The organism is Streptomyces sp. NPDC003011 (assembly GCF_053591515.1).
The window spans coordinates 57,672-105,236 of sequence record NZ_JBSFTY010000019.1 but is presented as its reverse complement, the minus strand read 5'-3'; the positions used below and the strand labels follow the sequence as shown (position 1 = coordinate 105,236).

The following is a 47,565-nucleotide window of genomic DNA, read 5'->3' as shown; positions in this document are numbered from 1 at the left end:
CCACTGTCCGGGAAACCCCGTCACCCGGTCATGAGCCCCACCAGCCCCATCCGCAGCGCAGCGCTGCGCGCAGCGCCCAGTGTGTCTGTGCGGGCGGGCCTCAGCCGATCGGCGCGTACAGCACGCCCAGCTTGTCGATCTCCTCGCCTCCCCGCCCCGTGAAGCCGACGATCTGCCGGCCGGCCGGGGCCGTGAAGGTCTTCGTGTCCGTGGTCGCCGTACCGGTGGACAGGGTGCGGCCCTTGTCCGTGGTGAACGCCGCCGAGAAGATCCGCGTGCGGCCGTCCTTCTGGCCCCGGGTCAGCTTCACCGACGTCAGGTGTTCACCGGGAGCGAGGGTCAGGGCCGCCGCGGTGCCGCCGGTGCCGCCGTGGGAGAGGACCGTACCGCCGTCGAGCGTGAGGGAGACGCCGTCCAGGCGGGAGCCGCCGCGCAGGGTCAGGGTGCGGGGGGAGGGGGCCGCGGGCAGGTCGTCGGCGTCGTTGAACGCGGTGCCGTGCGGGCCGCCGAAGAAGTCGCTCGCCCGCAGGGACGAGTTGAGGGTGTAGGAGAAGTCGACCGTGTGCGGGAAGTGGTCGGACAGGTGGGCGCCGGAGGAGTCCAGGAAGGACGCCCACTCGTTGTGGTAGCGGGTGGCGTCCAGGGTCAGCAGCTTGCTGCCGCGGTAGAGGATCTTGTCGACGACCTCGCAGTCGTCGGTGGGCGCCGTCGCCGGGCACAGCAGCGCGTCCGCGCCCGCGGCCGGCGGCGTGCCGCCCTTCACCAACTGCACCCAGGCGTCCGTCAGCCCGTTCTCCGCGGCCAGGGTGCGGATGTTGTCGCCGGTGCGGGTGTACCGCGTGTTCGTGTCCCCCATGACGACCACCGCGTTGCCCGCCGAGTTCGCCCGGATGAAGTCGGAGAGCTGCTGCACGTTGGCGCGGCGCGCCGCCAGCGCGTCGTCCGTCGCGTCGGCGTTGGTGTGGACGTTGTAGAGGTCGACGAAGACCCCCTCGGCGATCCGCACCCGCGCCAGCGAGAAGCCCTTCGGCGTCAGGCAGTTGGTGCCCGTGCAGGCGTTCCACTTCACCCGCTCGAAGTCCTCGAAGGGGACGTCGGAGAGGGTGTTGAGGCCGTCGCCGAACGGCACGCCGCCGCTCGTCGCGGTGCGGTACGGGTGGTCGTCCCCCGCGTACAGCGCCGCGTGGTAGTTGAAGTCCTCCTGGACGTTCACGATGTCGTACGCCGCCAGCCGCGGGGAGATCAGCGGCGTGTTCGTCTCCGGACTGCCCGAACTCAGGCCTTCCGGGAGGCCCGCGACGTTGTACGTCAGCACGTTGAACGAGCCGGTGGCGGCGGCCGCGGGAGTCGCGCCGGTGGCGGCGAGGCCGGTGACGGCCAGCGTGGCGGCCGCGAGGGCGCCGAGGAGTCTTCTCATGGGGGTGTCTCTCCGGTGGGAGGAAGCGGGGAACGGAAGGTGAACGCTGCTCAGGTTCACCGCCGACCAGTGTGGCGGGCAAGGGCCGTCGGGGAAACAGTGAGCGACGAGGTGACCCGCCGTGCCCAGGTCGGCCACCGCTCACCCGCCGGTCGTACGCGGTTCATGTTCCGCCTCGATCCTCCACACGCGGCGCGCACGTGCCGCGGAAGGCAGCGACAGCCAGAAGGCGGCGCATCATGGGACACGGGCATCACCATCACCATGGACATGAGCACGGTCATGAGCACGATCACGGGCCGGGGGCGGCCACGCCGCTGCCCGCCGCGTTCGACACGTCCGTGCCCGACGAGGCCCTGACCCCCGAGCAGCAGTCCCGCCGCTCCCTGCTCCGCCGCGCGGGCCTCCTCGGCGCGGGCCTGGCGGCGGGCGGGGCGCTGACCGGCGCGGCCGGGGCGGCCGCTCCGGCGTACGCCGCCTCCAACGGCCGCCGCACCGACGGCTTCCTGTGGCTGGCCGGCGACCACCACATCCACACCCAGTACAGCAGCGACGGCAAGTACCGCGTCGTCGACCAGGTCCGCCAGGGCGCCAAGCACGGCATGGACTGGCTGGTCATCACCGACCATGGCAGCGCCACCCACGCCAGGATCGGCGTGGACAAGGTCAACCCGGACATCAAGGCGGCCCGTTCGGCGCACGAGGACACCCTCGTCTTCCAGGGCCTGGAGTGGAACATCCCGGGCGCCGAGCACGGCACCGTCTTCGTCCACCCGGGAAAGAACGAGGTCTCCGTCCTCAAGCAGTTCGAGACCGACTACGACGGCAGCGTCAAGGGCGCCTCCGACTCCACGCCCGCCAACGAGGCCCTCGCCGTCGCGGGCCTGGCCTTCCTCGGTGACCAGGTGCGCCGCCGCACGGTCAAGGACGCGCTGATGCTGGCCAACCACCCCGCGCGGCGCGGTGTCGACTCGCCGCACGAGATCCGCGCCTGGCGGGACGCGACGCCCGCGAGCCACCAGATCGCCGTCGGCTTCGAGGGCGCCCCCGGCCACCAGGCGGCCGGCCTGCCCGCCCCCATGGGACCGGCCCGGGCCCGCGGCATCTACGACAACAGCCCGAGCGCCAACTCCTTCGCCGGCTACCCGCTGGAGAGCTACCGCACCTGGGGCGGCTTCGACTGGATGACCGCCACCGTCGGCGGCCTGTGGGACAGCCTGATCGCCGAGGGCAAGCCCTGGTGGATCACCGCCAACTCCGACTCCCACCAGGTGTACGCCGACACCGCCGTACGCGGCCCGGGCGGTGACTTCAACGCCGACGGCCGCTACCAGGACCCGGTCTACGGCGGACGGATCGACATCACGCAGGGCGACTACTGGCCCGGCCAGTACAGCCGCACCCATGTCGGCGCCGACGGCTTCTCCTACGCCGCCGTCATGGACGGCATCCGCGCCGGCCGCATCTGGGTCGACCACGGGCAGCTGGTCAGCGGCCTCGACGTCCGCGTGTCCGGCGGCAGCCGCTGGGCCACCCTCGGCGGTGCCCTGCACGTCAAGAAGGGCACGAAGGTCACGCTGACCGTCGACGTGGCACTGGCCGGCGGCCCCAACTGGGCGGGTTTCGTGCCCCAGCTGGCCCGCGTGGACGTCATCCAGGGCGATGTCACCGGTCCGGTCTCCGACCGGGACACGTTCACCGCGCCGACGGCGAAGGTCGTCCGGACGTACGAGGTGGACAAGCCGGCCGGCGTGGTCCGGCTCACCTACGAACTCGGCCGGGTGGACCGGCCGTTGTACGTCCGGCTGCGCGGCAGCGACGGCAACCGGTCCGCCGTCGGCGCGCGGGGCGCGGCCGTCGACCCGGCCGGCCCGGCCATCGACGTCGTCGGTGACGCCGACCCGTGGCGCGACCTGTGGTTCTACACCAACCCCGTGTGGGTCCTGCCGTCATGACGCCGTACGCCGTCACCGTGGACGCCGGGGCCGGCGACCTGCGCGTGGCCGACCGTCAGCTCCACACACTGGCGGCCGAACTCGCCCTCCCGGACGGAGTGTTCGGCTGCACGCACCTGGTGCGCGGCGACCGGCCGCGCGTCGCCCTGTCGTTCACCCTGCCGTCCGAGCCGCTCCCGCACACCGCCCGGGAGCGGCTCACCGCCCTGGGGTACGAGGTGTCGCCCGGCGTCCCCGACGCGGCGGGCCGCGCGGTGCTCTACCCGGGAGTGTCCTGCCTCACCGGCACCCTGACGGTCGCGGACGTGCTCGCGCGCTCGGCGATCGACCGGGTGACGGTACTGGGCGCGCCCGGCGAGCCGGACCCCGACGCCCGCCTGGTGACGTGGGACCACGTCCGCCCGCAGTGGCAGGCGGGCGAACTGGTGCTGTCCGCCCTGCCCGCCGCGGGCGGCACGCTGGTCCCGTTCGAGGTCCCGGCCCCGACACCGTGCTGCGCGGACCACTGACGATCCGGCGTGCGTGAAGGGGCCGCGGGGCGGGCGGGGTGAGGGTGAAGGGGGCGCGGGGCGGGGCGACATGAGCGCGGAGGGGGCGGGGGCGGACGGCACGAGAGGCACTGGCAACGAGGCCGACCGCCGCCCGCGCCTCACACCCCACGGCCTTGCGGCCCCTGCACCCCACGGCCTCGCGGCCCCTGCACCCCACGGCCTTGCGGCCCCTGCACCCCACGGCCTCGCGGCCCCCGCACCCCACGGCCTCGCGCCTTCGCGCCTCGCGGCTTTCCCGCCTTGCGGCCTCGCGGCCGTGTCCCTCGTCCCGCGGACCCCGGGCCCTTCGGTTCCGCTGGACGTGCCTCACGGGAGCACCGTAACGGCGGACGGCCCGCCGCGAGGGCGGAACCCGCCCGGCCGTCGCCGTCGGCGGTGCCGCCGCGCGCCCACCACGTGCCTCCGGCACGCCAACTCCGTTGCCCGGCAGGGGAGTCGTAAAGTGGCCGGGACCGGGACACGGGGAAGGGGGACGCGTGGCGTACGAGGCGCAGCGCGAGGAGGAAGCGGGCGGGCCGCACACCGGACCGCCGCGCCAGGGGACCGGAGAGCCCGCGAAGCCCGGCCCGCCGCGCCCGTTGTGGCGGCGGCGCAACTTCGCGGTCTTCTGGGCCGCGCAGACCCTCTCCGTCCTCGGCGACTCCTTCGCCCTGATCGCCCTGCCCCTGCTGGTCCTCCACGCCACCGGCTCCCTCGCCCGGATGGGCCTGCTGACGGCGGTCGGCGGGGCGGCCTCCGTGCTGGCGGCCGTGTTCGCCGGCGCCCTGGTGGACCGGGTCGACCGCCGCCGGCTGCTCATCGCCTGCGACCTGGTCCGCATGGTGCTGTACGGCGTGATCCCGCTGGTGTGGCTGTTCGGGCCGCAGGTCTGGCTGCTGTACGTGGTGCTGCCGCTGTGCGAGGCCGTCGGCATGCTGTTCGCCGTCGGCTACGTCACCGTCGTCCGCAGCCTGGTCGGCACCGCCCACCTCACCGAGGCCAACGGCCGGCTCAACGCGACCGCCGCCGCGGCCGGGGTGCTCGGACCGCTGGGCGCGGGCATCGTGGCCGCCTGGACCGGCCCGGCCGCCGCGGTCGGCGTGGACGCGGCCAGCTTCGGCGTGTCGGCCCTGTGCATGGTCTTCGTACGGTTCGCCGGGCGCGCGGGGGACGACGACACCGTCCCGGCACGCCGGACGGGCCTGTGGCAGGACCTGCGCACCGGGGTCGCCTTCCTCTACGGCCATCCGGTGCTGCGCTCGCTGACCGCCCTGCTGTTCCTCTTCAGCTTCCTCACCCTCGGCCTGACCGACCTGGTCATCTACCACCTCAAGCACGACCTCGGCCAGGACGACGGCACGGTCGGCACCGTGCTGGCGGTCGGCGCGCTAGGCACGATCACCGGCGCCCTGCTGGTGGCCCGGGTGCGCCGCCGGTTCGGGTTCGGCCCGACCTGGACCGGCGCGGTCGCGGTGTGCGGGCTCGCGTTCGCCGGCCTGGGCTGGGCCCGGGACGTCCCCGTCGTCGCGGCCCTGAGCGCGGCCTTCCTCGGCTGTGCCGGCATGGCGGGCGTCTGCTCGATGTCCCTGCGCCAGGAGGTGACCCCGGAGCCCCTCCTCGGCCGTGTCACCTCCGCCTTCTGGACCCTCCAGTACTCCGCGGCCCCGATCGGCGCGGCCGTCCTGACCTGGGCCGCGGACCGCCGGGGCACGGCCCCGGTCGGCCTGGTCGCCGGCGCCTGCTGCGTCCTGATCGCGGTGGCCGCGCTGTTCACCCCGATCCGACGGTCGGGCCGGGGATGAGCCGCCTCCCCGGCACCCGGCCGCAGCCACGATCACCACCAGGCCCCGGCCGCCGACGTGAGCCGGAGAGCGCCGAGGCCGCGGCCGTCCCGCGGTCACCCGGTACTGGGCCCGCTGCGCGCCTGCGGGGCTCTTCCGCGCGGGATACCAGAGCTGGACCACGACCGTGCGCCGGTCGTGCGGGTTGGCCGTGCATGTCTCGGGGCGGCGTGGGTCGGTCCACTGCACCATTCGGGTGCCGACCGCGAAACGGCCCGACGGCTCGGGGAACACGGGCGCAGGAAAGGCCCGGGCGGCCACCGGACCCGTGGCCGTCAAGCCGAGGCAGGCCACCGACCCCGGCCACGCCAGCCACCATCGGTCCCGCCGCGCCGGCCAGCCGGCCGGTACGGCACCACACCCACCACCCGCGCCGTTCGGTCGAGCAGGGCGAGGAGTTCACCGGGGGAGATAGTGCGGCCGGCCGGCTGGGGCCGGCCGGCCGCGGGCACCTCACGACCGTCGCGGGGTGTCGGTCAATCGGTCAATGGATCAACCGATCTCGGAGTGGGAGTGACCGGTCGCCGAGAAGACGAACGAGAACTCCGCCGGCTCGGCCCGCAGGAAGTACTGCGGCAGCGGGCCGGGACCACAGGACTGCGAACCGATGCCGTGCTGGCCGTGGTCGAGGTTGACCCACACCGTGTCGCCGGCCGTGAGGTCGGTGAGGTGGGCCGCCGCGTCCAGCTGCTCGGTCGTCCAGCGCCGGGCGGTGAACCAGAACTCCGGGTCGCCCTCGATCCGCAGCCCGCCGAGCTCCGCCCAGCGGACGTCGGCCCGGGCGCCGTTCTCCTGCGGACGGACGTACGGCGTCTGCAGATTGTCGACCGTCGACTGCCAACGGCCGACCATCGACGCCGACCTGGTGTCCGGATACGCCTCGCCGGGACCGCCGCCGAACCACGTCACGGCGTCCGCTCGTGCGAGCCCGAGCCGGATACCGAGCCGCGGCAGCGGCAGCGTCCAGTCGCCCTCCGGCACCACGGACACGGTCAGCCGCAGCCGGTCGCCGTCCGAGGTCCACCGGTAGACCGTGTTCAGGCCGAGCTCGCGGGCGGCGGGCGCCACCCGGGTCCGTACCGTCAGCGCGTCCTCGCTCGACTCCACCGCGTCAAGACGGTGTCGCATCCGGTGCAGGCCCAGCGTCCGCCACAGCACGCCGTAACGGGTGTCGCTCTGCCACTCGGCGCCGGCGTCGTTGTCGGTGGGCGCCCGCCACACGTCCAGCTTCAGACCGTCGACGGACACCCCGCCGATGGTCCTCAGCGCACCCGTGCGGGCGTCGAAGGACGCCGGGCCGAGCGTGATCAGCCGCTCGCCGGCCACGGGCCGTTCGGTGGCGGCGACGGCCGGCACCGGGCGCGCGGCCACCGGGAACTGGCCCCAGGCGACCACGTGGTCCTGCGCCGCCCACGCGGTGTCGGCCACCAGCTGGGCCCGTACCGTCCACCCGGACTCGCCGCCGCGCGCCTCGGCGGGCGGCTCCGGCAGCTTCACCTCCGCCGACTCGCCCGGTGCCAGCGCGGGCACGTTCAGCGTCCCGGCCCCGACCGTGTCGCCGTCCACCTGGTACGACCACGTGAAGACCAGCCCGGACAGGTCGGCGAAGTCGTACCGGTTGGTCACCCGTACGGTGCCCGCCGTGCCGTCGCCCTCGATCCGGACCGGCTCGATGACCTTCTTGTACTCGACGAGCCCGGGGGAGGGCCGCCGGTCGGGGAACACCAGGCCGTCGCAGACGAAGTTGCCGTCGTGCAGCTCCTCGCCGAAGTCGCCGCCGTAGGCGTAGCCCAGCTCGGGATGGGTGACGCCGTGGTCGATCCACTCCCAGACGAAGCCGCCCTGGAGCCGCTCGTAGGTGTCGAACAGGCGCTGGTAGTCGGCGAGTCCGCCGGGGCCGTTGCCCATGGCGTGCGCGTACTCGCACTGTATGAAGGGCAGGGCGCGCCGCTTCTCCGTGCCGCCGTCCAGGCCCCGGCCGATCTTCTCGACCTCGTCGTGGAAGGCGTACATCCGCGAATAGACGTCCGTGTCCCGGCAGTTCCAGTCGCCCTCGTAGTGCACGAGGCGTGAGGAGTCCCGGCCGCGGATCCACTCGGCCATCGCGGTCAGCCCGCGGCCGGTGCCGGCCTCGTTGCCCAGCGACCAGAAGACGACCGACGGGTGGTTCTTGTCCCGCTCGACCATGCGCGCGGCGCGGTCCAGCAGGGCCGGGGTCCAGCGGTCGTCGTCGACGGGGTTGTCCCGCCAGTCCTGTTCGACGAAGCCGTGGGTCTCCAGGTCGCACTCGTCGATGACCCACAGGCCCAGCTCGTCGCACAGGTCGAGGAAGGCCGGGTGCGGCGGGTAGTGGGAGGTGCGGACGGCGTTGATGTTGTGCCGCTTCATCAGCAGCACGTCCTCGCGCATGGTCTCCAGGTCGAGCGCGCGGCCCGTCGTGGGGTGCCACTCGTGCCGGTTGACGCCCCTGAAGAGGACCGGCCTGCCGTTGACCTTGACCAGGCCGTCCTCCAGGGCGACCGTGCGGAAGCCGATGCGCAGGGGCACCCGCTCGCCCCCGGTCGCCAGCACCCCGTCGTACAGGTGCGGGGTCTCCGCCGTCCACGGCCGGACCGGGACCGTCACCGGCTCGCCGGCGGCGACATCGATGTCCAGGGCGGGCACGGTGACCCGGCCGTCGACGTCGGAGTCGACCCGCAGGGTGCCCTCGCCGGTGGTGTGGTCGTAGGAGGCGTGCACGAAGAAGTCGAGCGCGCTGTCCGCCGGGCGGTGCAGCAACGTCACGTCACGGAAGATGCCGGGCAGCCACCACTGGTCCTGGTCCTCCAGGTACGAGCCGGCCGACCACTGGTGGACCCGCACCGCGAGCACGTTCCCGGCGGGCTTGAGCAGCTCGCCGACCGCGAACTCGTGCGGCAGCCGGGACCCCTTGAACTCGCCGATGTCCGTGCCGTTCAGCCACACCCGGGCACAGGACTCCACGCCGTCGAAGCGGAGCACCGCCCCGCCGTCCGCGGGCCAGTCGGACGGCAGGTCGAAGACGCGCAGGTGGTCGCCGGTCGGGTTCTCGGTCGGCACGTGCGGCGGGTCCACGGGGAAGGGGTAGAGGTGGTTGGTGTAGACCGGCGCCCCGAAGGCCCCGTCCCCCTGGAGCACCCAGTGGCCCGGGACCGTGACCTCGGCCCAGTCTCCGGCGTCGTACCCCTCCTCGGCGAACGCGTCGTCCTCGGCGTCGGCCGTCGCCGAAAGCCGCAGGCGCCAGCTGCCGTTCAGCGACAGCGACTTCGCGTCCGAGGACGCGTACCAGGCACGGGGCGCGAGGGCCCCGCTGCCCGGCGAGACGTCCTCGACGTAGTCGACGGCGGGGGTGGTGCGCAATGACATCGGTCTCCTTGCTCAGCCCTTGATGCCGGTCTGTGCGATCCCCTGCACCAGCCAGCGCTGGAGGAAGAGGAAGACGAACACCAGGGGCAGGATGGACATGGCCGTGGCCATGAAGATCAGATGGAAGATGACGGTCTGGTTGGTCATGTAGTTGGAGAGCGCGACCTGGACGGTCCACGACTGCGGACTCTGGCCGATGACCAGCGGCCACAGGAAGGAGTTCCAGCCGTTGATGAAGGTGATGGTGGCCATCGCCGCGAAGAAGTTCAGCGAGTTGGGCACCACGATGCGCCAGTAGGCGCCCCAGTAGCCCAGTCCGTCCACGCGCGCCGCCTCCTCCAGTTCCTTGGGGAACCCCAGGAAGTACTGCCGGAAGAGGAAGCATGTGAAACCACTGAACAGCCCTGGGATGATCAGACCCCGGTAGGTGTCCACCCAGCCGAGCGACGAGACCAGCACGAAGCTGGGGACGAAGGTGACGGCGGTGGGGACCATCAGGGTCCCCAGGACCGCGTAGAAGACCTTGTTGGCGTGCTTGTACGGGATGCGGGCCAGACCGTAGCCCGCGAGCGAGCACACCAGCAGGACGCCGACGGTGTGCAGGGTGGCCACCACCGCCGAGTTCCACAGGGACTGGCCGAAGGGGACCGTCTCGTCGGTGAACAGTTCGCTGACGTTGCCCCACTGGATGTCCGTGGGGAAGAACTTCCAGTTCTCTCCGGTGATCTCGGCGTCCGTGGAGAGGGCGTTGCGGATCAGCAGGTAGAAGGGGATGAGGAAGAAGAACCCGGCCATGCCGGTGGCGATGCAGAGGCCGGTGGAGCTCATCACACCGCCGCCGCGCCGGACGCGGCGTGGCTTGCCGGACGACGGCGCGGACTTCCGCACCTCGGGAACCGTAGTGGTCACTTGGACTCCTCCCCCCTTCCGAAGCCCATGATCTTGCCCTGGAGCAGGGTCACGGAACAGATCAGCACGGTCAGGATGACCGCGCCCGCGCTGCCGGACCCGTAGTCCTGGCTCTCGCCGAGGGCCTTGTAGTACAGCTCGACCAGCGGCGGGCGGCCCCAAGTGGTCTTCGACAGCAGGTTGTAGAACTCGTCGAAGGCCTGGTACGCGGCGATCAGCAGCAGCAGGATCACCGCGGTGGACGTGGCGCGCAGCTGCGGCAGCGTGATGTACCGGAAGGTCTGCCAGCCCGGCTTGGCGCCGTCGATGGCGGCGGCCTCGTACAGCTCGTCCGGGATGTTCTGCAGCGCGGCGATGAACAGGATCATGAAGAAGCCGGACTGAAGCCACAGCCGCGCGGTGACGATGACCAGCCAGTACCAGGGCGGATTGGGGTCGGCCAGCCAGGCGATGTTCTCGACGCCGAACCAGCCGAGGACCGTGTTCATCAGGCCGAAGCGGACGCCGCTGAAGATGGACATCTTCCAGATCAGCGAGGCCGCCACATAACTGCACGCGGTCGGCAGGAAGAAGACCGACCGGAAGAACGCCCGCATGAAGCGGAGCCGGTTCACCAGCAGGGCCAGGCCCAGCGAGAGCGCCCAGGTGGTGGGCACGATGAACGCGGCGAAGACGGTGAAGGTGCCGAGCGAGCCGACGAAGTCGTCGTTCGTCAGCATGTACCTGTAGTTGTCGAAGCCGACGAACGTGTCGGGTGTGACGGTGAAGCGGGCCTCGAAGAAGCTGAGCCACAGGCTCCAGAGGATCGGCGCGTAGACGAAGATCGCCAGGCCGATGAGGAACGGCCCGGTGAAGAGCCAGAAGTTGAAGGTGGGGCTGCCCCGCAGGCCCCGCCGCGGCTTGGCCGGTGAGGCCTTCGCCGGGGCGGGGCGCGGGAGGTCGCGCGTCGTGGTCGTCGACATGTCGTGATCCGTCCCGCGGCCTATCCGAAGAGCTTCTTGAGTTCGCGGTTGACGGCCGCGTCGCACTTGTCGAGGGCGGCCTCCGGGTCCATGTCCTTGCGGACGCAGTTGGCGAAGACGTCCTCGAAAGCGGTGCGCATGGCCTGGGTCCAGCCGATGTTGTCGAAGTGCCCGAACTCGTTGAAGAGCCGGACGCCCTCAGCGGCGTTGCCCGACTTGAGCTTGGTGGCCGACTGCGCGAGCGAGGTGCGCGGCGGGATGTGGAAGCCGTAGGACGTGGCCCAGTCCTCCTGGTACTCCTTCTGGTCGATCCACAGCCACTTCACGTACTCCTTGGCCGCCTCGACGTTCTTGCCCTTGGCGTTGACGAACATCGACCAGCCGCCGTTGTAGACCGACTGCCTGCCGGAGTCGACGGTCTTCGGGAAGGGGAAGATCCCCCAGTCGTCGCCGAGCGCGTCCTGGATCCCCGGCATCGCCCACATGCCGCAGAACTGGATGGCGCACAGGCCCTGGTTGAGCGAGGAGGGGTCCCAGGACTCGGTCGGTGCGCCGAGGAGCAGGTCGCCGCTGGTGAACAGCTTGCGCATCTTCTTCAGGCCCTCGATGACGCCGTCCGTGTGGTAGGCGATCTCGTTCTTCTCGGTGAGGTGCTGGGCGCCCGCCGACCAGATCAACGTGTCGTTGACGTTGTGCAGGTCGTTGCCCAGGTACAGGCCCTTGACCTTGCCGGTGGTGAGCTTGGCGGCGGCCTCCATCAGCTCGTCGAGCGTGGTCGGCACGTCGACGCCGGCCTTCTCCAGCATCGACTTGCGGTAGAAGAAGAACTGCGGGTCGTCGATCATCCGGACGCCGTAGATCTTCCCGTCGACCGTGTGCGACTGGATGTCGGCCGGGTTGAAGTCGGCCTTGACCGGCTCGATGATGTCGGTCAGGTCCGCCACCTGGCCGCTCGTCACCATCTGCATCTGCGGGTGGAACTCGAAGAGGTCGGGCGCGTTGTCGGTGAGCAGCGTCGCGAACAGCTTGCTCTCGAAGTCGGCGCTGGTGATCCACTGCGTGGTCACGTTGGCCTTGTCGTAGGCCTTCGCGTACTTCTTGATGGCCTGCTCGGTCCCCGCCTCGCCGTACGCGTGGAAGTACTGGGTGAGGTTGGTTCCCGAACCGTCCCCGCTGCGGCCGGTGTTGCCGCCGCACGCGGCGAGCCCGCCGGCGGCGGTCAGGCCCAGGGCGGCCCGCAGTACGGTCCGGCGGTCCCAGTTGCTGTTGCTCAATGCCGACATGGTGACGTCCTTGTCTCGAGTTCGGCCGCGGCTCGGTCGCTCAGGCGGGAGATGGCTCACAGAGACTTGCGGAGCGGGACGCTAACCTTCGGCTAAGGCTTCGGCAAGGGGTTGGACGAAGCCTGTTCGAAGCGTTGTGCAACGTTCGGCATACCGGACGTGACGAAGCGCGGGCCGCCGTGCCGGTGGCCCGCGCATCCTTGTCCGGCTGCGGCTCAGTCCCTGGAGGCGGGGGAGCGGCGCCGGGCGGTCCTGGCGCCCGGGGGTCTCCGGCTCGCCGAGTTGAGCGCCCCTTCGAGCGCGAAGGTGGCGGCGCCCAGGCACACCGGATCGGTGGGGATGGGGGAGAGCACGATCTCGGTGGCGGCCAGCGGCCGCGGCAGCGCGTGCCGGGCTACGGCCTCGCGCACCTCGGCCAGCAGGGGCTCGCCGAGGGCGGCGGCGACCCAGCTGCTGAGCACGACCACCTCCGGGTTGAACAGGTTGATCAGGTCGGCGACGCCGGCGCCGAGGTACCGGGCGGTGTCGCGCACCACCTTGACCGCCACCGGGTCGTGCGCCGCGACCCCGCGGGCCAGCGCGTCGATGGTCGCCGTCTGGTCCTCCGGGTGCAGCAGCGTGCTGCCGGGGCTCAGTTCCCGCAGGTTCAGCATGATGCCGGGCGCGCCGACGTAGGTCTCGACGCAGCCGTGGTTGCCGCAGTGGCACAGCCGTCCGTCCAGCACGAGCGTGGTGTGGCCCCACTCGCCGGCGCTGTTGCTCACGCCCCGGTGCAGCCCGCCGCCGAGCACCAGACCGGCGCCCACCCCGGTCCCCAGGTTGACCACCACGGCGTTCCCGCGCCCGCGCGCGGCCCCGAACCACAGCTCGGCCACCGCGCAGGCCCGCAGCGGATTGTCCAGGTGCAGGGGGTAGGCGATGTGCTCGGTGAGCAGGTCGAGCAGCGGCACGTCGTGCCAGTCCCAGTTGGGCGCGTACTCCGAGATGCCGGTCGCCCGGTCCACCTGCCCCGGCACGCTCACCCCGACGCCGAGCACCCGCGCGCCCTCGATCCCGGCCTGCGCGACCACCGAGCCGACGGCGGCGGCGACATGGCCGACCACCTGCTCCGGCAGGTTCTCACCGGGGCGCACCTCCTCCTCGGCGCGGGCCAGGACGTTCAGCGCGAGGTCGAACAGCTCGACATGGACGTACGTCTCCGCGATGTCGACGCCGATCAGCGCGCCTCCCGACGCGTTGACGGCGACCAGGCCCCGGGGACGGCCGCCCGCCGAGTCCTCGAAACCGACCTCCGTGATCATCCGGAGGTCGAGCAGCTCGCCGACGAGGGTGGCGACCGTGGCGAGGCTCAGGCCGGTGGCGGCCGCCAGCTCCTGGCGGGAGGTGGGGGAGGCGGCGATGATCTGGCGCAGCACCTCGTAGCGGTTCGCGGTGCGGATGTCGCGCGATGTGCCGCGCCTCATCGGACTTACCTCCCTGGCGGACGCCGTTGCGATGGGTTCGGGCGGGGGACCGGAGGGTGCCCCCGGAAAAGACACGGCCCAGGGCCCTGCCCCCGTCCCCTCGGCTCGTGCCGGGACGGCGTCGGCACCGGCGCGGCGTCAGGCTATGGGCAGGCGAGGACTTTCGACAAGGGGTTAGGAAAGGGGCTTTATGAAGTCACCGGGCCAGCACGTCCCGGACGAACTCGTTGGCGAATTTCCCCTCCGGATCGAACTCCCGCGCCAGGGCCGCGAAGTCCTCCAGGCTCGGATACCGTCCGCGCAGTACCGCCGCCGGGGTGGTGAACACCTTCCCCCAGTGCGGCCGGGCGTCGAAGCCGTCCAGCACCTCTTCCAGCCGGCGCACCACCGGCAGCACGGCGGCCGTGTCCTCGAACCAGGTGAAGTGCAGCGCCACGGTGTCCCGCCCGTACGCCGGGCTCAGCCACTGCTCGTCGGGGGCGACGGTGCGCACCTCGCAGGTCTGCAGTACGGGGGCGACCGTCTCCCGTATCCCGTCGATCGCAGACAGCGCGTCCAGGGCGTGCCGGCGCGGCAGCAGGTACTCCGACTGGAGCTCGGCACCGCTGCTCGGGGTGAACTCGGCCCGGAAGTGCGGCAGTCGCTCGTGCCACGGTCCCGGCACCCCGAACTGCTCGGTGCAGTTGACCGCGGGCATCCCCGGCACCGGGTGCATCTTCTCGGTGGCGGGCGGGGCCCACGGGAAGTCCGGCAGCGGCTGGTCGGTGCGCCGCTTCAGCCACACCTGCCGAAAGCCCGGCTCCCGCCAGTCGGTGAACAGGCTGACGCTGTACGCGCACGCCATCACCGTCTCGAACGTCGCGAAGTCCATCCCGGTCAGCGGCAGTTCGGTGAACACGCGCTGCTCGACGTCGAAGCCGGGCTCCAGGTCGAGGGTGAGCGCGGTGACGACCCCGAGGGCGCCGAGCGAGGTGACCGCACCCCCGAACCGCCGGTCACCCCGCCCGACGGTCACCGTCGAACCGTCCGCGGTGAGGATCTCCACCTCGCGCACGGCCGACGCCAGCGAACCGTTGCCGACGCCCGAGCCGTGGGTGCCGGTCGCCACCGACCCCGCCACCGAGATGTGCGGCAGGGACGCCATGTTCGGCAGCGCGAACCCGTGCCCGTGCACCCGGCGGGCCAGCTCCGCGTACCGGACGCCGCCGCCGGCCCGGACCGTGCGGGCCGCCGTGTCGACGTCGACCTCGGCCGGCAGCCCGGCCAGCGACAGCAGGACGCCGTCCGTGCCGGGCTCGGCGATGGTGTTGAAGGAGTGCCCGCTGCCCAGCACCCGCACCCGCGCACTGCCGGCCACGAGGGCGGCCAGCGCGGTGGGCGAGTGCGGGCGGTGCAGCTCCTTGGCCGTGTAGATGATGTTGCCGGCCCAGTTGGTCACCGTGTCGGACATCCCGTCGCCCCTCCCTGAAGATCGAGCCCGGCCCTTCGGGACCGGGAACGCACTGGTGGAAGGTACCCCGGGCACCGATCCGCCGCCGCCCCGAGGGGGGCCCGGCGCCGGGGGCGTCCGGGCGAGGGCATACCGTGAGGACCCGTACGTCCGCACCGGGAGGAGACACGGGATGGGCAGCCGTACCGCACTGGTCGAGGATCTGCTGGCGAGGTTCCCGCACGTTCCGCGGGAAGCCGTCTTCAAGGAGGATCTGCTCCGCGGCGGTGTGGCCTTCGACCCGTCGGCCCTCAGCGACAACGAGGGCGGCGAGATGAAGCCGAAGTCGTACTTCATCTTCTCCTTCGACCACGGCACCCTGCCCGAGCTGGGCGAGGCGGCGCTCAGGCGTCCCCCGGAGGAGATCATCCTCACCGGCGGGCCGTACGACCTGCGGCGGACCGTCGTCTCCGTGCGGGTGAACCCGGCCTCGCCGTACCGGGTCGCGGCCGACGAGGACGGCGTGCTCGGCCTCTACCTCGACGGGAAGCGGATCTCCGACGTCGGGGTCCCGCCGATGCCGGAGTACTACCGGCACACCCTCGCGAGCGGGAAGTCGGTGATGGAGGTCGCCCCGACCATCCAGTGGGGCTACCTGATCTACCTCACCGTCTTCCGGGTCTGCCAGTACTTCGGCGCCAAGGAGGAGTGCCAGTACTGCGACATCAACCACAACTGGCGCCAGCACAAGGCGGCGGGCCGGCCGTACACCGGTGTGAAGGACGTCGAGGAGGTCCTCGAAGCCCTGGAGATCATCGACCGGTACGACACCGCGAAGGTGTCCACCGCCTACACGCTCACCGGCGGCGCGATCACCAAGACCGTCGCGGGCCGGGACGAGGCCGACTTCTACGGGCACTACGCCAAGGCCATCGAGGAGCGCTTCCCCGGCCGCTGGATCGGCAAGGTCGTCGCCCAGGCGCTGCCCAAGGACGACGTGCAGCGCTTCAAGGACTACGGCGTGCAGATCTACCACCCCAACTACGAGGTGTGGGACCGCCGCCTGTTCGAGCTGTACTGCCCCGGCAAGGAGCGCTACGTCGGCCGCGACGAGTGGCACAAGCGCATCCTCGACTCGGCGGACGTCTTCGGCGCGCGCAACGTGATCCCCAACTTCGTGGCGGGCGTGGAGATGGCCGAGCCCTTCGGCTTCACCACCGTCGACGAGGCGATCGCGTCCACCACCGAGGGCCTGCGCTTCTTCATGTCGCACGGCATCACGCCCCGCTTCACCACCTGGTGCCCCGAGCCGACCACTCCGCTGGGCAAGGCCAACCCGCAGGGCGCGCCGCTGGAGTACCACATCCGCCTGCTGGAGGCGTACCGCGCCACCATGGACGACTTCGGGCTGGCCTCGCCTCCCGGCTACGGCCCGCCCGGCCCCGGCCGCGCGGTCTTCTCCGTGAGCTCCTTCATGGACAGCCTCCCGGCCCGGGAGCCGTCGGCCCCGAGCGGTTCGCCGCAATCCGGATGAGTCGTACGGGCGTGGCGTCCGTACCACAGGCCGGGATCGCCGGGGCGCGACGCTCTGTCATGACATGTGGACAGGGCGCTTGTCAGTTGTGCGCACGACGTGAAAAGCTCGTCTCCTGCCGCGAGGTTCCCCCCAACTCCTTTGCCAGTATGGCGAGTTGACTTCGCTTGTGATCGCAGGAGACCCATGCCCGACCTGCCCACGCCCCAGGACGCCGCCGAGGCCGCGCTGTTCTCCGAGTGCTGGGATGCCGTGCTCTCCTACGCCGACCTGTGCACGTCCGGCTCCACCGCGGCCACCCGACTGGCCACGGAGGCGTTCTCCCTCGGGATGCGGGAGGCCCGCACCGCCGAGGCCGGCCCGGCCCGCGGCACCGGCCGCCGCCCGGCCCGCCTGCCCAGGATCCCGCTGCTGCTGACCGCCGTACGGAACACGGCGGCGGCCTGGGAGTCCCAGGGCCAGGGCCACCAGCTCGACCCCGAACTGCGGCTGTGGCTCAACTCCGGCAAGGCCGCCCGCTACACCGGCCCCCCGCTGCGGCGCCCGCTCGCCCTGCGCGGCCTGCGCGACCTCCAGGAACCGGACGCGGCCCTGCTGTGGCTGGCCGAGGTGGAGGCGCTGCCGCTGCCCGTCGTGGCCCGCCGGCTCGGTCTCGACCCGGCCCTGGTGAGCGAGGAACTCGCCCAGGTGCGGGGCCTGTTCAGGGACCGCTGCCACCGCGCCCACCTCGACACGCCGATGGACGCGCAGTGCCGCAGCTACGCCCGGCTGCTCGACGCGGTCACCCGGTCGCCCGCCGCCGACACCCCGAGCGACCTCTCCCGGCACCTCGCGCGGTGCGTGGAGTGCGCGGAGGCCGCCGCCTGTCTGCGGCTGCACGGCGGCGGACTGCCCGGGGCGCTGGCCGGCGGGGTGATCGGCTGGGGCGGCCTCGCCTATCTGGAGCGCCGCCGCCGGGCCGCCGACGTGCGCCTGGGCGCCGGACGCCCGGGACCGGCCGACGCCGACGCACCCCCGAACCCGGGCGCCCAGAAGGCACGCGCCGTACGCAACGGCCTCCTGGTCGCCGCGGTGCTCGTGTCCCTGCTGGCGCTCGCCGTGTCGATGATGCCGGGCGGCACCGACCACGGCGCGGCGCCGCCCGGTGACACCGGCGACCGTCAGCCGGTGGCCGACCCCGGCCTGTCCGGCCCGTCCCTGCCGTCCACCGACGCGCGCTCCACCGCCTCCCCGAAGCCGTCGGACCCCGCCACGACACGCACGACCGACGATCCCGCGCAGAAGAACCCCGGCACCGAGGCCCAGGGCACGGCCGCCTCCACCGCGCCCGGCGCCGACCCCGGCACGGACGAGCCCGCGACCTGCAGCGTCACCTACGACCTGGTCAACCAGTGGCCCGACGGCTTCCAGGCCACCGTCACCGTCACCAGCGAGCGGCCCCTCGACACCTGGCAGGTCGCCTGGTCCTTCCGCGACGGCCAGAAGGTCGGCCAGATGTGGGACGCGAGCTTCACCCAGAGCGGCTCCCGTGTCACCGCCACCGCCGCCGACTACAACAGGTCCGTCCCCGCGGACGGCTCCCTCGCCTTCGGCTTCCTCGCCTCCTGGCAGGGCAAGAACGCACCGGCGTACGACTTCACACTGAACGGGCGCAGCTGTACGAAGGCCTGAGCGGAACCGGACGGAAAAGGCGTTGAGGGCCGCAGCCGGGCCGGGCTAGAGTGACGCAGACCCACGTGGTGGCCGCCGGCCGCCGCGGGCCGAGCAAGAGCGCGAGCACATGAGGAGGTGTCGACCGATGGCTGTCGTTGAGACGGGCGCTGCCCGCATCCAGGAGTTCATCGAGTCCACCTCCGTGGCCACCGGCTGACGATTCCTCACCTCCGCGCGTGTCCGCACGCGCGTGCCGGGGCCGCCCCTGTGAAGGGTCACCCTTGTCTTCCACCTCAGCTTTCTCAGTTTTCTCCGCTTTCTCCGCGCTCGCTCCCTACGGCTGGGACGAGGCATGGGCGGACGCGTTCGCCCCGCACCTGCCCGAAGGACTCCTGCCCGGGCGTGTGGTCCGGGTCGACCGCGGGCAGTGCGACGTGGTCACCGCCGACGGCGTCGTCCGGGCGGACACCGCGTTCGTCACCCCGCACGACCCGCTGCGGGTCGTGTGCACCGGTGACTGGGTCGCCGTCGAGCCCGGCGGCACCCCGCGCTACGTACGGACGTACCTGCCGCGCCGCACCGCGTTCGTACGCTCCACCTCCTCCAAGCGGTCCGAGGGACAGATCCTCGCCGCGAACGTCGACCACGCGATCGTCGCCGTGTCGCTGGCCGTCGAACTCGACCTCGGCCGCATCGAACGCTTCCTGGCGCTCGCCTGGGAGTCCGGGGCGCAGCCCGTTCTCGTGCTGACCAAGGCCGACCTCGTGCCCGAGGCGGCGACCCTCGCGCACCTCGTCCAGGACGTGGAGACGACCGCGCCCGGCGTGCCCGTGCTGCCGGTCAGCGCCATGGGCGGGGACGGGCTCGACGTCCTCCTCGCCGTCGTCGGTGGCGGTACGTCCGTGCTGCTCGGCCAGTCCGGCGCGGGCAAGTCCACGCTCGCCAACGCGCTGCTCGGCGAGGACGTCATGGACGTCCGGGCCACCCGGGACGCGGACGGCAAGGGCCGCCACACGACGACCACCCGCAACCTCCTCGCCCTGCCGGCCGGGGGTGTCCTGATCGACACGCCGGGCCTGCGCGGCGTCGGACTGTGGGACGCCGAGAGCGGGGTCGGGCAGGTGTTCGCCGAGATCGAGGAGCTGGCCCGGCGGTGCCGGTTCCACGACTGCGCGCACGGGAGCGAACCCGGGTGCGCGGTGCGCGACGCCCTCGACTCCGGTGAGCTGCCGGTCCGGCGGCTGGAGAGCTACCGCAAGCTGATCCGGGAGAACCAGCGGATCGTCGCCAAGACGGACGCCCGGCTGCGGGCGGAGATCCGGCGGGACTGGAAGCGGAAGGGGGCGGAGGGGAAGGCGGCGCTGGAGGCGAAGCGCGGGCGCCGGATGTAGGGAGCCCGGGCTCAGCTCCACGTCCGATTCCCGCTGGCCCCGCTCGTCCGCACGCTCGACACTGGGTGACGTGATGGACGAGGACACCAGGTACGAAGCGGTGCGGAGCCGGGACGGGCGGTTCGACGGGGAGTTCTTCTTCGCCGTCGTGACGACCGGTGTCTACTGCCGGCCCAGCTGCCCGGCGGTGACGCCGAAGCGGCACAACGTCCGGTTCTTCCCGACGGCCGCCGCCGCGCAGGGCTCGGGGTTCCGGGCCTGCCGGCGGTGCCGGCCGGACGCCGTGCCCGGCTCCGCCGACTGGAACGTCCGGGCGGACGTGGTGGGCCGGGCCATGCGGCTGATCGGCGACGGAGTCGTCGACCGGGAGGGCGTCGCCGGGCTCGCCGCACGGCTGGGCTACAGCGCCCGGCAGGTGCAGCGGCAGCTCACCGCCGAGCTCGGCGCCGGCCCCGTCGCGCTGGCCAGGGCCCGGCGGGCGCACACCGCCCGCGTGCTGCTGCAGACCACCGGCCTGCCGGTCACCCAGATCGCGTTCGCGTCGGGGTTCGCCAGCGTGCGGCAGTTCAACGACACCATGCGGGAGACATACGCCGCCACCCCGAGCGAGCTGCGGGCCGCCGCCCCGCGCGGCGGCCGGGCATCCCGGCGTACGGCCACTCCGTCCGCCGGGATCCCGCTGCGGCTCGCCCACCGGGGGCCGTACCAGGCCGGGGCCGTCTTCGACCTGCTGGAGGCCGAGGCCGTGGCCGGCGTCGAGGAGGTGAGCGGGGCACCCGGGCGGCGGACGTACCGGCGTACCCTGCGGCTTCCGCACGGCACCGGCATCGTCGCCGTGGACGAGCGGACGGGTGCGGCGCGGTCCGCGTCCGGGGCCCGTCCGGGCGGCTGGCTGGACGCCCGGCTGCACCTGACCGACCTCCGCGACCTGACCACCGCCGTGCAGCGGCTGCGGCGGCTGTTCGACCTCGACGCCGATCCGTACGCCGTCGACGAACGGCTCGGCGCCGACGAACGGCTCGCCCCGCTGGTCGCCGCCCGGCCCGGCCTGCGCTCGCCCGGGGCCGTGGACCCGCAGGAGTGCGCGCTGCGGGCCCTGGCGGGACGGGCCGCGGCGGAACAGCTGGTGACGCGGTACGGAAAGGCGCTGGACGCCCCCTGCGGCAGCCTCACCCATGTGTTCCCCGAGCCGGCCGTCGTCGCGGAGGCCGAGCCCGACGGGCCCCTGGGCGCCCTCGCCGCCGCCCTCGCCGACGGCGCCGTACGCCTCGACCCCGGCGCCGACCGGGACGACGCGCAGGCCGGGCTGCTCGCCCTGCCCGGTCTGGACGCCCGTACCGTGGCCGCCGTCCGCACCCGCGCCCTCGGCGACCCCGACGTCGCGCCCCCAGGACGCGACGTCCCCGACACCTGGCGCCCCTGGCGCTCATACGCCCTGCGACACCTGCGCGCAGCAGGGGAGTTGGAGTACCGATGACTGCCCAGACGCACTACACCACCCTGGACAGCCCTCTCGGGCCGCTCCTCCTCACCGCCGACGCGAGCGGAGCGCTGGCCTCGCTCTCCGTGCCCGGCCAGAGGAACGGCCGTACCGTCCAGGACGGCTGGCGCCACGACCCGGGCCCCTTCCGTGCCGCCGAGGAGCAGCTGGCCGCCTACTTCGCCGGGGAACTCAAGGAGTTCCGACTGGAGTTGCGCTCTGCGGGCAGCGAGTTCCGGGAGAGGGTATGGGCCGCCCTCGACACCGTGCCCTACGGGGCGACCACGACGTACGGCGAGATCGCGGCGCGGATCGGCGCTCCCCGGGCCGCCGTACGGGCCGTCGGCGGCGCGATCGGCGCCAACCCGCTGCTCGTCCTGCGGCCCTGCCACCGGGTGATCGGGGCCGACGGCTCCCTCACCGGGTACGCGGGCGGGCTGGAACGCAAGACGACGCTGCTCGCTCTCGAAGGCGTCCTCCCAAAGCCCTCCTCTAGACGCTCTCCTCCAGACCCCAGCTGTGGATCCGCCGCGGATGGACGCGGATCACCTCCTCGCTGAAGTGCGGGCCCAGGTCGTGCGGGCCGGTGAGGAGTTCGGCCTCGCCGCGGATGTCGATGCCGCGCACCTTCCACGGCTTCACGCTGACGATGTCGTCGACGACCAGGGCGACCCTGGGGTTCCTCTGCAGGTTGCGCCACTTCTTGGTACGGCCCATCGCGTGGCCGCCGATCAGGATGGTCCCGTCCGCCTGCGGATAGAAGCCGACCGGGTTCGCCTGCGGCTGTCCGTGCTGGTCGACGGTGGCCAGCCGCCCCAGTCGCTGTGACGACAGATACGCGCGTTCGGCCTCGCTGAATCGGGTCATGACCGTCAGCCAAACACGCCGGCCCGGTTCGGCGCATCGGATCTTCGTCCTGGTTCCGAGGGCGTAGGGCGGCGGCCGTGGTGGTCGTCGCGGCAGTCGTCGCCCCGGCGCCTCATCCCCACAGCACCGCGCCCAGCCACGCGCCCATGATCAACAGGCAGGTGAACAGCTCCGTCAGAACACTGGAGCCGCCCGAGCGCATCGCCGTGCGCAGCGCCGTCCCCGCCTCGCGGTGCCGGCCGAGCCGCAGCCGCTCATACAGGTAGATACCGCCCATGAAGCCCGGGATCGCGCCGATCACGGGGATCAGGAAGAAGCCGACGAACGCCCCGGCCCCGGCGTACACGCCCATGCGCGGGGTGGCGCCGGCGGCGCGCAACCGGCGCGGGGGCAACGACCAGCGCACCACCTGGGACAGGAACAGCACGACCGTGGCGCCGACGAGGACACCCCAGGCGACCGGCCGCGGATCCTTCAGCGCCCACCACAGGACCGCGGCCCACACCAGCCACGACCCCGGCACCCCGGGCACCAGCACACCGACCAGCCCGAGGAGGAGGACCAGGCCGACCAGCAGGAGGTCCACCACTCCCATCTGTCCAGGGTGCCGGAGACCGGGCGAAGCCGCAGATGACGAGGCACGCCACCCCCTCCACCAGGACCTTCCGCGCGGCGGCACGTCAGGGGGCGCCAGGCCGGGCCACTCGTGTGCCGTCGGGCGGTTCTCCCGTGGGGGTGGGACCGCCCGACGGCTTGTGCCGTACCGCAGTTCGACGGGTCACTCGACACGCCGTTCGACGTCGCGTACGCCGCCGGATTTTCCCGATGCCCCGTTTTCATACGGCCCGCACGGTGGACAATCAGGGACATGAGCCAGCCTGGGGGAAAGCCCGCCGGTCACGAGGACGACTGGTGGGGTCAGCTGTACGACGACTCCACCGAGGACACGGGCCCCGCACCGACGCCCGACACGTTGGACGACCGCTTCGCCTCGGCGGCGGGGACGGTGGAGGGACGGCCCGGATCCCCGGGCGGAACGGAGGGCGCGATCCCGGCACCCCGGTCCGGGGCGAGAGGCGTCCCGGGCGACGGCGCGACGGCCGCGTCCGGCGGGGCGCCGCGGGAGGCGGGTTCCCGCAGTGGCGAGGTCGGGGAGGGCACCCCGCGTCGCGCGGAGTCCGGGGCGTCGCGGGCCCCCTGGGAGCCGCCGCCCGATCCGCCGCGAAGCCCCGCCGGCTTCCCGCCCGACCCGAAACCGCCGAGATTCGCCGAGCGGGAGCCGCGGAGCGGAGCGGTCCCGCCGACGGGCGACCGCACCTCCACCGAGCCCCCGGACACGGCCGCCCCGGCCTCGCGGATGCCCCCGCCCGCGTCGGCGCCCCCGCCCCCGCTCGCACCGCCGCAGCCCACGGGCCCGCCCGAGCGGAGGAACCCCGGGCCCGCCCCGGCCGACCCGGGAGGCGCCGGCTCCCAGCCCGCCCGCGAGGAGGCACCCGCCACCGGCCCGGCGGCCACCCCGTCCCCGCCCGGCCCGCCTCCGCGGCATCAGCCCTGGCAGTCGTCGGGTGCCGTGCCCGCCGAGGTCTCGCCCCGCGAGGACACGGCTGCCGGGGACGCCCCGCCGCAGCCTCCGCCCGGCTCCCAGCCGCAGTACCGCCCGTGGGGGTCCTCCGGTGCCGGCCCCGCCGATGTGCGGCCCGCTCCTCAGCCCGGCCCGGGCCGGGCTGACGCCGTCGGCTCATCCGCCCGGGGCGATGACGAGGGCGATGACGGAACCGACGCTCCGTCCGCCGCCACCCGCGCCGGAGTCGGTCCGCCCCGGAGCGACCCGCAGGCACCCGTCGCCGGCGTGGGTGCCGAGCCCGGCGGGGAGCCGCCCATGGGCCCGTGCCGCCGCACCGGGGCGCCCGCCCCGCAAGGGACCGACATCCGTACCGCCACCCGCCTCGACCTGCCCGTCCTGTCGCCCGAGTCCGTCGACTACGTCGGCTCCGGCCCGCCCACCTACGAGGCCGAGCCCACCGTGCTGCCCCCGGCCGACCCCGACGATCTCGACGAGCTGGTCGCGGACACCGTGCTGGACGGAGCCAGGTACGGGGCCTGCACCCTGCGCGCCGCCTCCGTGCGCGGGGATTCCGCGCGGTTCCGGGGCGAACCGCGACGGGACGCGCTGCTCACCGCCCGGTTCGGGACGGGCGAGCACGCCCTGGTCCTCGTCGCGATGGCGACCGGCGCCCGCGCCACACCGGGCGCGCACCGCGCGGCCGCCGAGGCCTGCCAGTGGATCGGCCGGGCCGTGGGCCGCAGCCACGCCCGCCTCGCGGACGACATGAGGGCCGGCCGGCGCGGCGACCTCAAGTCGGGCCTGCACCGCCTCACCGACCGCAGCCTGGGCAGACTCCGCGCCAGCGCCGCCGGACAGGGCATCGATCCCGAGGAGTACGCCGCCACCCTGCGCTGCCTGCTGCTCCCCGCCGATCCCGAGTGCCGCACCCGCCTCTTCTTCGGCGTCGGCGACGGCGGACTGTTCCGCCTGCGCGACGGCGAGTGGCAGGACATCGAGCCGCGTGTCCTCGACGTCACCGGCGAGCCGGCCGTCGGCTTCGGCTCCCTGCCGCCCGAGACCCCCGAGGGCGACCGTCTCACCATGGACCTGGGCATCCCGACACCCCCGAGCCCGTACGAACCGGCTCCCCAGCCGCCCCGCGAACCCTTCCGCTTCCGCGCCTCCCTCGCCCGCCCGGGCGACACGCTCCTGATGTGCACCGGCGGCCTCGCCGAGCCGCTGCGCGGCGAACCCGAACTGGGCCGGTACCTGACCGGGCGGTGGTCCGAATCCGCCCCGCCCGGCCTCGCCGCGTTCCTCGCCGACACCCAGGTCCGGGTCAAGGGATACGCCGACGACCGTACAGCCGCCGCCGTGTGGGAGGCGTGACGGCCCGCACGGCGGATTCGTGACGCCTCCCCCGCCTGAAGGCGGGTTTCCGCCGCTGAGACGTGCCCGCATCCGGGATGCCGCAGATGGCGTGCTCCGCACTGCGGAACACGCCCCGTCCTCGAACTCCTCAGCCGGTGTACGGCACCCACTGGCGCGCCGAGGTGTCGTACGTGTAGCGCGGCAGCCCCTTGATGGCGCTGGTGCGGAACGGGCGGCCGTGGTCGTCGATGCGGACCGTGCCGGTGCGGCCCTGCGAGGACCAGTCCAGTTCCAGGTACCAGCCGCAGTCGCAGCCCTCGGTCGCGGCGGTGACCAGCAGCACCTCCGGGTCCTCGGCGGAGACGCGGTACGGCATCTTCACGGCCGGGATGGGGCCCTCCTCGTCACCGCCGGGCCGCGAGTGGGCGACGGGCCGGTCGGCGTCCAGGTCGACGGAGAAGTAGCGGGGGGTGAGTGCTCCGCCGCAGCCCTGGTCCATGGAGTAGGCGTTGCCCTGGACCGGGGCGGCGCGCGTGACGACGCGGACCCGGAGCGCCTCCAGGACGACGGCGGTGGAGCTCCGCCCCTGTACCGAGATCCGCACGTGGGTGTCGCGGCCGTGCAGGGCGCCCTGAGCCGACGCCCAGGTGCGGGCGTCCTGCGCGGCCGGGGGCGGCGGGACCTGCGCCGGCGGCCTGCCGATGACGTAGTCGTGGCCGCAGCCCTGGTTCCACACGTGGGAGTCGGCGGTCCAGGTGAGGGGGACGGCGACGTTGCCGGCCGCGCTCTGCCCGCCCGCCTCCGACGGGCCGCCCTTTCCGGTGGGCGTCCCGGACGGCTCGGCGGCAGGGGTGTCCCCGGCCGAGGAGGAGGAAGAGGGGGAGGGGGAACGGGTGCCGGAGGCCGAGCCGGAGGGGGTGCCCGACGGTCGGTGGGACGTTCCCGGCGCAGAGGTGAGGGGCGGGCCGCCCGGAGCCCGCGCGGAACCCTTCTGCGACGGACGGTCGGACTGGAGGGCCGAGAGGCTGCCCAACGTCGCGAGCAGCACCGCGATGACGCCGGCGGACACCAGGACACGCCGACGCCGCAACCAGGAGAGGGACACGGGAGCGGGAAGGGGAACGGGAACGGGGGCTGAGCCCGCATCTGCATGGGGTGCACCGGAGGAGACCGGTGCATCCGCGACGCCCGGCTCCCTTTCCGTGTCCGGCTGACTTCCCGTGTCCGGCTCGCCTTCCGTGTCCGGCTCGCTTTCCGAGTCCGGCTGGCTCTCTCCGCCCGGATCCGTCTCCACATCGGGTTCCCCAGGTGCCGCCGCCGCACCCTCCGCCGCGCCCGCGTCCGCACCCGCACCCGCCTCCGCCGTACGCGGTCGCCGGCGGGCCGTCACCGCCCCTAACCACAGCCGGTGCAGCTCCAGCCGTTCCTCCGCCGTCGCCCCGCAGAGCGCGGCGAAGCGTTCCGCCGGGGCGAAGTCGACGGGGACCGCGTCACCGGCGCAGTAGCGGTGCAGCGTGGAGGTGTTCATGTTCAGGCGGCGGGCCAGCGAACCGTAGCTCCGGTCCGTCCGGTCCTTCAGCCGCCGCAGCGAAGCGGCGAACTCCTCGACGTCGTCCTGTCCGGACACCCTTCCCCCGTCTGGTCGCGTCCCGGGACGGCATCCCAGGCACTCCATATACCTGCACGTCAGGTGGGATGGGATGGTTCCACCGTGGTCGATCCGGCGTCCCCTGTTGCGCCCGTCCACTGTGACCGCTGATGCTCTTGGTGTCGCACCGCAACCGCCGGACCGACCATCCGGCGCCGTGGCGGCAACCCGCATCCATGCACTCATCCACGGGGGACACCCATGCTCAAGCGCACTCCGGCAGGCCCGCTCACGGTACTGGCCATCACGGGCCTCGCGCTCGGGGCCGTACTCGTCGGGCCGGTCCAGGCCGGGCCGCAGCCGGTCGCCGCGACACAGGCGGTCACCTCGCCCCGATTCCTCGCGGCGGCCGAACTGCCCCCGCACCCCACGTCGTCCTGGACGGCCGGCAAGGTCACCGACGGGGTCCCGGAGGCGTTGGAGGCGTGCCTGGGTGAGGCGCTCCTCGCCTACGACTCCCGGTACCGCGCGTTCCGCACCGACCTGGACACGGGAGCCTGGCAGCTGACCGTCGTCGTCGGCAGTACCGCCAAGGCCAAGGCGCTCGCCACGCGCCTGAACGAGGAGATCCGCACCTGCGCGGTCCGCTTGGAGGAACGCGACCCGGAGATCGACGCCACGCACCGGAACTACGGCACCCTGCCGGTCGAGGAGGGCGCCCGTGTCCACGGCCTGCACACCAACGCCTCGTGGGGCGCCTCGGACATCATGCTCCTGTCCGTCGGCCGGGACGGACGGACCGTCACCGTCGTGAAGTGGGCGCAGATGGGCGACTTCGACGACGCGCCGGTGAAGGCGTTCAAGAAGACGACCACCACGGCCGTGAACAAGCTGCACTGACCGCACGACCACCGCGAGACCGGGGCCGCCCTCCCGCACGGGGGTCGGGCGGGCGGCCCCCGCACCGGCGTCTGCGCCGGCCGAAGCCGCGGTGCCAGGATCCGGAACGGCCGCAGCCCGAAGGTCAGGGGGGCCTCGTGCTGCGGCCGTTCCAGCAGGTCGGTCACCTCGTCACCTCGTCACCTCGTCACCTCGTCCCGCAGCACGTGCTGGCTGCGACGCGCCGGTCGCCCCGCTTCGTCTTCGCCGGCGGGGTGTACGTCGCCGGTGCGGCTCCAGGTACAGCTCGTCCGGTCACACCCGCGCCTGGGGCCCTCCGGGGAGCGCAGCCGCCGTGCCTTCTCCGAGATCGCGGGTGCCGTCGACGTCCTCCCGTCAACGCGTGTGGTGGGACATCCGGTTGGGCTGGTTCCGGCTGAGTTCCTGCGTGAGGAACCAGCGGATTCCGGCCAGTTTCGCAAGCTGGGGGAAGGCGGCGCTGTGACCGAAGGAGCCGGGCAGCCAGATCTCCTCGGTCTTCACGCCCAGTTCCCCGGCGAAGAACCGCTTGCCGTGCACGACCTGCCGGGCCGGCGCCTCGCCGCCGGGCATGTCGGCCTCGGACTCCACCCGCATCGAACGACCGGGATCCGGTGGGCGCTCGCCGACGCGGGCCGGGACAGGACGCCGGGCGGCGCGGCACGGGCGCGGTCGCCGTACCGGCCCCGTCGTGCGGGCGGAGCACGTCGGGCATGTCCTCCAGGGCGCGCGGGATCTCGTGCCGGCGGGCGCGGTCCACGGGCCGCTCGTGCACCGGCTCGGGCAGCACGCACCTCGACGCCCGGCACCAGGTGGCACGCCCCCTCGTCGAGTACGGCGAGGTCGGCGGAGCGGAATCGGTGGACGGGTCCATCGCCCCGGTCGGCTCGTCCCGCGGCCGGGTGGGCTCGAAGCCGTGCGGGAACCAGCTCCCCCACCAGGGCTTTCCCCGTTCGGCGCCGGTCGTGAAGGGTTCGTGGGCGGCCTGGCGGGGCCTTGCCCCCGGGTACGGACTGGCCCGGCACATGCCGCAGGGACAGGACCAACGGCACACGCGTTCCGTACTGGGCCGGGCGGACGAACTGGCGCAGGGCACACCGGTCGGCGGGCTTCCACCAGTGTGCGGCCGTCGTGCACGGCGGCTTCCCGGCGGCTTCCCGGCGGCTCGGAGGGCTCGGCCGGGGGTTTCCCCACCCGTCGGAGACCGCCGCATCCGCCGTCGACGCGGGGGTGGGCGCAGAGGGCGGCAGGATGGCCGAACACCTGGTCGTCGAGGGCTCGACATGACTGCCCGGTGAGCCAATGGGCAAGGATCCTCGTGAACGTGTTCGAGCAGGAGGGGAACCGACATCGGCACGCGGGCGGGGGTCATGAAGAGGCAGGCACGAGGGGGCGGTCCCACGACGGTAGGGGCCTTCTCGGCGGAGACAGTGCAGGACAAGGCCGGCAGCGCCCGGGACGAGGCGTCGGTGCCGCGGCTCAACCGCAGACTCGGGCGGGCGGACCTGGGCGCGGTACCCGAGGTGCGCAAGGCGCTGCGTGAGCTGTTACGGCACTGGGGCAGGCCCGGACGGTCGGAGATCGCGGAACTGCTGACCAGCGAACTCGTCACCAACGCACTGGTCCACACCGACCACGAAGCGGTCCTGACGGCCACCGTCGGACCCCGGGGCCTGAGGGTGGAGGTGCGGGACTTCGTGGCCCGCAGGCCCAGGCTGTGCGGACCGGACGCCGGCGACGGCACGCACGGCAGGGGCCTGGTGCTGGTGCAGTCCCTCGCGGACGCGTGGGGCGTGCGGCTGCACGGGGTGGGGAAGGCGGTGTGGTTCGAGCTGGACGCGGGCGTCGCATGACCACGTGACGTGCAACGGGAGCGGGGCGCGGCTCGCCCGAGCCGCACCCCGCTCCCGTGTGTCCGCTTGCGAGGATCAGCCGAACTGCTGCTCCAGGTCCTTCAGCTTGCGCTCAAGGGAGTCGAGGCGCGGCAGAGCCATTGTGTCGTCCTCCGCGGTGAGGTCGACGGCACCGGAATCAGATCCGCTTCGGACCGGCTGCAGGGAGGGACGCGCGCGCACGGGCAGCTGTTCCGCCGTCGATATGGCAGGCTCCGCGGTGACGCGGTCCGAGGCCCGCTCCAGGGCGGCCTGCCCCTCCAGTTGCCGGCCGCGGCCGACGAACCCGCGGTGGCCCCGGCTGATCGCCTTGAGCTGCGCCCGCTCGACCCGCTCCTGCTCGCGGCGCCGCAGTCGGGCCGCCTCCTTCTGACGCTTGTCCTCGCGGACCTCGTCGACCGCCTCGTCCAGGCTGCGCACGTTCTCCAGCAGCATCAGCGACCACGCCTTGTACGTCTCACGGGGCGCCCGCATCCAGCGGACCACGCGGATCTGCGGCAGCGGACGCGGCACCAGGCCCTGCTCGCGCAGGGCGGCGCGGCGGGTCTGCTTCAGCGCGCGGTCGAACAGGACGGCCGCCGACAGGGACATCCCGGCGAAGAAGTGCGGGGCGCCGTCGTGGCCCAGGCCCCTGGGCGCGTGCACCCAGTTGAACCAGGCCGCGGCGCCCGCGAACGTCCACACGAGTATCCGGGAGCCGAGCGCCGCGTCACCGTGGCTGGCCTCGCGCACCGCGAGCACGGAACAGAACATCGCCGCACCGTCCAGGCCGAACGGGACCAGGTACTCCCAGCCGCCGGACAGGTTCAGGTTCTGCTGGCCGAAGCCGACCAGACCGTGGAAGGAGAGTGCGGCGGCCACCGCCGCGCAGCAGAACAGCAGCACGTAGGAGGCGGTGCCGTAGATGGCCTCCTTGCGCCTGCGGCGTTCCTCGGTGCGCTCCCACGAGTCGTCCGCGCTCGCGTTCCCCCCGGAGGAGCGCTTGCCGCGCGCGAGCACCGCCACCGCCGCCAGCATGCCCAGGAGCAGCACGGCGCCCGGAAGCAGCCAGTTCAGCGATATGTCGGTCAGTCTCATCTGGGGTCCCTTGCATTGGGATAGGGCATAACGCCCGCCATATTGGCCCAATCCCATCGGCCCTCAGGGGGTTTCGGGGCAAGAGGCCGCCAAGGGAGTGCAAGGGATTGCGCAGGGCGGCGTTCTGCTCGAACTGCCGCTTGAGGGGCGGGAGTTGAGTTCGAATAAGACTACCCGTACGGGTGGTTCCACGGAAAGTTCCTGCGACCGGTGAGGAAGTGGTGAATTGCCTGTAACCGTGCGGGCGTCTCGTTCGCGGTGATCTTACGGGACGCGGGAGCGGGCCCCGCGCCGGGGGTTGGGCGGAGGCATGGCGCGGGGCCGGCCCGGCCCGGTCGCTGAGGGTCCCTCAACTCGCGGCGGCGGCGGTGAGCTTGGCGATCCGGTCCGCGTCGCAGGTGCGCGGGCAGGTGACGCAGGTGTCCTCCGGCACCAGCGTGTAGAACATGCAGCAGCTCGCCCGGTCCCGGGTGCGCAGCGGCTCGCCGTTCGGTCCGGCCAGCCGGCGGAAGCCCGCGGAGCCGGCGTACGGCTTGGTGGCGCCCGGCAGGAGGAGTCCGAGCTCCCGCTCGGCCCGCCGGTGCTCGTGCTCGCCGAGCAGTTCGGCGACGTACCACAGGCTCTCGACGATCTCGTCGGTCACCATGCCCCACAGGGCGCGGCCGCGGCGGCGCATGCGCGGGCCGAAGCCGGCCAGGACGGGTCCCATGTGCTCGGCGACCGCGTCCCGGACCTCGGCGCGCAGGGCGTCCTCGTCCGCGACGACACGGGCGTCGGGGTGTGCCGCCGCCGGGTCGTCCGGGAGGCAGGCGAAGGGGCCGGGGCGTACGGCGAAGGCCATGGGGCCCTCGGTGCGGTCGTACGACACGTGGGTCACGGGGTAGCGGGGGACGCGGCGCTGGAGGAACCAGGGGGCCGTGATCAGCAGGCAGGCGGGCCAGGCGTAGCGGTGCAGGCCGAAGCTCGCGGTCACGTCCGGGCGGGCGGGGTGGCCGTGGTCGCGCCGGATCTGGGCGTCGTCCCAGGACAGGAAGGCGTCCAGATCCGGACCGGCCTCGGCGAGAGCGGCGGCGGTGACCCAGCCGCCGCCCCGCGGGGCCCGCTGTCCGGGGGTGAGTTCCGTGACGGTGAGGCTCGGCAGGACGCCCGTGACGCGGGTGTAGGCGTCGGTGACCGCCGAAGGCGGGGCGGGGGCGTCGGCGGGTGCGGGAGCGTGGACAGGTGCAAGAGCGGGTGCCGGTGCGGGCATGCGGGACCACCGATTCGCTGTCGCTTAAAGGTGAGGCTTACCTTACCTGAAGGGTCGGGATGTGAACTGTCGGCTTCTGCGCCTAAGGTGCTTGACGGGTGAGTAACAAGCCGCCGTAATGGCCCCAAGTACCGACACGTCCGGAGGAGGACCCGTGAAGCAGGGCACGCAGGACTCCGCCGGGACGGGGATTGCGGATCCTGCGTCCCGCGGGGCGGTCCGGGTGCCGGCGCAGCCGACGGCCGCGGATGTGGACCGGGAGCGGGATGCCGCGCCCGGGGCGGTGCGGGGTGAGCACACCCACGGCGAGCAGCCGTTGCCCGGCCCTGGGCCCCGGTCCGGTGCCGGGCCCGGTGTCCGGCCGGCCGTTCAGCGGTCCTCCGTGCGGGGGCAGGTCCTCGACGCGTTGCGCACCGCGCTGGTCGCCGGTGAGCTGCGGCCCGGCGAGGTGTACTCGGCGCCCGCGCTCGGGGAGCGGTTCGGGGTCTCCGCGACGCCCGTGCGGGAGGCGATGCAGCAGCTCGCGCTGGAGGGCGCGGTGGAGGTGGTGCCGAACCGCGGGTTCCGGGTGGTGATGCGCGGGGCGCGGGAGCTGGCGGAGCTGGCGGAGGTGCGGGCGCTGATCGAGGTGCCGGTGATGCTGCGGCTGGCCCGTACGGTGCCGGCGGAGCGGTGGGCGGAACTGCGGCCGCTCGCCGAGGCGACGGTGCGGGCGGCGTCCTCCGGATGCCCGGCCACGTACGCGGAGTCGGACCGGTCCTTCCACCGGGCGCTGCTGACGCTCGCGGGCAACGAGCAGTTGGTGCAGATCGCCGAGGAGCTGCACCGCCGGGCCCAGTGGCCGTTGGTGGGCGGGCCCAGGGCGCGGGGGCGGGCCGAGCTGGTGGCGGACGCGGCGGAGCACATGGCGCTGCTGGAGGCGTTGATCGCGCGGGACGTGGATGTGGTGCGGTCGTTGGTGGGGGAGCACTTCGTCGGGGTGCGCTGAGGGCGGGACGCCGGTGCGGATCCGCGCCGACGGCCACGGCGACGTCATCCACCAGTGGAGGGCGTTGACGCGCCGTCCGCTGCGGGCGGGCACCCCCGGCACGTCCCCTTCCCGCCGTACGCGAGTACGGCCGATACGCACGCCCGCGGGCGGCAGCCCCCGGAACACGGCCCGCTTCCCGGCCGCCCCTCGGAGAGGCCGGGGTGGTGCGGGGAGCTAGGCCGTCGCCGCCGGTGGGGCCAGTTGGTGGGAGAGCCAGGTCGGCACACCTCCGAGCAGGCGGAACAACCGCCCCGCCTCCTCCCGCAGCCGCGTCGCCTCCGGTTCCGTCTCCGCGTCGGCCAGGGACGCCAGCGCGGGCGCCGTACCCACGAGGTAGCCCAACTCCTCCCGGATCCGCAGGGATTCCGCGAAGCCGTGCCGTGCCTCCGCCAACTCTCCCTCGCGAAGGGCGAGTCCGGCGAGGTGGCGCCAGGTGAAGGAGAGCAGCAGCGCGTCGGAGTGCGCGGTCGCGCCCGCGTGGGCCCGTCGGTACGCGGCCCGCGCGGCTTGCGGGGAACCGGTCAGGTTCTCCGCCACCAGGCCCCGGCGGAAGTCGAGCAGGGCCCGCCTCGGCGCCCCCGGCGTGATCAGCGCCGCCGCCCGCCCCAACGCGGCCCGCGCCTCGTCGGCCCGGTCGCGTACGCCGTGCAGCGTGGCCGCGTACGCGAGGTGCCCGCGTTCACAGGCCGCCGCACCCCGCTCGTCGTCACCGTGGGCCAGCGCCTCGGCCGTACGCAGCGCGTCCTCGGCCTCCTCCCAGCCCTGCTCGGTGTACAGGCACCGTTCCACCAGCAGCGAGGCCCGCTGCAGCGCGGCCGGTGCGGTGACCGGCTGGAGCAGGGCGGCCGCGTCGGCCCAGCAGGCGCGTGAGCGCAGCCGCCACACCGCGGTCTGGAGTGGATCGTCGCCGGCGGTCGTTCCGTAGCCAGACATGGCGGTGTGCGCCACGTTGCCCTCCCCGAGCACGCCATCGAGCTTTGGTTGGTGGCCGCATCTCAGCACGAATCCGCGCGCCCGGCCAAGGGGGCGGGTGAAGGATTTCACAAAGTCGGGGGACTCGGCCGCCCCCCGGGGCTCAGCTCATGCGCAGGGCCAGGAAGAAGTCCAGCTTGTCCTCCAGGCGCGACAGGTCGCGGCTCGTCAACTGCTCGATCCGGCCGACGCGGTAGCGCAGCGTGTTGACGTGCAGGTGGAGGCGGGCGGCGCAGCGGGTCCAGGAGCCGTCGCAGTCGAGGAAGGCCTCCAGGGTGGGGATCAGCTCGGCGCGGTGGCGGCGGTCGTAGTCGCGCAGCGGGTCCAGGAGGCGGGCCGTGAAGGCGCGGCGGACGTCGTCGGGGACGAACGGGAGCAGGAGGACGTGGGAGGCCAGCTCCTGGTGGCCCGCCGCGCAGACCCGGCCGGGGCGGGCGGCGGCCACGCGGCGGGCGTGCCGGGCCTCCTCCAGGGCGCCGCGCAGGCCCTCCGCCGAGTGGACGGACGCGCTGACGCCGAGGGTGACCCGGCCGTCGTCGTCGAGACCGGCCGACAGGGGGTCCCGTACGGACTCCAGCAGGGCGTCGGCCAGGATGCCCGCCTCCGAGCCGTCGTGTTCCGAGGAGACGGCCGGGAGCGGGACGAGGGCGACGGCCTCGTCGCCGGTGTGGGCCACCGCGATGCGGTCGGAGGGCTCGGGGCCGGTGGCCTGCGGGTCGACCAGGATCTCCTCCAGGAGGGACTGGGCCACCGGGCCGCCTTCGAGCTCGCCGCCCGCCCATTCGACGCGGGCCACCACGACCTGCCACTGCGGGGCCGCACCGAGGCCGGGCAGGAGCACGGGGGCGGCCACCCGCAGGCGGGCCGCGATCTCGGCGGGGGCGGCTCCCGTCTGCACCAGTTCGAGGACTTCCTGCGCCAGGCGGCGCCGGACCGTACGGGCCGCGTCCCGGCGGTCGCGTTCCACCGCGATCAGCTGGGTGACGCCCTCCAGGAGATCCAGCCGCTCCTCGGGCCAGTCCCCGGCGTCCGCCTCCACGGCCAGCAGCCAGTCCGACAGGACCGTCTCGCGTACGTCCCGGGAGGCCTGCGCCGAGCGGTCGCCGGCACGGACCGGGAAGAGCGAGTAGGCGGTGGAGCCGAGCGTGACGCGGTGCGGGCCGCGACGACCGGTGCGGACCGCCGCCAGGTGTTCGGCCGCGAGCTTCGCGCAGACGTCGGCGGGCAGGCCGGCGCCCGCGGCCTTCGGGCCCGCGATCGGGCGGCCGGCGGGGGAGAGCACCCACGCCCGCAGGTCCAGGTCGGAGCCGAGCAGGTCCAGGACCACCTCCGGGCCGCCGCCCGCCGGGCCCGAGGTCATCATCCGGCGGTGCCGGTCGACCACGGCCGCGAGGTCCCCGGCCCGCTCGCCGGAGACCTGCCGCACGACGTGCTCGGTGATCGTCGCGAAGGCCACCGCCTCGTGCACGGCGAACAGGGGAAGACGGTGACGGGCGCAGGCCACGACGAGATCGCCGGGGACCTCTCCGAGCTCGGCCTCGCCGGCGGCGAGGGCGGCCACGCCGGCCTGCACGAGGATCCGTACGAACGCCTCGGAGTCCGCGGCGTCCCGCCGCCAGGCCAGGCCCGTGAGGACCAGTTCCCCGCCCGAGAGGTAGCGGCTGGGGTCGCGCAGGTCGGTGGTCATCACGCCCCGCACGGCGCGGTCCAGCTCGTCCTCGCCGCCGAGCAGCCGCAGGCCCAGCGCGTCGGTGTCCAGCAGTGCGCGCAGCCGCATTCTCGTCGCCGCCGTTCTTTGTCTCGAAAAACACGATGGAGTCTGAAGGGTTTGCCGGGGGAGGGCGGGCCGGCCCGGGGAGCGGGTTCGGATGTTCTCCGCCCTCGGACTGTGTCCCAGGTCACGCGGGGGGTGTCTCGCGTTTCCCCGGCGAAACGGAGGGGTTTCTGATGGACTCCGTTCATACGAATCTACAAGATGACCTCCCTGGCCAGCCAACTCCTTCATGGTTTCCGTGACTGACCCGGTCGGCGTACGGCGCTGTGTACTGGCCTGACTGCCTGTGAACAGCACCTGAACGAGCCGCGCCCGCCGCACCCGGATTGGCTCGATCCGTTCGACCCACGAGACGAAGAAGAGAGCCGGTCATGGACTTCCTTCGCCCCGCCAGCTGGGAGGAGGCGCTCGCCGCGAAGGCCGAGCACCCCACCGCTGTGCCGATTGCGGGCGGCACCGACGTGATGGTCGAGATCAACTTCGACCACCGCCGGCCCGAGTACCTCCTCGATCTCAACCGCGTCGGCGACCTCTACGAGTGGGAGGTCGGCGAGGAGAGCGTCCGGCTCGGGGCCTCCGTCCCGTACAGCAGGATCATGGACCACCTGCGCGCCGAGCTGCCGGGGCTGGCTCTCGCCTCGCACACGGTCGCCTCCCCGCAGATCCGCAACCGCGGCGGCGTCGGCGGCAACCTCGGCACCGCCTCCCCGGCCGGCGACGCCCACCCCGCCCTGCTGGCGGCGGGGGCGCAGGTCGAGGCCGAGTCGGTGCGGGGGTCGCGGCTGATCCCGATCGACGACTTCTACACCGGCGTGAAGCGCAACGCGCTCGCCGCCGACGAACTCATCCGGGCCGTGCACATCAAGAAGGCCGACGGGCCGCAGCAGTACTCCAAGGTCGGTACGCGCAACGCCATGGTCATCGCGGTGTGCGCCTTCGGGCTCGCCCTGCATCCCGGGACGCGGACCGTGCGCACCGGGATCGGCTCGGCCGCGCCCACGCCGGTGCGGGCGAAGACGGCGGAGGAGTTCCTGAACGCCGCGCTCGACGAAGGCGGGTTCTGGGACAACGGGAAGATCATCACGCCGTCGGTCGCCCAGCAGTTCGCGGACCTGTGCGCCGGGGCCTGCAACCCGATCGACGACGTCCGGGGCACCGCGAGCTACCGGCGCCACGCGGTCGGCGTCATGGCCCGCCGCACGCTGACCTGGACCTGGGAGTCGTACCGCGGCACCGCCGCCCGCAGCGAGGGAGTCGCCTGATGCGCGTCAATTTCACGGTCAACGGACGTCCGCAGGAGGCCGACGACGTGTGGGAGGGCGAGTCCCTGCTGTACGTGCTGCGCGAGCGGCTCGGGCTGCCCGGCTCGAAGAACGCCTGCGAGCAGGGGGAGTGCGGATCGTGCACCGTCCGCCTGGACGGAGTGCTGGTGTGTTCCTGCCTGGTCGCCGCCGGGCAGGTGGAGGGCCGGGAGGTCGTCACCGTCGAGGGTCTCGCCGAGTACGCCAGGCAGCGCTCCTGCGGGACGGGCGCCTGCGGCACCTCGCTGGACGAGGCCAGGCACTGGGCCGCCGAAGCCGGCCAGGACTCCCACACCGGCGAGGGCACCGAACTCTCGCCCGTCCAGCAGGCGTTCATCGACGCCGGCGCCGTCCAGTGCGGCTTCTGCACGCCGGGGCTGCTGGTCGCGGCCGACGAGATGCTGGAGCGCAACCCGAACCCGACCGACGCGGACATCCGCGAGGCGCTCTCGGGCAACCTGTGCCGCTGCACCGGCTACGAGAAGATCATGGACGCGGTCCGCCTGGCGGCCGCCCGGCAGGGAGAGGCGGTCTGAGCATGTCCTTCCCCACTTCCGGCTTCGCCCGAGCGGGCGGTGCGCCCATCGGCGCCCCCGTCGGCACTCCCACCAAGCTCACCCAGGGTGCCGGGACCAGAGGCGGCATCGGCGAGTCCACGCTCCGCCCGGACGGCACCCTCAAGGTCACCGGCGAGTTCGCGTACTCCTCCGACATGTGGCACGAGGACATGCTCTGGGGCCAGATCCTGCGCTCCCCGGTCGCCCACGCCGAGATCGTGTCCATCGACACCTCCGAGGCGCTCGCCCTGCCCGGCGTCCACGCCGTCCTGACCTACGACGACCTGCCGACCGACGTGCGGAACTACGGCCTGGAGATCCAGGACACCCCGGTCCTCGCACACGGCAAGGTGCGCCACCACGGCGAGCCGGTCGCCATCGTCGCCGCCGACCACCCCGAGACCGCGCGCCGCGCCGCCGCCAAGATCAAGGTCGAGTACCGCGAGCTCCCGGTGATCACCGACGAGGCCTCCGCGACCGCCCCCGACGCGATCCTCGTCCACGAGGACCGCGACGACCACCACATCGGCCACGTCCCGCATCCGAACATCGTCCACCGCCAGCCGATCGTCCGCGGGAACGTCGAGGAGGCCGCGAAGAGGGCCGACGTCGTCGTCCGGGGCGAGTACACCTTCGGCATGCAGGACCAGGCCTTCCTCGGCCCCGAGTCCGGCCTCGCCGTGCCCGACGAGGACGGCGGCGTCCACCTCTACGTCGCCACCCAGTGGCTCCACTCCGACCTGCGGCAGATCGCGCCCGTCCTCGGCCTGCCCGAGCGCAAGGTACGGATGACGCTCTCCGGCGTCGGCGGCGCCTTCGGCGGGCGCGAGGACCTGTCGATGCAGATCCACGCCTGCCTGCTGGCCCTGCGCACGGGCCGGCCCGTCAAGATCGTCTACAACCGGTTCGAGTCCTTCTTCGGGCACGTCCACCGCCACCCGGCCAAGCTGTACTACGAGCACGGGGCGACGAAGGACGGCAAACTGACCCACCTGAAGGCCCGGATCGTGCTCGACGGCGGCGCGTACGCCTCCGCCTCCCCGGCCGTCGTCGGCAACGCCGCCTCGCTCGGCGCCGGCCCCTACGTCATCGACGACGTGGAGATCGAGGCCATCGCCCTCTACACCAACAACCCGCCCTGCGGCGCGATGCGCGGCTTCGGCGCGGTCCAGGCGTGCTTCGCCTACGAGGCGCAGATGGACAAGCTGGCGCGGCGACTGGGCCTGGACCCGGTGACGTTCCGGCAGCTCAACGCGATGGAGCAGGGCACCCTGATGCCGACGGGCCAGCCCGTGGACTCCCCGGCGCCGGTCGCCGAACTCCTGCGCCGCGTCAAGGCCATGCCGATGCCGCCGGAGCGCCAGTGGGAGTCCAGCGAGGGCGCGGACGTACGGCAGCTGCCCGGCGGTCTGTCCAACACCACGCACGGCGAAGGCGTCGTCCGGGGCGTCGGCTACGCGGTCGGCATCAAGAACGTCGGCTTCTCCGAGGGCTTCGACGACTACTCGACCGCGCGGGTACGCATGGAGGTCGTCGGCGGGGAGCCCGTCGCGACCGTGCACACCGCGATGGCGGAGGTCGGCCAGGGCGGGGTCACCGTCCACGCGCAGATCGCCCGCACCGAGCTGGGCGTGGCGCAGGTGACGATCCAGCCGGCCGACACACAGGTCGGCAGCGCCGGTTCGACGTCCGCGTCGCGGCAGACGTACGTCACCGGTGGCGCCGTCAAGAACTCCTGCGAGCTCGTGCGGGAGAAGGTCCTGGAGATCGGGCGGCGCAAGTTCGGCTCGTACCACCCCGCCTGGGCCACCGCCGAACTGCTGCTGGAGGGCGGCAAGGTCGTCACCGACGGCGGTGAGGTCCTCGCCGGCCTGGCCGACGTGCTGGAGGGCGAGGCCGTCGAGGTCGAGGCGGAGTGGCGGCACCGGCCGACCGAAGCCTTCGACCTGCGCACCGGGCAGGGCAACGGCCATGTGCAGTACTCCTTCGCCGCGCACCGCGCCGTCGTCGAGGTCGACACCGAGCTCGGCCTGGTGAAGGTCATCGAGCTGGCCTGCGCCCAGGACGTCGGCAAGGCGCTCAACCCGCTGTCCGTCCTCGGGCAGATCCAGGGCGGCACCACCCAGGGGCTGGGCATGGCCGTCATGGAGGAGATCGTCGTCGACCCGAAGACGGCGAAGGTCAAGAACCCCTCCTTCACGGACTACCTGATCCCCACCATCCTCGACACGCCGACCATCCCGGTCGACGTCCTCGAACTCGCCGACGACCACGCCCCGTACGGGCTGCGCGGGGTCGGCGAGGCCCCCACCCTGTCGTCGACCCCGGCGGTCCTCGCGGCGATCCGCGCGGCGACCGGGCTGGAGCTGAACAGGACACCGGTACGTCCCGAACACCTGACGGGAACCTGAGTCCTGCGGGGGCCCAGTCCCCCGGATCCCCGTTGTCCGTCTCGGGCCGTCCCCCGGGTCGTGCACCTCCCCAAATCCCGTACGTCGCCGTAGGCGGCCCACGGGTGCCCCTGTGAACCTTGGGAGTAGGCCCACATGACCCAGTCACTGACCCCCAGGACCTCAGCCGACGACGCGGGCGACGGCGCCCGCGTCCCGGCCGGCGGGTCCTGGCTCGACCGGTACTTCCACATATCCCGGCGGGGATCGACGCTCGCGCGCGAGGTGCGCGGCGGCGTCACCACTTTCATGGCGATGGCGTACATCCTCCTGCTCAACCCCCTGGTCCTGTCCGGCAAGGACGTGGCGGGGGACACGCTCGGCCGACAGGCGCTGATCACCGCGACCGCGTTCGCGGCCGCCCTCACCACCCTCCTGATGGGGTTCTTCGGCAAGGTGCCGCTGGCCCTCGCCGCCGGCCTGTCCGTCTCCGGTGTGCTCTCCTCGCAGGTCGCACCCCAGATGACCTGGCCGCAGGCGATGGGCATGTGCGTGCTGTACGGCGTCGTCATCATGCTGCTGGTCGTCACCGGCCTGCGCGAGATGATCATGAACGCGATCCCGCTCGCGCTCAAGCACGCCATCACCATGGGCATCGGCCTGTTCGTCGCGCTCATCGGCTTCTACAAGGCCGGCTTCGTCCACCAGGGCGAGGCGACCCCCGTCTCCCTCGGTCCCGCGGGCGAGTTGGCCGGCTGGCCGGTGCTGCTCTTCGCCCTCACCCTCCTCGCGATCTTCATGCTCCAGGCGCGCGGGGTCCCCGGCGCGATCCTGCTCGGCATCGTCGGCGGCACCGCGCTCGCCGTGCTCCTCAACGCGCTCGACGTCATCGACCCGCAGCAGTGGGCGAGCGGCGCCCCCGAACTGCACGGCGGCGCGGTCTCCATGCCCGACTTCTCCCTCTTCGGCGACGTCGAGTTCGGCGGCTGGGGCGAGGCCGGCGCGATGACCGTCGGCATGATCGTGTTCACGCTCGTGCTCGCGGGGTTCTTCGACGCGATGGCCACCATCATCGGCGTGGGCACCGAGGCGAAACTCGCCGACGCGCAGGGCCGGATGCCGGGCCTGTCCAAGGCGCTGTTCATCGACGGCGCGGGCGGTGCGATCGGCGGCGTGGCGGGCGCCTCGGGCCAGACGGTGTTCGTCGAGTCCGCGACCGGCGTCGGCGAGGGTGCCCGCACGGGCCTGTCCTCCGTCGTCACCGGCCTCTTCTTCGCGGCCTGCCTGTTCTTCACCCCGCTCACCTCGATCGTGCCGGGCGAGGTCGCGGCCGCCGCCCTGGTCGTCATCGGCGCGATGATGATGATGAACGCCCGCCATGTGGACTGGGCCGACCGCGCCACCGCGATCCCGGTCTTCCTGACCGTCGTGATCATGCCGTTCACGTACTCCATCACCGCCGGCGTCGCGGCCGGAGTGATCTCGTACGCCGCCATCAGGACCGCCCAGGGCAAGGCACGGGAGATCGGCGCCTTCATGTGGGGTTTGACCGTGATCTTCCTGGTCTACTTCGCCCTTGCGCCGATCGAGAGCTGGATGGGCGTGCACTAGGCGCCCTCCCCAGGTCCGCAGCCCTCCCCACCCGCACCGCCGAGGAGACCGAGACACATGCTGGACATCGCCGAAGAGCTCCACCGGTGGGCCGGGCAGGGACGCGACTTCGCCGTGGCCACCGTGGTGGCCGTCGGCGGCAGCGCGCCCCGCCGGCCCGGCGCCGCCCTCGCGGTGGACGCCGACGGCACGGCGATCGGCTCGGTCTCCGGCGGCTGTGTGGAGGGCGCGGTCTACGAGCTGTGCCGACAGGCGCTCACGGACGGCGAGCCGGTCCTGGAGCGCTTCGGCTACAGCGACGAGGACGCCTTCGCCGTCGGCCTGACCTGCGGCGGCGTCATCGACATCCTCGTCGCACCGGTCCGGACGGGCGACCGGGTCCGCCCGGTGGTCGCGGCGGCACTCGACGCCGCCGCGCACGGCCGGCCGGCGGCGGTCGCCCGGATCGTCTCCGGCCCCGCCGGCCTCATGGGCCGCGCGATGCTGGTCCACCCCGAGGGCGCGTACGACGGCGGTTTCGGCGCCCACCCCGAACTGGACCGCACGGTCGCCGCGGAGGCCGGCGCCTTCCTGGACGCGGGCCGCACCGGCACCCTGGAGATCGGCGAGCAGGGCTCCCGCTGCGGCTCCCCGCTCACGGTGCTCGTCGAGTCCTCGGTCCCCCCGCCCCGGATGATCGTCTTCGGCGCGATCGACTTCGCGTCGGCGCTGGTGCGCGTCGGCAAGTTCCTGGGCCACCACGTGACGGTGTGCGACGCGCGCCCGGTGTTCGCCACCCGGGCCCGCTTCCCGGAGGCCGACGAGATCGTCGTCGAATGGCCGCACCGGTACCTGGAGCGCACGCGGGTCGACGCCCGCACGGTCCTGTGCGTCCTGACCCACGACGCCAAGTTCGACGTCCCCCTGCTGAAGCTCGCCCTGCGGCTCCCGGTGGCGTACGTCGGCGCGATGGGCTCCCGCCGCACCCACCTGGACCGCGCCGCCCGCCTGCGCGACGTCGGCGTGAGCGACCCGGAGCTGGCACGTCTGCGGTCCCCGATCGGCCTCGACCTGGGCGCCCGTACACCGGAGGAGACGGCCCTGTCGATCGCCGCGGAGATCGTCGCCGCCCGGCGGGGCGGAAGCGGGGTTCCCCTGACCGGGGCGCACACGCCGATCCACCACGACGTGACACGACGGCCGGCGGGACGCGTCGGCTCGGTGGCCTGAACCGGGTCGCGCGCGCTCCGAACCGGCCCGCGAGCGGGAGCGAAGGCCCTTAGGCCGGCGCTCCGGTCAGCCTCCGCCGGCCGTCAGGGGCGTCTGAGCAGCTGGTTGACCGTCCGGCCGAAGACCGACCGCGCCGCCATCCCCAGCAGGGGATCGAAGAGCGAGGGCAGCAGCCGTACCCGGAGTTCCTCGCGCCAGACCACCCGCGCACGCCCCCCGGGCCCCGGCCGCACCTCGATCTCCGCCCACCCCCTGACCACCCGGCCCCGCTTCTCCAGGCGGACGAAGCCCGGTTCGTCGTCCGCCGGCGGGCGCCACACCGTGACCTCCATCCGGTCGTCGAAGGAGAGCGGACCGGCCCCCGTGCGGGCCACCAGGACCGTGCCCACGTCCGTGGGCGCAGGCGTGGTCACGGTGACGCGGGTCAGCGGGACCGACGTGGCGTGCCGGGGCCACTCCGTGAGGCGGCGCCAGGCTTCGCCGGGCGGGATCGGGGCCGTGCGTTCGAGCTGGAAAGTGACCACAGGACGATCGTAGGGAGTCCGGCCTGTTCAGCGGGGTGTTCGTATACGGCTCACACGTGTGGCCCAGCGGGTCGTGGGCGAGGAGCCGTGTCAGGGGCGCACGGGGTTCTGATCCCTTTCGCCCGCCGGCCGGCGCATGAGCGGCCGGCGCCCGGTTACCCGGAGGGGACGCACGTGAACGCGAGCGAGGAGGTGCGGCCGTGAGCCGCGTGAAGGCTGTGCTGTTCGAACGGGACGGCGTTCTCGTCGAGGACGTCCCGGACAACGCCGACCCCGGCCGGGTCCGCCCCGTCGCCGGCGCCCGTGAGGCGGTCGGGCTGCTGCGGCTGCACGGGATCAGCACCGGGGTCCTCACCCACCAGCCCGGCGTGGCCCGCGGACTGCTCGGCGACGCCGACGTACGGCGTGTCGACCGGCGTGTCGACGACCTCCTCGGCCCGTTCGACGTGTGGGGCGTGTGCCCGCACGACCCCGGCGACGGCTGCCGCTGCCGCCCACCGGAACCGGGGCTGATCCTGTGGGCGGTCGGACGGGTGTGCACCGCCCCGTCGGACTGCGTCGTCGTCGGCGACCTCGGCACGCACGTCGAGGCCGCACGCCGGGCGGGCGGCCACGGCATCCTCGTCCCCTCCGACCGGACCCCGCCCAAGGAGACGGCGCGCGCGGACCATGTGGCGCCCGATGTCCTGACCGCCGTCCGCGCGCTGCTGACCGGACCGCCGCGGGGGCGGGTCCTCGTCGACGAACGGCCCATCGAGGCCGCGTACGACACCGGGGAGGGGCCGCAGTGAGGCCCCTCCCCGGATGCCGCTGTCACTGGCCGTAGAACGTGGCGTCCGCCCGGTCCGTGGCCGTGCTCACCGGCTGCGTGTACAGCAGGTAGGTGTAGTGGCGGATGTAGCGCCCGGCGGAGGCGTACGACTCGTAGGAGACGCCCGCCGCGTCCGCGAGGCCCGCGCGCCGGTAGAAGGTGGCGTCGGAGGCGAACTGGGCCGTCCCGTCGTTCTTCTCCAGCCGGACCTCGAAGCTCGCGTTGCTCCGCAGGTAGTAGCCGGGGAAGTTGGCCGACTCCAGCGACACGGTGCCGCTGCCGGCCAGGCCGGCGACGGCCCGGAACTGGGAGTCCGCGAGCGGGCTGACGTTCGTGTCGACGCGGGCGCGGTAGTCGTAGTGCCGGACGAAACGGTCCGGGAAGTTGTACGACGACAGGCGCTGCGGGGTGACCCCGTCGGCCACCGGGATGCCGAAGTCGGGGGTGCCGTCGGCCTTCCAGTACAGCTTCTGCACGCGGGTGCGGCGGTTCGGGTCGTTCAGCGGGTCGCCGCTGATGTCCTTGTAGTTGCGGTCGTGGTAGACGAGGACGTCGCTCTTGCCGTCCTCGGAGACGGTGAACGAGTTGTGGCCCGGACCGTACTGGCCGGTGGCCGCGTTGCTGGTGAAGACCGGGGTCGGACTCTTCGTCCAGGACGCCGGGTTGAGCAGGTCCGCGCTCGCGGAGGCGGACAGCAGGCCGAGGCAGTAGTTGCTGTCGGTGGCGCTCGCCGAGTACGACATGAACACCTTGCCGCCGTGCTGGACCACCGCCGGGCCCTCGTTGACCTTGTAACCGACCGTCTCCCAGGCGTAGGTGGGGCGGGTCAGCAGGACCGGAGTGCCGGTGATGGCCCAGGGGCTGGACATCTTCGCGAGGTAGACGTCGGTGTTGTTGTCGACCGACGGGTCGCGCTGCGCCCAGGACAGGTAGCGCACCCCGTTCACCACGAAGGTCGTGGCGTCCAGGGAGAAGCTCTCCCACTGGGTCCTGATCTGGCCCTTCTCCACCCAGGTGGCGGTCAGCGGGTTGGCGCCGGTGCCCTCCAGGACGTACATCCGGATCGCCCACTTGTCACTGGTGGAGCCGGCGGCGAAGTACACGTACCACTTGCCGTCGATGAAGTGGATCTCCGGTGCCCAGATGTTGGCGCCCATCACGCCGCTGGCGTGCTTGGTCCAGATCGTCGTCTCGGGCGCGGTCTTCAGACCCTGGATGGTGGTCGCCCGGCGCAGCACGATGCGGTCGTACGCGGGGACGGTCGCGGTGAAGTAGTAGTAGCCGTCGGTGTGCTTGAAGATGTGCGGGTCGGCGCGCTGTTCGGCGAGCGGGTTGGTGTAGGTGACGGCGGGGGAGTCGGGCACGGCGGCCTGGGCGGCGGGGGCCGGGCCGGCCAGACAGGCCGCGAGGGCGACCAGCCCGGCCATGAGCAGGCGTACGGCGTTGCGTCTCAAGGGGGTTCTCCGGATCACTGGGTGCGGGGCGGGGAGGGAGGTCACGTCGTGGGCACGAGCCGCCACTGCTGGCAGTTGTTGTTCAGCCACGTCCACAGCCGTACGTCGGCCCCGTTCGCGGTGGAGCAGTTCGCGACGTCGGCGACCTTGCCGCTGTTCTCGTTCACGATCCGCACGTAGTCACCGGTGGCCGTGTGGACGAGACGGAACTTCTGGCAGTTGTTGTTCAGCCAGGACCACTGGGCGATGTCGGTGCCGTCGGCCGTCGCGCAGCCCGCGGTGTCCATGACCTTGCCGGTCGCGACGTTGACCAGCCTGCTGGTGTCGTTGCCGAGGTCCTCGACGCGCCACTTCTGGTTGGCGCCGCCGGTGCAGCCCCACTGGAAGATGTTGGTGCCGTCCGCGGTGTTGCCGCCCTCGACGTCCAGGCACTTGCCGCTGTTGCGGTTCACCAGGGCGTATGCGGTCGGGGTCGCCGCGGTCTCGCCCGAGGGGCCGGGCAGCGTCGTGCCGAGGGCCACCGGGGTGCCGAAGTTCGGCGTGCCGTCCGCGTTCCAGGTGAACTTCTGCGCCCGCGTGGTACGGCCGTTGCCGCAGCCGCCGTTCGCGGTGTCGTTGGCGTGGTAGACGATCCAGTTCTCGGTGCCGTCCGGCGAGCTGAAGAAGCCGTTGTGGCCGGGGCCGTAGACGCTCGCCGCGTCATTGCGCTGGAAGACCGGCGTCTGCTTCTTCGTCCAGGAGGAGGCCAGCAGGGGGTTGCTGCCGGTGAGCTCCAGCTGGCCCAGCTTGTAGTCCGGGGTGCCACAGAAGCTCGCGGAGAAGGTGAGGAAGGTCCGGCCGTCGTGGTAGAGCGGTTCCGGTCCCTCGTTGACCGCGCCGCCCGAGGTCTCCCAGCTCAGTGTGGGGCTGGAGATGATGGTGAAGGTGCTGCTCGCCAGTGTGTACGGGTTGCTCATCGGCGCGATGACCAGGCTCTGCGTACTGCCGTTGATGAAGCCGCTGCCGACCATGTACAGGCTGTTGTTCGCCTTCAGGACGGTGGCGTCGATGAGCCAGCCGCCGGGGGTGAGGTTGGAGCCGCTGAGCTGGTTCTTGTAGGTGTACGGGCCCATCGGGTCGGTGCCCGCGCTCTCCAGGACATGGGTGCGCTGGGAGTCGCAGCAGGCGACACCGCTCTGCCCCGCCGAGTAGTACAGGTACCAGCGGCCGTCGAGGAAGTGCAGCTCGGGTGCCCAGATATTGGTGTTGCGGGTGGGGGTCGTGTCACTGAAGACCTGGACGCTGGCGGCCGTGGACAGGCCGGCCAGGGTCGGCGACTTCCGCATGGTCAGCACGCCGGTGAAGGACGTGGTGACCAGGTAGTAGTTGCCGTTGTAGTACTCGAGCCAGGGGTCGGCCCCCTTGGTCGACTTGACCGGGTTGGTGTACGGGCGGCCCTCGGCGGCGGTGGCCGGCGTCGTCGCCGACACCATGGCGATCAGGACGGCGAGCACGCACAGGATGAGGGACCTGTGGCGTCTGGCGGGGGGCTGCTCTGAGGTCTTCGGCATGCGGGACCGTCCTGTCCGTCATTTCGAACGTGGTTCGTAAATTCGGTCAGAAGATAAGCGGGGGCCATGCTTCCGTCAACGGTTTCGTCACACGCGCTTTACCTGGACGACGCTCAGGGTGTTCGCGGCGACGATCGCGCCGGTGCCCGCCCGCTCCGCCCGCCGCAGGTTCCGGCCGAGCCCGGTCCACCCCACCACGGCGGCCGGGACGGGGCTGACGCTCATGCGCGGCCCGAAGCCCTGGGCCGGCCCTGCTCAGGCTGCGGCCGCTGTCGTGTCGGCGGTGCCGTACCTGGCGGACCTGCTCACCCTGCGCCGCCGCACGGCCCGGGACGGCAGTGGGTTCCTCACCCGCGACTGGATCCAAATCGGCAGGTGCTCCTTGGCGCCGACGCAGTGGTGCGGCGCTCCCTCGGCGAGCCCGACCGCCCGGCCCAGGCCGTTGTCGGAGGTCGCCGCGCGGCCCTGACGGACGGACACGAGGCCGCCGTGACGCCGGTCTTGTGGCGCCTGACCTCCAAGTCCGGTCCGCGGCGCGGCAGTCGTGGCCTCATCGGCTCTCTTCCCGCCGGCGTCACCCTGGTTCGCCGATCCGAACGGTGCATCGGCCGTCATCGTCCAGTCCGTCTCCGGCCCCGAGGCG

37 protein-coding genes are annotated in these 47,565 nt (G+C 72.9%); 18 read left to right on the top strand and 19 right to left on the bottom strand.

What is annotated here, in order from left to right:
* Positions 1-100: 100 nt before the first annotated feature.
* Positions 101-1,417, bottom strand: coding sequence for a jacalin-like lectin (locus tag ACWD0J_RS12885; protein ID WP_451495812.1), 1,317 nt, complete (start codon positions 1,415-1,417; stop codon positions 101-103).
* A 239-nt stretch (positions 1,418-1,656) separates the two neighbouring features.
* On the opposite strand from ACWD0J_RS12885, the gene ACWD0J_RS12880 reads away from it, so the two are divergent.
* The 3 genes from ACWD0J_RS12880 to ACWD0J_RS12870 all read left to right on the top strand — a co-directional run bounded on the left by ACWD0J_RS12880 (position 1,657) and on the right by ACWD0J_RS12870 (position 5,704).
* Positions 1,657-3,372, top strand: coding sequence for a PHP domain-containing protein (locus ACWD0J_RS12880; RefSeq protein ID WP_451495811.1), 1,716 nt, complete (start codon positions 1,657-1,659; stop codon positions 3,370-3,372).
* Positions 3,369-3,881, top strand: coding sequence for a hypothetical protein (locus ACWD0J_RS12875; RefSeq protein ID WP_451495810.1), 513 nt, complete (start codon positions 3,369-3,371; stop codon positions 3,879-3,881). The genes ACWD0J_RS12880 and ACWD0J_RS12875 overlap by 4 nt, the downstream gene beginning before the upstream one ends.
* 518 nt (positions 3,882-4,399) lie before the next feature.
* On the top strand, positions 4,400-5,704 hold the full coding sequence (locus ACWD0J_RS12870; protein ID WP_451495809.1) for an MFS transporter: 1,305 nt from the start codon (positions 4,400-4,402) through the stop codon (positions 5,702-5,704).
* A 531-nt stretch (positions 5,705-6,235) separates the two neighbouring features.
* On the opposite strand, the gene ACWD0J_RS12865 is transcribed toward ACWD0J_RS12870, so the two are convergent.
* The 6 genes from ACWD0J_RS12865 to ACWD0J_RS12840 all read right to left on the bottom strand — a co-directional run bounded on the left by ACWD0J_RS12865 (position 6,236) and on the right by ACWD0J_RS12840 (position 15,194).
* Entirely contained in the window at positions 6,236-9,127 is a 2,892-nt protein-coding gene (locus ACWD0J_RS12865; RefSeq protein WP_451495808.1) for a glycoside hydrolase family 2 TIM barrel-domain containing protein, read from the bottom strand.
* A gap of 12 nt (positions 9,128-9,139) precedes the next feature.
* On the bottom strand, positions 9,140-10,036 hold the full coding sequence (locus tag ACWD0J_RS12860) for a carbohydrate ABC transporter permease (RefSeq protein ID WP_451495807.1): 897 nt from the start codon (positions 10,034-10,036) through the stop codon (positions 9,140-9,142).
* Complete coding sequence (locus tag ACWD0J_RS12855) at positions 10,033-10,998, bottom strand: carbohydrate ABC transporter permease (protein ID WP_451495806.1); 966 nt, start codon at positions 10,996-10,998, stop codon at positions 10,033-10,035. The genes ACWD0J_RS12860 and ACWD0J_RS12855 overlap by 4 nt, the downstream gene beginning before the upstream one ends.
* A 20-nt stretch (positions 10,999-11,018) precedes the next feature.
* Positions 11,019-12,281, bottom strand: coding sequence for an ABC transporter substrate-binding protein (locus ACWD0J_RS12850; protein WP_451495805.1), 1,263 nt, complete (start codon positions 12,279-12,281; stop codon positions 11,019-11,021).
* 215 nt (positions 12,282-12,496) lie between these two features.
* A complete protein-coding gene (locus tag ACWD0J_RS12845) occupies positions 12,497-13,744 on the bottom strand; it encodes an ROK family transcriptional regulator (protein WP_451495804.1) in 1,248 nt (415 codons plus the stop codon).
* A gap of 196 nt (positions 13,745-13,940) precedes the next feature.
* On the bottom strand, positions 13,941-15,194 hold the full coding sequence (locus ACWD0J_RS12840) for a D-arabinono-1,4-lactone oxidase (protein ID WP_451495803.1): 1,254 nt from the start codon (positions 15,192-15,194) through the stop codon (positions 13,941-13,943).
* Positions 15,195-15,366: 172 nt separating this feature from the next.
* On the opposite strand from ACWD0J_RS12840, the gene ACWD0J_RS12835 reads away from it, so the two are divergent.
* The 5 genes from ACWD0J_RS12835 (at position 15,367) to ACWD0J_RS12815 (ending at position 21,791) form a co-directional block, all read left to right on the top strand.
* Positions 15,367-16,707, top strand: a complete 1,341-nt coding sequence (locus tag ACWD0J_RS12835) for a radical SAM protein (RefSeq protein ID WP_451495802.1) — start codon at positions 15,367-15,369, stop codon at positions 16,705-16,707.
* 186 nt (positions 16,708-16,893) lie between these two features.
* Positions 16,894-18,378 (top strand): cellulose binding domain-containing protein, encoded by a 1,485-nt coding sequence (locus tag ACWD0J_RS12830; protein WP_451495801.1) that lies wholly within the window; start codon positions 16,894-16,896, stop codon positions 18,376-18,378.
* Positions 18,379-18,641: 263 nt separating this feature from the next.
* Positions 18,642-19,751 carry a ribosome small subunit-dependent GTPase A gene (gene rsgA, locus ACWD0J_RS12825; protein WP_451495800.1) on the top strand — a complete coding sequence of 370 codons (1,110 nt, stop codon included), beginning with the start codon at positions 18,642-18,644 and terminating at the stop codon, positions 19,749-19,751.
* Positions 19,752-19,824: 73 nt separating this feature from the next.
* A complete protein-coding gene (locus tag ACWD0J_RS12820) occupies positions 19,825-21,228 on the top strand; it encodes an AlkA N-terminal domain-containing protein (protein WP_451495819.1) in 1,404 nt (467 codons plus the stop codon).
* Positions 21,225-21,791, top strand: coding sequence for a methylated-DNA--[protein]-cysteine S-methyltransferase (locus tag ACWD0J_RS12815; RefSeq protein WP_451495799.1), 567 nt, complete (start codon positions 21,225-21,227; stop codon positions 21,789-21,791). The genes ACWD0J_RS12820 and ACWD0J_RS12815 overlap by 4 nt, the downstream gene beginning before the upstream one ends.
* Here ACWD0J_RS12815 and ACWD0J_RS12810 read toward each other — a convergent pair.
* The gene (locus ACWD0J_RS12810; protein WP_451495798.1) at positions 21,724-22,098 is read right to left on the bottom strand and encodes a PPOX class F420-dependent oxidoreductase; all 375 of its coding nucleotides are present in this window, start codon (positions 22,096-22,098) and stop codon (positions 21,724-21,726) included. The two genes, ACWD0J_RS12815 and ACWD0J_RS12810, sit on opposite strands and share 68 nt — an antisense overlap.
* Before the next feature lie 112 nt (positions 22,099-22,210).
* Positions 22,211-22,693 (bottom strand): DUF456 domain-containing protein, encoded by a 483-nt coding sequence (locus ACWD0J_RS12805; protein ID WP_451495797.1) that lies wholly within the window; start codon positions 22,691-22,693, stop codon positions 22,211-22,213.
* A gap of 273 nt (positions 22,694-22,966) precedes the next feature.
* Between ACWD0J_RS12805 and ACWD0J_RS12800 the strand changes: the two genes are divergently transcribed.
* A complete protein-coding gene (locus ACWD0J_RS12800; RefSeq protein WP_451495796.1) occupies positions 22,967-25,033 on the top strand; it encodes a protein phosphatase 2C domain-containing protein in 2,067 nt (688 codons plus the stop codon).
* Between the two features lie 130 nt (positions 25,034-25,163).
* Here ACWD0J_RS12800 and ACWD0J_RS12795 read toward each other — a convergent pair whose 3' ends face one another.
* On the bottom strand, positions 25,164-26,690 hold the full coding sequence (locus tag ACWD0J_RS12795; RefSeq protein WP_451495795.1) for a helix-turn-helix domain-containing protein: 1,527 nt from the start codon (positions 26,688-26,690) through the stop codon (positions 25,164-25,166).
* Between the two features lie 174 nt (positions 26,691-26,864).
* Here ACWD0J_RS12795 and ACWD0J_RS12790 point away from each other — a divergent pair, with 174 nt between their 5' ends.
* Positions 26,865-27,503: a hypothetical protein gene (locus ACWD0J_RS12790; protein WP_451495794.1), complete on the top strand. Its 639-nt coding sequence runs from the start codon at positions 26,865-26,867 to the stop codon at positions 27,501-27,503.
* Between the two features lie 375 nt (positions 27,504-27,878).
* Here the strand turns inward: ACWD0J_RS12790 and ACWD0J_RS12785 are convergent, their stop codons facing one another.
* The gene (locus tag ACWD0J_RS12785) at positions 27,879-28,118 is read right to left on the bottom strand and encodes a glycoside hydrolase family 38 N-terminal domain-containing protein (RefSeq protein WP_451495793.1); all 240 of its coding nucleotides are present in this window, start codon (positions 28,116-28,118) and stop codon (positions 27,879-27,881) included.
* 773 nt (positions 28,119-28,891) lie between these two features.
* Here ACWD0J_RS12785 and ACWD0J_RS12780 point away from each other — a divergent pair.
* Complete coding sequence (locus ACWD0J_RS12780; RefSeq protein WP_451495792.1) at positions 28,892-29,374, top strand: ATP-binding protein; 483 nt, start codon at positions 28,892-28,894, stop codon at positions 29,372-29,374.
* A gap of 75 nt (positions 29,375-29,449) precedes the next feature.
* Here ACWD0J_RS12780 and ACWD0J_RS12775 read toward each other — a convergent pair whose 3' ends face one another.
* Positions 29,450-30,490 (bottom strand): DUF2637 domain-containing protein, encoded by a 1,041-nt coding sequence (locus tag ACWD0J_RS12775; protein ID WP_451495791.1) that lies wholly within the window; start codon positions 30,488-30,490, stop codon positions 29,450-29,452.
* Between the two features lie 349 nt (positions 30,491-30,839).
* Entirely contained in the window at positions 30,840-31,739 is a 900-nt protein-coding gene (locus ACWD0J_RS12770) for a (2Fe-2S)-binding protein (RefSeq protein WP_451495790.1), read from the bottom strand.
* 154 nt (positions 31,740-31,893) lie between these two features.
* On the opposite strand from ACWD0J_RS12770, the gene ACWD0J_RS12765 reads away from it, so the two are divergent.
* Complete coding sequence (locus ACWD0J_RS12765; protein WP_451495789.1) at positions 31,894-32,727, top strand: GntR family transcriptional regulator; 834 nt, start codon at positions 31,894-31,896, stop codon at positions 32,725-32,727.
* A 216-nt stretch (positions 32,728-32,943) separates the two neighbouring features.
* Here the strand turns inward: ACWD0J_RS12765 and ACWD0J_RS12760 are convergent, their stop codons facing one another.
* Together ACWD0J_RS12760 and ACWD0J_RS12755 are read right to left on the bottom strand one after the other, a co-directional pair.
* Entirely contained in the window at positions 32,944-33,717 is a 774-nt protein-coding gene (locus tag ACWD0J_RS12760) for a hypothetical protein (RefSeq protein WP_451495788.1), read from the bottom strand.
* 127 nt (positions 33,718-33,844) lie between these two features.
* Positions 33,845-35,518 (bottom strand): PucR family transcriptional regulator, encoded by a 1,674-nt coding sequence (locus ACWD0J_RS12755; protein ID WP_451495787.1) that lies wholly within the window; start codon positions 35,516-35,518, stop codon positions 33,845-33,847.
* A 368-nt stretch (positions 35,519-35,886) separates the two neighbouring features.
* On the opposite strand from ACWD0J_RS12755, the gene ACWD0J_RS12750 reads away from it, so the two are divergent.
* The 5 genes from ACWD0J_RS12750 (at position 35,887) to ACWD0J_RS12730 (ending at position 42,583) form a co-directional block, all read left to right on the top strand.
* Positions 35,887-36,777 (top strand): FAD binding domain-containing protein, encoded by an 891-nt coding sequence (locus ACWD0J_RS12750; protein ID WP_451495786.1) that lies wholly within the window; start codon positions 35,887-35,889, stop codon positions 36,775-36,777.
* Positions 36,777-37,352, top strand: coding sequence for a (2Fe-2S)-binding protein (locus ACWD0J_RS12745; RefSeq protein WP_451495785.1), 576 nt, complete (start codon positions 36,777-36,779; stop codon positions 37,350-37,352). Before ACWD0J_RS12750 ends, ACWD0J_RS12745 begins: the two co-directional genes overlap by 1 nt.
* Before the next feature lie 2 nt (positions 37,353-37,354).
* Positions 37,355-39,784: a xanthine dehydrogenase family protein molybdopterin-binding subunit gene (locus ACWD0J_RS12740; RefSeq protein ID WP_451495784.1), complete on the top strand. Its 2,430-nt coding sequence runs from the start codon at positions 37,355-37,357 to the stop codon at positions 39,782-39,784.
* Positions 39,785-39,919: 135 nt separating this feature from the next.
* On the top strand, positions 39,920-41,374 hold the full coding sequence (locus ACWD0J_RS12735) for an NCS2 family permease (RefSeq protein ID WP_451495783.1): 1,455 nt from the start codon (positions 39,920-39,922) through the stop codon (positions 41,372-41,374).
* Between the two features lie 57 nt (positions 41,375-41,431).
* The gene (locus ACWD0J_RS12730) at positions 41,432-42,583 is read left to right on the top strand and encodes an XdhC family protein (RefSeq protein ID WP_451495782.1); all 1,152 of its coding nucleotides are present in this window, start codon (positions 41,432-41,434) and stop codon (positions 42,581-42,583) included.
* An 83-nt stretch (positions 42,584-42,666) separates the two neighbouring features.
* On the opposite strand, the gene ACWD0J_RS12725 is transcribed toward ACWD0J_RS12730, so the two are convergent.
* Positions 42,667-43,107, bottom strand: a complete 441-nt coding sequence (locus ACWD0J_RS12725) for an SRPBCC family protein (RefSeq protein ID WP_451495781.1) — start codon at positions 43,105-43,107, stop codon at positions 42,667-42,669.
* Between the two features lie 200 nt (positions 43,108-43,307).
* Here ACWD0J_RS12725 and ACWD0J_RS12720 point away from each other — a divergent pair, with 200 nt between their 5' ends.
* Positions 43,308-43,898 (top strand): HAD-IIIA family hydrolase, encoded by a 591-nt coding sequence (locus ACWD0J_RS12720; RefSeq protein WP_451495780.1) that lies wholly within the window; start codon positions 43,308-43,310, stop codon positions 43,896-43,898.
* Positions 43,899-43,920: 22 nt separating this feature from the next.
* On the opposite strand, the gene ACWD0J_RS12715 is transcribed toward ACWD0J_RS12720, so the two are convergent.
* The 3 genes from ACWD0J_RS12715 to ACWD0J_RS12705 form a co-directional block, all read right to left on the bottom strand.
* Complete coding sequence (locus ACWD0J_RS12715; RefSeq protein ID WP_451495818.1) at positions 43,921-45,345, bottom strand: family 43 glycosylhydrolase; 1,425 nt, start codon at positions 45,343-45,345, stop codon at positions 43,921-43,923.
* A 68-nt stretch (positions 45,346-45,413) separates the two neighbouring features.
* Positions 45,414-46,844, bottom strand: coding sequence for a family 43 glycosylhydrolase (locus ACWD0J_RS12710; RefSeq protein ID WP_451495817.1), 1,431 nt, complete (start codon positions 46,842-46,844; stop codon positions 45,414-45,416).
* A 165-nt stretch (positions 46,845-47,009) separates the two neighbouring features.
* Positions 47,010-47,147: a hypothetical protein gene (locus ACWD0J_RS12705; RefSeq protein WP_451495779.1), complete on the bottom strand. Its 138-nt coding sequence runs from the start codon at positions 47,145-47,147 to the stop codon at positions 47,010-47,012.
* Positions 47,148-47,565 lie beyond the last annotated feature (418 nt).

Excerpts from the sequence above, each read along its gene's own strand:
- ACWD0J_RS12885 (WP_451495812.1), bottom strand. The coding sequence starts at position 1,417 with ATGAGAAGACTCCTCGGCGCCCTCGCGGCCGCCACGCTGGCCGTCACC.
- ACWD0J_RS12880 (WP_451495811.1), top strand. The coding sequence starts at position 1,657 with ATGGGACACGGGCATCACCATCACCATGGACATGAGCACGGTCATGAG.
- ACWD0J_RS12875 (WP_451495810.1), top strand. The coding sequence starts at position 3,369 with ATGACGCCGTACGCCGTCACCGTGGACGCCGGGGCCGGCGACCTGCGC.
- ACWD0J_RS12865 (WP_451495808.1), bottom strand. The coding sequence starts at position 9,127 with ATGTCATTGCGCACCACCCCCGCCGTCGACTACGTCGAGGACGTCTCG.
- ACWD0J_RS12855 (WP_451495806.1), bottom strand. The coding sequence starts at position 10,998 with ATGTCGACGACCACGACGCGCGACCTCCCGCGCCCCGCCCCGGCGAAG.
- ACWD0J_RS12850 (WP_451495805.1), bottom strand. The coding sequence starts at position 12,281 with ATGTCGGCATTGAGCAACAGCAACTGGGACCGCCGGACCGTACTGCGG.
- ACWD0J_RS12845 (WP_451495804.1), bottom strand. The coding sequence starts at position 13,744 with ATGAGGCGCGGCACATCGCGCGACATCCGCACCGCGAACCGCTACGAG.
- ACWD0J_RS12840 (WP_451495803.1), bottom strand. The coding sequence starts at position 15,194 with ATGTCCGACACGGTGACCAACTGGGCCGGCAACATCATCTACACGGCC.
- ACWD0J_RS12835 (WP_451495802.1), top strand. The coding sequence starts at position 15,367 with ATGGGCAGCCGTACCGCACTGGTCGAGGATCTGCTGGCGAGGTTCCCG.
- ACWD0J_RS12830 (WP_451495801.1), top strand. The coding sequence starts at position 16,894 with ATGCCCGACCTGCCCACGCCCCAGGACGCCGCCGAGGCCGCGCTGTTC.
- ACWD0J_RS12820 (WP_451495819.1), top strand. The coding sequence starts at position 19,825 with ATGGACGAGGACACCAGGTACGAAGCGGTGCGGAGCCGGGACGGGCGG.
- ACWD0J_RS12815 (WP_451495799.1), top strand. The coding sequence starts at position 21,225 with ATGACTGCCCAGACGCACTACACCACCCTGGACAGCCCTCTCGGGCCG.
- ACWD0J_RS12810 (WP_451495798.1), bottom strand. The coding sequence starts at position 22,098 with ATGACCCGATTCAGCGAGGCCGAACGCGCGTATCTGTCGTCACAGCGA.
- ACWD0J_RS12805 (WP_451495797.1), bottom strand. The coding sequence starts at position 22,693 with ATGGGAGTGGTGGACCTCCTGCTGGTCGGCCTGGTCCTCCTCCTCGGG.
- ACWD0J_RS12800 (WP_451495796.1), top strand. The coding sequence starts at position 22,967 with ATGAGCCAGCCTGGGGGAAAGCCCGCCGGTCACGAGGACGACTGGTGG.
- ACWD0J_RS12795 (WP_451495795.1), bottom strand. The coding sequence starts at position 26,690 with ATGGAGTGCCTGGGATGCCGTCCCGGGACGCGACCAGACGGGGGAAGG.
- ACWD0J_RS12790 (WP_451495794.1), top strand. The coding sequence starts at position 26,865 with ATGCTCAAGCGCACTCCGGCAGGCCCGCTCACGGTACTGGCCATCACG.
- ACWD0J_RS12785 (WP_451495793.1), bottom strand. The coding sequence starts at position 28,118 with ATGCGGGTGGAGTCCGAGGCCGACATGCCCGGCGGCGAGGCGCCGGCC.
- ACWD0J_RS12780 (WP_451495792.1), top strand. The coding sequence starts at position 28,892 with ATGAAGAGGCAGGCACGAGGGGGCGGTCCCACGACGGTAGGGGCCTTC.
- ACWD0J_RS12775 (WP_451495791.1), bottom strand. The coding sequence starts at position 30,490 with ATGAGACTGACCGACATATCGCTGAACTGGCTGCTTCCGGGCGCCGTG.
- ACWD0J_RS12770 (WP_451495790.1), bottom strand. The coding sequence starts at position 31,739 with ATGCCCGCACCGGCACCCGCTCTTGCACCTGTCCACGCTCCCGCACCC.
- ACWD0J_RS12755 (WP_451495787.1), bottom strand. The coding sequence starts at position 35,518 with ATGCGGCTGCGCGCACTGCTGGACACCGACGCGCTGGGCCTGCGGCTG.
- ACWD0J_RS12750 (WP_451495786.1), top strand. The coding sequence starts at position 35,887 with ATGGACTTCCTTCGCCCCGCCAGCTGGGAGGAGGCGCTCGCCGCGAAG.
- ACWD0J_RS12745 (WP_451495785.1), top strand. The coding sequence starts at position 36,777 with ATGCGCGTCAATTTCACGGTCAACGGACGTCCGCAGGAGGCCGACGAC.
- ACWD0J_RS12740 (WP_451495784.1), top strand. The coding sequence starts at position 37,355 with ATGTCCTTCCCCACTTCCGGCTTCGCCCGAGCGGGCGGTGCGCCCATC.
- ACWD0J_RS12735 (WP_451495783.1), top strand. The coding sequence starts at position 39,920 with ATGACCCAGTCACTGACCCCCAGGACCTCAGCCGACGACGCGGGCGAC.
- ACWD0J_RS12730 (WP_451495782.1), top strand. The coding sequence starts at position 41,432 with ATGCTGGACATCGCCGAAGAGCTCCACCGGTGGGCCGGGCAGGGACGC.
- ACWD0J_RS12715 (WP_451495818.1), bottom strand. The coding sequence starts at position 45,345 with ATGGCCGGGCTGGTCGCCCTCGCGGCCTGTCTGGCCGGCCCGGCCCCC.
- ACWD0J_RS12710 (WP_451495817.1), bottom strand. The coding sequence starts at position 46,844 with ATGGTGTCGGCGACGACGCCGGCCACCGCCGCCGAGGGCCGCCCGTAC.
- ACWD0J_RS12705 (WP_451495779.1), bottom strand. The coding sequence starts at position 47,147 with ATGAGCGTCAGCCCCGTCCCGGCCGCCGTGGTGGGGTGGACCGGGCTC.